Source organism: Streptomyces agglomeratus, from assembly GCF_001746415.1.
GTDB classification, from domain to species: domain Bacteria; phylum Actinomycetota; class Actinomycetes; order Streptomycetales; family Streptomycetaceae; genus Streptomyces; species Streptomyces agglomeratus.
In genome coordinates this window covers 7,688,713-7,743,541 of sequence record NZ_MEHJ01000001.1, presented here as the reverse complement: position 1 = coordinate 7,743,541, position 54,829 = coordinate 7,688,713, and the positions used below count along the sequence as shown (strand labels likewise).

The 54,829-nt window shown below is 67.5% G+C and carries 49 protein-coding genes and 18 pseudogenes; 34 read left to right on the top strand and 33 right to left on the bottom strand.

The window, feature by feature from the left end; translation table 11 throughout:
- The first annotated feature begins 77 nt into the window (after window positions 1–77).
- The 3 genes and pseudogenes from AS594_RS33945 to AS594_RS33935 all read left to right on the top strand — a co-directional run bounded on the left by AS594_RS33945 (window position 78) and on the right by AS594_RS33935 (window position 4,425).
- Window positions 78–512, top strand: coding sequence for a DUF6196 family protein (locus AS594_RS33945; RefSeq protein ID WP_069933741.1), 435 nt, complete (start codon window positions 78–80; stop codon window positions 510–512).
- 267 nt (window positions 513–779) lie between these two features.
- Window positions 780–1,302: pseudogene (locus tag AS594_RS41560) on the top strand (helicase associated domain-containing protein); the annotation flags it as partial.
- 192 nt (window positions 1,303–1,494) lie between these two features.
- Window positions 1,495–4,425, top strand: coding sequence for a tetratricopeptide repeat protein (locus tag AS594_RS33935; RefSeq protein WP_240509153.1), 2,931 nt, complete (start codon window positions 1,495–1,497; stop codon window positions 4,423–4,425).
- A 135-nt stretch (window positions 4,426–4,560) separates the two neighbouring features.
- Here AS594_RS33935 and AS594_RS33930 read toward each other — a convergent pair whose 3' ends face one another.
- Both AS594_RS33930 and AS594_RS45500 read right to left on the bottom strand, forming a co-directional pair.
- Window positions 4,561–5,382 (bottom strand): DDE-type integrase/transposase/recombinase, encoded by an 822-nt coding sequence (locus tag AS594_RS33930; protein ID WP_069931791.1) that lies wholly within the window; start codon window positions 5,380–5,382, stop codon window positions 4,561–4,563.
- Between the two features lie 255 nt (window positions 5,383–5,637).
- Entirely contained in the window at window positions 5,638–5,970 is a 333-nt protein-coding gene (locus AS594_RS45500) for a hypothetical protein (protein ID WP_206281730.1), read from the bottom strand.
- A 397-nt stretch (window positions 5,971–6,367) separates the two neighbouring features.
- On the opposite strand from AS594_RS45500, the gene AS594_RS46560 reads away from it, so the two are divergent.
- The gene (locus tag AS594_RS46560) at window positions 6,368–6,835 is read left to right on the top strand and encodes a transposase (protein WP_338120217.1); all 468 of its coding nucleotides are present in this window, start codon (window positions 6,368–6,370) and stop codon (window positions 6,833–6,835) included.
- Between the two features lie 95 nt (window positions 6,836–6,930).
- On the opposite strand, the gene AS594_RS33915 is transcribed toward AS594_RS46560, so the two are convergent.
- On the bottom strand, window positions 6,931–7,542 hold the full coding sequence (locus tag AS594_RS33915) for a TetR/AcrR family transcriptional regulator (RefSeq protein WP_069774777.1): 612 nt from the start codon (window positions 7,540–7,542) through the stop codon (window positions 6,931–6,933).
- A 67-nt stretch (window positions 7,543–7,609) separates the two neighbouring features.
- Between AS594_RS33915 and AS594_RS33910 the strand changes: the two genes are divergently transcribed.
- From AS594_RS33910 to AS594_RS46555, 3 genes and pseudogenes are all read left to right on the top strand, one after another.
- Entirely contained in the window at window positions 7,610–9,046 is a 1,437-nt protein-coding gene (locus AS594_RS33910) for a DHA2 family efflux MFS transporter permease subunit (protein WP_069931933.1), read from the top strand.
- Window positions 9,043–9,783 (top strand): SGNH/GDSL hydrolase family protein, encoded by a 741-nt coding sequence (locus tag AS594_RS33905; protein ID WP_069931934.1) that lies wholly within the window; start codon window positions 9,043–9,045, stop codon window positions 9,781–9,783. Before AS594_RS33910 ends, AS594_RS33905 begins: the two co-directional genes overlap by 4 nt.
- Window positions 9,784–9,946: 163 nt before the next feature.
- Window positions 9,947–10,111: pseudogene (locus tag AS594_RS46555) on the top strand (IS30 family transposase); the annotation flags it as partial.
- On the opposite strand, the gene AS594_RS43255 reads toward AS594_RS46555, so the two are convergent.
- From AS594_RS43255 to AS594_RS33890, 3 genes are all read right to left on the bottom strand, one after another.
- Window positions 10,059–10,661: an IS3 family transposase gene (locus tag AS594_RS43255; RefSeq protein WP_167368077.1), complete on the bottom strand. Its 603-nt coding sequence runs from the start codon at window positions 10,659–10,661 to the stop codon at window positions 10,059–10,061. The pseudogene AS594_RS46555 and the gene AS594_RS43255 sit on opposite strands and share 53 nt — an antisense overlap.
- A 37-nt stretch (window positions 10,662–10,698) precedes the next feature.
- A complete protein-coding gene (locus AS594_RS48050) occupies window positions 10,699–11,232 on the bottom strand; it encodes an IS110 family transposase (RefSeq protein WP_107357836.1) in 534 nt (177 codons plus the stop codon).
- A gap of 384 nt (window positions 11,233–11,616) precedes the next feature.
- On the bottom strand, window positions 11,617–12,219 hold the full coding sequence (locus AS594_RS33890) for a hypothetical protein (RefSeq protein ID WP_069774784.1): 603 nt from the start codon (window positions 12,217–12,219) through the stop codon (window positions 11,617–11,619).
- 128 nt (window positions 12,220–12,347) lie between these two features.
- Here AS594_RS33890 and AS594_RS33885 point away from each other — a divergent pair, with 128 nt between their 5' ends.
- From AS594_RS33885 to AS594_RS33870, 5 genes and pseudogenes are all read left to right on the top strand, one after another.
- Window positions 12,348–12,734 carry a hypothetical protein gene (locus AS594_RS33885; protein ID WP_069774873.1) on the top strand — a complete coding sequence of 129 codons (387 nt, stop codon included), beginning with the start codon at window positions 12,348–12,350 and terminating at the stop codon, window positions 12,732–12,734.
- 185 nt (window positions 12,735–12,919) lie between these two features.
- Window positions 12,920–15,010, top strand: a complete 2,091-nt coding sequence (locus tag AS594_RS33880; RefSeq protein WP_167368076.1) for a tetratricopeptide repeat protein — start codon at window positions 12,920–12,922, stop codon at window positions 15,008–15,010.
- Complete coding sequence (gene amcB / locus AS594_RS33875) at window positions 15,007–16,125, top strand: cyclophane-forming radical SAM peptide maturase AmcB (RefSeq protein WP_206281729.1); 1,119 nt, start codon at window positions 15,007–15,009, stop codon at window positions 16,123–16,125. Before AS594_RS33880 ends, amcB begins: the two co-directional genes overlap by 4 nt.
- Window positions 16,109–16,381, top strand: coding sequence for a hypothetical protein (locus AS594_RS44050; protein WP_141743724.1), 273 nt, complete (start codon window positions 16,109–16,111; stop codon window positions 16,379–16,381). Before amcB ends, AS594_RS44050 begins: the two co-directional genes overlap by 17 nt.
- Before the next feature lie 45 nt (window positions 16,382–16,426).
- A pseudogene (locus tag AS594_RS33870) lies at window positions 16,427–16,680 on the top strand (NAD(P)-binding domain-containing protein); the annotation flags it as partial.
- Window positions 16,681–16,874: 194 nt separating this feature from the next.
- On the opposite strand, the gene AS594_RS41545 reads toward AS594_RS33870, so the two are convergent.
- The gene (locus tag AS594_RS41545; protein ID WP_240509151.1) at window positions 16,875–17,192 is read right to left on the bottom strand and encodes a hypothetical protein; all 318 of its coding nucleotides are present in this window, start codon (window positions 17,190–17,192) and stop codon (window positions 16,875–16,877) included.
- 90 nt (window positions 17,193–17,282) lie between these two features.
- On the opposite strand from AS594_RS41545, the gene AS594_RS33860 reads away from it, so the two are divergent.
- The 3 genes and pseudogenes from AS594_RS33860 to AS594_RS33850 form a co-directional block, all read left to right on the top strand.
- Window positions 17,283–17,591, top strand: coding sequence for a transposase (locus AS594_RS33860; RefSeq protein ID WP_069774646.1), 309 nt, complete (start codon window positions 17,283–17,285; stop codon window positions 17,589–17,591).
- Entirely contained in the window at window positions 17,588–18,505 is a 918-nt protein-coding gene (locus tag AS594_RS33855) for an IS3 family transposase (RefSeq protein ID WP_069931936.1), read from the top strand. The genes AS594_RS33860 and AS594_RS33855 overlap by 4 nt, the downstream gene beginning before the upstream one ends.
- A gap of 105 nt (window positions 18,506–18,610) precedes the next feature.
- A pseudogene (locus tag AS594_RS33850) lies at window positions 18,611–18,984 on the top strand (transposase); the annotation flags it as partial.
- Window positions 18,985–19,044: 60 nt separating this feature from the next.
- Here AS594_RS33850 and AS594_RS33845 read toward each other — a convergent pair.
- Window positions 19,045–20,514, bottom strand: a complete 1,470-nt coding sequence (locus tag AS594_RS33845; protein ID WP_141747193.1) for a hypothetical protein — start codon at window positions 20,512–20,514, stop codon at window positions 19,045–19,047.
- 347 nt (window positions 20,515–20,861) lie between these two features.
- Here AS594_RS33845 and AS594_RS33840 point away from each other — a divergent pair.
- Window positions 20,862–21,261: pseudogene (locus AS594_RS33840) on the top strand (IS110 family transposase); the annotation flags it as partial.
- A 196-nt stretch (window positions 21,262–21,457) separates the two neighbouring features.
- Here AS594_RS33840 and AS594_RS33835 read toward each other — a convergent pair.
- The 4 genes from AS594_RS33835 to AS594_RS33825 all read right to left on the bottom strand — a co-directional run bounded on the left by AS594_RS33835 (window position 21,458) and on the right by AS594_RS33825 (window position 23,323).
- The gene (locus AS594_RS33835; RefSeq protein ID WP_141743726.1) at window positions 21,458–21,802 is read right to left on the bottom strand and encodes a hypothetical protein; all 345 of its coding nucleotides are present in this window, start codon (window positions 21,800–21,802) and stop codon (window positions 21,458–21,460) included.
- Between the two features lie 50 nt (window positions 21,803–21,852).
- Window positions 21,853–22,005, bottom strand: a complete 153-nt coding sequence (locus tag AS594_RS44915; protein WP_167368075.1) for a hypothetical protein — start codon at window positions 22,003–22,005, stop codon at window positions 21,853–21,855.
- A 95-nt stretch (window positions 22,006–22,100) separates the two neighbouring features.
- Window positions 22,101–23,018 (bottom strand): IS3 family transposase, encoded by a 918-nt coding sequence (locus AS594_RS33830; protein ID WP_069935714.1) that lies wholly within the window; start codon window positions 23,016–23,018, stop codon window positions 22,101–22,103.
- Window positions 23,015–23,323 (bottom strand): transposase, encoded by a 309-nt coding sequence (locus AS594_RS33825; RefSeq protein WP_069774646.1) that lies wholly within the window; start codon window positions 23,321–23,323, stop codon window positions 23,015–23,017. The genes AS594_RS33830 and AS594_RS33825 overlap by 4 nt, the downstream gene beginning before the upstream one ends.
- 1,101 nt (window positions 23,324–24,424) lie before the next feature.
- Here AS594_RS33825 and AS594_RS33815 point away from each other — a divergent pair.
- Window positions 24,425–25,093 (top strand): DUF1707 SHOCT-like domain-containing protein, encoded by a 669-nt coding sequence (locus AS594_RS33815; protein WP_167368074.1) that lies wholly within the window; start codon window positions 24,425–24,427, stop codon window positions 25,091–25,093.
- 216 nt (window positions 25,094–25,309) lie between these two features.
- Here the strand turns inward: AS594_RS33815 and AS594_RS33810 are convergent.
- Window positions 25,310–26,553 (bottom strand): annotated as a pseudogene (locus AS594_RS33810) (SpoIIE family protein phosphatase).
- A gap of 303 nt (window positions 26,554–26,856) precedes the next feature.
- Between AS594_RS33810 and AS594_RS33805 the strand changes: the two are divergent.
- Complete coding sequence (locus AS594_RS33805; RefSeq protein WP_069774798.1) at window positions 26,857–27,129, top strand: LapA family protein; 273 nt, start codon at window positions 26,857–26,859, stop codon at window positions 27,127–27,129.
- 384 nt (window positions 27,130–27,513) lie between these two features.
- Here AS594_RS33805 and AS594_RS33800 read toward each other — a convergent pair whose 3' ends face one another.
- Window positions 27,514–27,972 carry a carboxymuconolactone decarboxylase family protein gene (locus AS594_RS33800; RefSeq protein ID WP_069931939.1) on the bottom strand — a complete coding sequence of 153 codons (459 nt, stop codon included), beginning with the start codon at window positions 27,970–27,972 and terminating at the stop codon, window positions 27,514–27,516.
- A gap of 87 nt (window positions 27,973–28,059) precedes the next feature.
- On the opposite strand from AS594_RS33800, the gene AS594_RS33795 reads away from it, so the two are divergent.
- Entirely contained in the window at window positions 28,060–28,935 is an 876-nt protein-coding gene (locus tag AS594_RS33795; RefSeq protein WP_069931940.1) for a sigma-70 family RNA polymerase sigma factor, read from the top strand.
- Between the two features lie 342 nt (window positions 28,936–29,277).
- Here AS594_RS33795 and AS594_RS33790 read toward each other — a convergent pair whose 3' ends face one another.
- Complete coding sequence (locus tag AS594_RS33790) at window positions 29,278–29,538, bottom strand: WD40 repeat domain-containing protein (protein WP_141747192.1); 261 nt, start codon at window positions 29,536–29,538, stop codon at window positions 29,278–29,280.
- A gap of 274 nt (window positions 29,539–29,812) precedes the next feature.
- On the opposite strand from AS594_RS33790, the pseudogene AS594_RS48045 reads away from it, so the two are divergent.
- The 3 pseudogenes from AS594_RS48045 to AS594_RS33780 all read left to right on the top strand — a co-directional run.
- Window positions 29,813–30,214: pseudogene (locus AS594_RS48045) on the top strand (serine/threonine-protein kinase); the annotation flags it as partial.
- A pseudogene (locus AS594_RS48040) lies at window positions 30,100–30,486 on the top strand (protein kinase domain-containing protein); the annotation flags it as partial. The pseudogenes AS594_RS48045 and AS594_RS48040, both read left to right, overlap by 115 nt.
- 234 nt (window positions 30,487–30,720) lie before the next feature.
- Window positions 30,721–32,390, top strand: a pseudogene (locus AS594_RS33780) (DNA translocase FtsK); the annotation flags it as partial.
- Between the two features lie 444 nt (window positions 32,391–32,834).
- On the opposite strand, the gene AS594_RS33775 reads toward AS594_RS33780, so the two are convergent.
- From AS594_RS33775 to AS594_RS46535, 5 genes and pseudogenes are all read right to left on the bottom strand, one after another.
- On the bottom strand, window positions 32,835–33,779 hold the full coding sequence (locus AS594_RS33775) for a CU044_5270 family protein (protein ID WP_069774803.1): 945 nt from the start codon (window positions 33,777–33,779) through the stop codon (window positions 32,835–32,837).
- Entirely contained in the window at window positions 33,772–34,404 is a 633-nt protein-coding gene (locus AS594_RS33770) for an RNA polymerase sigma factor (RefSeq protein WP_069933748.1), read from the bottom strand. Before AS594_RS33770 ends, AS594_RS33775 begins: the two co-directional genes overlap by 8 nt.
- Before the next feature lie 173 nt (window positions 34,405–34,577).
- Window positions 34,578–35,467: pseudogene (locus AS594_RS33765) on the bottom strand (IS3 family transposase); the annotation flags it as partial.
- A gap of 89 nt (window positions 35,468–35,556) precedes the next feature.
- Window positions 35,557–35,862, bottom strand: a complete 306-nt coding sequence (locus AS594_RS46540) for a group II intron maturase-specific domain-containing protein (RefSeq protein ID WP_240509310.1) — start codon at window positions 35,860–35,862, stop codon at window positions 35,557–35,559.
- 141 nt (window positions 35,863–36,003) lie between these two features.
- Window positions 36,004–36,530: pseudogene (locus AS594_RS46535) on the bottom strand (reverse transcriptase domain-containing protein); the annotation flags it as partial.
- On the opposite strand from AS594_RS46535, the gene AS594_RS44895 reads away from it, so the two are divergent.
- Window positions 36,507–36,773: a hypothetical protein gene (locus AS594_RS44895; RefSeq protein WP_167367945.1), complete on the top strand. Its 267-nt coding sequence runs from the start codon at window positions 36,507–36,509 to the stop codon at window positions 36,771–36,773. The pseudogene AS594_RS46535 and the gene AS594_RS44895 sit on opposite strands and share 24 nt — an antisense overlap.
- A gap of 141 nt (window positions 36,774–36,914) precedes the next feature.
- Here the strand turns inward: AS594_RS44895 and AS594_RS33755 are convergent, their stop codons facing one another.
- The gene (locus AS594_RS33755) at window positions 36,915–37,832 is read right to left on the bottom strand and encodes an IS3 family transposase (RefSeq protein WP_069774409.1); all 918 of its coding nucleotides are present in this window, start codon (window positions 37,830–37,832) and stop codon (window positions 36,915–36,917) included.
- Entirely contained in the window at window positions 37,829–38,137 is a 309-nt protein-coding gene (locus AS594_RS33750; RefSeq protein WP_069774646.1) for a transposase, read from the bottom strand. The genes AS594_RS33755 and AS594_RS33750 overlap by 4 nt, the downstream gene beginning before the upstream one ends.
- 378 nt (window positions 38,138–38,515) lie before the next feature.
- On the opposite strand from AS594_RS33750, the pseudogene AS594_RS46530 reads away from it, so the two are divergent.
- Window positions 38,516–38,673: pseudogene (locus tag AS594_RS46530) on the top strand (transposase); the annotation flags it as partial.
- A gap of 218 nt (window positions 38,674–38,891) precedes the next feature.
- On the opposite strand, the pseudogene AS594_RS47610 reads toward AS594_RS46530, so the two are convergent.
- Window positions 38,892–39,176 (bottom strand): annotated as a pseudogene (locus AS594_RS47610) (hypothetical protein); the annotation flags it as partial.
- Window positions 39,177–39,264: 88 nt separating this feature from the next.
- On the opposite strand from AS594_RS47610, the gene AS594_RS33740 reads away from it, so the two are divergent.
- On the top strand, window positions 39,265–39,864 hold the full coding sequence (locus tag AS594_RS33740; protein ID WP_069774808.1) for an isochorismatase family protein: 600 nt from the start codon (window positions 39,265–39,267) through the stop codon (window positions 39,862–39,864).
- A 10-nt stretch (window positions 39,865–39,874) separates the two neighbouring features.
- Window positions 39,875–40,783 (top strand): GlxA family transcriptional regulator, encoded by a 909-nt coding sequence (locus AS594_RS33735; RefSeq protein ID WP_069931942.1) that lies wholly within the window; start codon window positions 39,875–39,877, stop codon window positions 40,781–40,783.
- A 162-nt stretch (window positions 40,784–40,945) separates the two neighbouring features.
- Here the strand turns inward: AS594_RS33735 and AS594_RS46525 are convergent.
- Window positions 40,946–41,290 (bottom strand): annotated as a pseudogene (locus AS594_RS46525) (nitroreductase/quinone reductase family protein); the annotation flags it as partial.
- Window positions 41,287–41,892 carry an NAD(P)-dependent oxidoreductase gene (locus AS594_RS33725; RefSeq protein ID WP_069931944.1) on the bottom strand — a complete coding sequence of 202 codons (606 nt, stop codon included), beginning with the start codon at window positions 41,890–41,892 and terminating at the stop codon, window positions 41,287–41,289. The pseudogene AS594_RS46525 and the gene AS594_RS33725, both read right to left, overlap by 4 nt.
- 59 nt (window positions 41,893–41,951) lie before the next feature.
- On the opposite strand from AS594_RS33725, the gene AS594_RS33720 reads away from it, so the two are divergent.
- Window positions 41,952–42,341 carry a winged helix-turn-helix transcriptional regulator gene (locus AS594_RS33720; RefSeq protein WP_069933749.1) on the top strand — a complete coding sequence of 130 codons (390 nt, stop codon included), beginning with the start codon at window positions 41,952–41,954 and terminating at the stop codon, window positions 42,339–42,341.
- 203 nt (window positions 42,342–42,544) lie between these two features.
- On the opposite strand, the gene AS594_RS33715 is transcribed toward AS594_RS33720, so the two are convergent.
- Entirely contained in the window at window positions 42,545–43,114 is a 570-nt protein-coding gene (locus AS594_RS33715) for a MepB family protein (protein WP_069931945.1), read from the bottom strand.
- A gap of 139 nt (window positions 43,115–43,253) precedes the next feature.
- Here AS594_RS33715 and AS594_RS48035 point away from each other — a divergent pair.
- The 5 genes and pseudogenes from AS594_RS48035 to AS594_RS33690 all read left to right on the top strand — a co-directional run.
- Window positions 43,254–43,663 (top strand): annotated as a pseudogene (locus tag AS594_RS48035) (IS982 family transposase); the annotation flags it as partial.
- 65 nt (window positions 43,664–43,728) lie between these two features.
- On the top strand, window positions 43,729–43,962 hold the full coding sequence (locus AS594_RS33700) for a hypothetical protein (protein WP_069931946.1): 234 nt from the start codon (window positions 43,729–43,731) through the stop codon (window positions 43,960–43,962).
- Between the two features lie 549 nt (window positions 43,963–44,511).
- Entirely contained in the window at window positions 44,512–44,736 is a 225-nt protein-coding gene (locus AS594_RS46520) for a hypothetical protein (RefSeq protein ID WP_276207450.1), read from the top strand.
- A 70-nt stretch (window positions 44,737–44,806) separates the two neighbouring features.
- The gene (locus tag AS594_RS33695; protein ID WP_069931000.1) at window positions 44,807–45,109 is read left to right on the top strand and encodes an ArsR/SmtB family transcription factor; all 303 of its coding nucleotides are present in this window, start codon (window positions 44,807–44,809) and stop codon (window positions 45,107–45,109) included.
- Window positions 45,106–45,498: pseudogene (locus tag AS594_RS33690) on the top strand (VOC family protein). Before AS594_RS33695 ends, AS594_RS33690 begins: the two are co-directional and overlap by 4 nt.
- A 149-nt stretch (window positions 45,499–45,647) precedes the next feature.
- Here AS594_RS33690 and AS594_RS33685 read toward each other — a convergent pair.
- The 7 genes and pseudogenes from AS594_RS33685 to AS594_RS33665 all read right to left on the bottom strand — a co-directional run bounded on the left by AS594_RS33685 (window position 45,648) and on the right by AS594_RS33665 (window position 53,141).
- A complete protein-coding gene (locus AS594_RS33685) occupies window positions 45,648–46,292 on the bottom strand; it encodes a dihydrofolate reductase family protein (RefSeq protein ID WP_069774820.1) in 645 nt (214 codons plus the stop codon).
- Window positions 46,293–47,064: 772 nt separating this feature from the next.
- Window positions 47,065–47,780: pseudogene (locus AS594_RS33680) on the bottom strand (N-acetyltransferase).
- Between the two features lie 305 nt (window positions 47,781–48,085).
- Window positions 48,086–48,346 (bottom strand): HNH endonuclease, encoded by a 261-nt coding sequence (locus AS594_RS46515; protein ID WP_240509150.1) that lies wholly within the window; start codon window positions 48,344–48,346, stop codon window positions 48,086–48,088.
- A 362-nt stretch (window positions 48,347–48,708) separates the two neighbouring features.
- Window positions 48,709–50,085 carry an IS1380 family transposase gene (locus AS594_RS33675; protein WP_069933750.1) on the bottom strand — a complete coding sequence of 459 codons (1,377 nt, stop codon included), beginning with the start codon at window positions 50,083–50,085 and terminating at the stop codon, window positions 48,709–48,711.
- 148 nt (window positions 50,086–50,233) lie between these two features.
- Window positions 50,234–50,562 (bottom strand): annotated as a pseudogene (locus AS594_RS43230) (transposase); the annotation flags it as partial.
- Between the two features lie 89 nt (window positions 50,563–50,651).
- Complete coding sequence (locus AS594_RS33670; RefSeq protein WP_069931948.1) at window positions 50,652–51,275, bottom strand: histidine phosphatase family protein; 624 nt, start codon at window positions 51,273–51,275, stop codon at window positions 50,652–50,654.
- Window positions 51,276–51,656: 381 nt separating this feature from the next.
- A complete protein-coding gene (locus AS594_RS33665; protein WP_069931949.1) occupies window positions 51,657–53,141 on the bottom strand; it encodes a phosphatidylinositol-specific phospholipase C domain-containing protein in 1,485 nt (494 codons plus the stop codon).
- Window positions 53,142–53,445: 304 nt separating this feature from the next.
- Between AS594_RS33665 and AS594_RS33660 the strand changes: the two genes are divergently transcribed.
- Both AS594_RS33660 and AS594_RS33655 read left to right on the top strand, forming a co-directional pair.
- The gene (locus tag AS594_RS33660; RefSeq protein WP_069930156.1) at window positions 53,446–54,111 is read left to right on the top strand and encodes a VOC family protein; all 666 of its coding nucleotides are present in this window, start codon (window positions 53,446–53,448) and stop codon (window positions 54,109–54,111) included.
- Window positions 54,112–54,165: 54 nt separating this feature from the next.
- Window positions 54,166–54,651 (top strand): iron chaperone, encoded by a 486-nt coding sequence (locus AS594_RS33655; RefSeq protein WP_069774826.1) that lies wholly within the window; start codon window positions 54,166–54,168, stop codon window positions 54,649–54,651.
- Window positions 54,652–54,829 lie beyond the last annotated feature (178 nt).

Sequence of the window (54,829 nt, the reverse complement as noted above, 5' to 3'; positions counted from 1 at the left end):
CTCGTTCCGACAGAAGAGGCGATCGCGCGATGATCCCCGGGTGGGATCACGGCTACACGGATCAAGGAGTCTCGCTGATGGTCAGTGTGAGTATGGAGACTGCGGAACAGACAGAGCAGCGGCTACGCCGTGTGATCGCTCAGGCTGACCTCGTCGTGCACGACGGCGTCTGGTGTTTTGAAGAGTCTCCGGCTGACCAGCCGCCGGCGCTCTCCGCCGAGACGCTGGCAGTCGTTCGGGACCGGGAGAGCTGGAGCCGCCTGGTCCCGCTCACCCAGGAGGGCAACGGCGTCGAACGCTTCGGAATCTTCTCCTTCCACTTCGCCGATCACGTGGACAACAGCGGTTTCGTCGGCTGGCTGGCCACCCACCTCAAGGTTGAGCTGGGAACCGGCGTATTTGTTGTCTGCGGCAGCAACCGCGCCCGCGGCGGCATCTATGACTACTGGGGCTGCCCCATCGACTTGCTGGATCAGGCCATCGCGGTTGTCAGGACGCTACGAGACAGCTGATCTGCATGCAGGCGGCGATCCATCCACAACGGTGAAGATCACGATCTACAGCTGGAGTACTAAAGCCGACCGGAGCATGGCCACGGTCCGTTGAGCAGCAGCATTCACCGCTTCGTCATCCGAGCTCACCGCAGTCTCTTCTAGAAGCGCGACGGCGGCCTGGAGCACCCCGACATGGACGGAAACCGTCTGGAGCGCAGCGAGTGCGGCCATCGCCAGGTCGGCCGACGACGCCGGGGCTGAGCTCTGCGGGATGAGCGTCGCGACGCCGCGATCGACCCGGACTGGAACTGCCCGTGGCCCCTGGACTGGCAGCGGCACTACCGCGTCCTTGCGGACCTGGTCGACGCCGACGGCAGCCTGCCGGCCATCGAACCCGGCGTGCTGTTCGAAGGCGACGACCTCGGCAAGTGGCTCCAGCGGCAGAAGAACCCGGGCACCTGGGCGCAGCTCCTCTCCGAGCAGCAGGAGCGACTGTCCATCTTGGGCATCAAGCCGCTTAAGGCCCCGTCTCCCGCACCAGCGGCTGAGCGTGTGACGAAGGGGACCGAGCAAGGCACAGGCGGCGTTCCAGCGGGGTCTGGCGGCCCTCACACAGTGGGTGGAGCGGGAAGGCGTGGACCGGCCGGTACCCAGGGGCCACAGCGAAGAGATCGCGGTCGACGACGAGACGGAACCCGTGGTCATCAAGCCGGGGGTGTGGGTCTCGAACACCAAATCAAGGCGCGACAAGCTCACCCAGGACCAGCGGGCAGCGCTCGCCGAGCTGGGCATGGAGTGGGCGGTGTAAGGCGCTGAGTTCGCTCTGACCGCAGGGTTCCTGAATGTCCTCCTTCACTTGGCTGACAGATGGGAGGCCTGGATTAGAAACTGTCTGAAGCGCCAAGCATGGGCGGATGTGTGGTCGTTTTGGCCGAGGTAGCAAGTATCGGGGGTGGCGGGGTTGTCGAGGTCGGGTACGCAGGGCCTGTCGCGAGGGGCATTGATCCGGCAGCGTGCGAAGGCGCGGTTCGTGGGGCGGCGTGCGCAGTTGGCGCTGTTCACGGAGAACTTGTCGAAGGATCCTTTTTCTCAGGAGGATCCGGCGGAATTTCTGTTCCATGTGCGCGGTGTGGGCGGGGTGGGCAAGTCCACGCTGCTACGCCAGTGGCAGGAGGCGGCCGAGCGTGCGGATGCGGTGACGGCGGTGGTGGACGAGAACGACGTCCACGGGGTGCAGCAGGCCTTACTCGAGCTGGTCCGGCAGCTGGCGGAGCAGACGGGTCCGTGCAAGGAGTTCGACAAGGCGGTCGAACAGTTCAGGCGGGAACAGGCGGCGCAGGGTGAGCCGGTGCCCGTGGAGGGTGAGGCGTCGATGTCAAGCCGGGTGGTGACGCAGGCAGCGTTGGGGGCAGCGTCGTTGATCCCGGGGGCCGGTGTCGTAACGGCGATGGCGAATCCGGATACCGCGGCGCAGGGGCTGGACCGGCTTCGGTCTGTTTCGCGGTCCCGTGCCCAGCGGCGCGGTGGCCGAGGTGACGAGACGGGGTTGAGCCGTGCTTTCGTGGCCGAGCTGGAACGGTTGTGTCGTCGGCAACGGTGGGTAGTGCTGTTCTTTGACACATGGGAGCAGAACGCGCAGTACCTGGACGGGTGGCTGCTGAGTCTGCTGGACGAGGAGTTCGGTCCGGTGCCAGCGAACGTCATCGTCGTGCTGGCAGGCCGGGCCGAGCTGACGGAGCGGGAATGGGCGCCGCTGCGGGATCAGGTCGCAGACGTGCCGTTGGAAGTCTTCACGGAGGCGGAGACACGTTCGCTGCTGACTTCGCGGGGCGTTTCTGATCCAGGGGTGGTGGAAGCGGTGCTGCAGCTGTCAATGGGGCTGCCTTTGCTCGTAGAACTCCTCGCTTTGGCCCGTCCTCACACGGTCGAGGAAGTCGACGCGGGCGGAGACCTCGCTGATGTGGCCGTCGAGCGCTTCGTGCAATGGATCACGGTCCCCGAGCAACGCGAGGCTGTACGAGCGTGTGCATTGCCGCTGCAATTGAACGAGGACGTCTTCGCTGCCGCGGCCGGGCCTGAGGCAGAGGGGTTGTGGGAGTGGCTGTGCGGGCAGCCGTTTGTCAGCGGCCGTGGCGACTTCAAGCACTACCACGCGGTGGTTCGCGCCAGCATGGTCCGCCAGCAGCGCGCCCACTCCCCTCAAGGCTGGGTTTCGGCGCATCTGCGGCTCGCTGACGCTCATGCCGCCTGGCGTGCCACGGTCGAGGAACGGCTTCCCGAGGCGAAGCGGTGGAAAGATCCTGAATGGCGCCGGCATCGCTTGGATGAGACGTACCACCGGCTGTGCGCCCACCCGGGAACGCAACTGACGCCGGCCCTTGAACAGCTGGTACATGCTGCGGGCCAGGACACCGCTGTGCTGCGGCAATGGATCGAGACACTGGAACAAGCCGCGGAGGAGGCCACCGACGCAGCCCTGCTCAACTGGTCAGGGCTCCTTCGGGATGCTCTCGTCGGCGATGAGCCTGGTCTTACTTGCCTTGGTGTCCTGCTCTCCCACAGCCAGTTGAGTGCTGAGATCAAAGGCTGGGCCTATACCTACCGTGGTATCCGCCTCTACCTCTGCGACCGGGAGGAAGAGGCGCTCACCGAGTTGGACCGCGCCATTGCGCACAACGCCTGTAACGTCCATGCCTGGGCTCGTCGCGGGGAAACCCATCGCTGGGTCGGCCATTACGACCAGGCCATCGCCGATTTCACCGCCGCACTCGAAATCGACCCCACACTCGCCTGGGCACTCGCATCCCGCGGCCAAGCACATCTGCAGGCGGACCGGTACGACCAGGCCGTCACCGATTTCACCGCCGCACTCGAAATCGACCCCACTGACGCCTGGGCACTCGCATCCCGCGGCCAAGCGCACCGGCAGACCGGCCACTACGACCAGGCCGTCGCCGACCTCACCGCCGCACTCGAAATCGACCCCACACTCGCCTGGGCACTCAGCCAGCGCGGCGAAGCACACCGGCAGACCGGCCATTACGACCAAGCCGTCACCGACTTCACCGCCGCACTTAACATCGACCCCACACTCGCCTGGGCGCTCGTATCCCGCGGCGAAGCACACCAGCAGGTCGGCCATTACGACCAAGCCATCGCCGACTTCACCGCCGCACATGAAATCGACCGCACCTACGCCTGGGCACTCGCATCACGTGGCGAAGCACATCTGCAGGCGGACCGGTACGACCAGGCCGTCGGCGACCTCACCGCCGCACTCGAAATCGACCCCACACTCGCCTGGGCACTCAGCCAGCGCGGGGAAACACACCGGCAGACCGGCCATTACGACCAAGCCGTCGCCGACCTCACCGCCGCACTCGAAATCAACCCAACCTACGCCTGGGCACTCGCATCCCGCGGCGAAACACACCAGCAGGCCGGCCATCACGACCAAGCCATCACCGACCTCACCGCCGCACTCGAAATCAACCCCACACTCGCCTGGGCACTCAGCATCCGTGGCAGAGCACACCGACAAGCAGGCCACTACGAGAAAGCGCGAGTGGACCTCGAGCGGGCAGTGGAGGTGGACCCCGAAGACCTGTCCTGCAGGTTCGAGAAGCTCATGTTCGACACCGTAGAGGGACGGCTCGAAGCGTGTACGGAACACTGGAAACAACTGCTCACATCCCCCATGACCCCGCCAAACGAAGCACACACCAAGCTCTCGCGCCTTTTTCGAGCCTTACTCTTCGAACCGGAGAACCGCGTGACAGAGGTAACCGAGGAGTTGCTCGCTACACGACCGGGGTCGGGCAACCTCGCAGAGGTGCTGAGTTATCTGGCTGAGCTCTCTGCCGTGGGAAATGGGGTGGCTGACCGTGCGCGGCAGTGCCATGAGCTGATCGTTGAGCACACCTTGAGATGAGCCGCCAGCCGCCCTTCCCTCGCCGCCAAGGCACACGAAAGCGCGTAGCGCACCGCCGGTCTGGCAGCTTCAAATGGCGGCCAACGGTACTCGGACGGGTCGGAAGATTTCAAGTCCAGTGAGACGTTTGTGATGCTATGAGATCTGTGGTGTAGGTTCCCTGCGTTTGGCGGGGTCGTTGATCCACGCTTGCCGGGGTATTTCGGGTGGTGTGGGGCGGCGGCCGAAGCGTTCGGGGTGGCTGGTGTAGGCCGCGGCGAGGGTGACGGCGCGCTGGTCGCGGACCTCTTCGGCGGTGCCGAAGTGGACACTCGCAGGTGTGTGCCAGCCGATACCCGAGTGCCGGTGCTCATGGTTGTAGTACGACGTGAACGCCTCGAACCACTCGCGTGCGTGCGCCAGGGAATCGAACCGTTCGGGGTAGTCGGACATGTACTTGGTGGTCTTGAACTGGGCCTCGCTGTAGGGGTTGTCGTTGGAGACCTTCGGCCGGGAATGGCTGCGCGTGACACCGAGGTCGATCAGCAACTGGGAGACCTTCTTGGACGTCATGGAGGTGCCCCGGTCGGCGTGGACGGTCTCGGGCACGATGCCGTTGCGGTCGATGGTCTCGCGGATCAACTCCTCGGCACGCTCGGCTGATTCGGCACGCTCCACGGTGTGCCCGACGATGTAGCGGCTGAAGATGTCGATGACGACGTAGGCGTGGTACCAGATGCCCTTGGCCGGTCCGGCGAGCTTGGTGATGTCCCAGGTGAAGACCTGCGAAGGGGCGATGGCCACCAGTTCGGGCACCGCCCTGGCCGGGTGGGTGGCCTGACGACGCCGCTCGCCGGACTGCCCGTGCTCGCGCAGGACCCGGTACATCGTGGAGACCGAGCAGTGATAGCGGCCGGCATCCAGCTCACGGGCCCAGATCTGCGCCGGCGGCAGCTCCGCGTACTCGGCACTGTTCATCAACTCCAGTACCGCTGCACGTTCTTGGTCCGTCAGGGCCGAGGGCTGTGCCTGGACGTGGGAGCGGGCTGCGCGGGGTGCCGGGGGCTTGAGCCGACGGTAATGGTGGCCCTGGAGCGGCCGGTCAGCCGGCACGCGGCCGTGATGCCCAGCCGGTCCCCGACGCCGGTGAACGCGGTGTCGAGGACCGGGTCGGCGGCGTGCCTCAGTCCGCGCTCTCGGAGATCATTTCCAAGAGCGCAGAGGCTTTTCCCATCACCTCGAGTGCGGCTTTGTTCCGGGCCAGGTCCTTTTGCAGCCGCCCACCTGCTGGCGCAGCTTCTCGTTCTCCACCTCCGCAGCGGACTTCCTCGTGCGGGCCGGGCTGGTCCGGCGGTCGACCAGGCTTTCCAGGGCCCCGGCATCCCGGGCAGCCCGCCACTCCTTGACGTGCGAGTGGTAGAGCCGTTCCCGGCGCAAGACCGCGCCCTTCTCGTTCCTGGGCGCGGCGTCATACTCGGCGACGATCCGAAGCTTGTACTCCGAGGTGAACGTACGACGCTTCGGCCTCGGTGCCGGGTCGGACCCGACGGGCTCAGTGCTTGGCATACGGGGCGGTTCTCCTGTCGTGCCCTCTCAGGCTAAGCCCGCAGAACGGGGCGTCTCACCCAAGGCTGACAGAGAGGGCGAGCGCCGAGGACGCGGTGCTGTCGACCCCGAGCCCGCAGCTGGCACGAGGTGATGCGCCGTCCTCCCCGCCGTCGGTCAACCTTGGATCCCTACCTCGACTACCTACAACAACGCTGGGACGAGGGCGAGCACAGCGCCAAAATCCTCCACCAGGAACTCCTCGGCAAGGGCTACCTGGGCCACTACCAGCGCGTGAAAATGACCCTGGCACCGCTGCGACGCGGCCTGCCCCTGGACGAGCCCCGCGAACGACCGCCCTCTCCGCGCGAAGCCGCACGATGGATCATCACCAACCCACTCCGGCACGGCCCGCAGACTGCGGAGCGTCTGCGGCGCCTGCTCGCCCACCTGCCCGGAACTTCACCGCACCCACGAACTGGTCCGCCAGTTCGCCGGCATGCTCGATACCCGCGACGCCACACCGCTGCAAGAGTGGCTCGACCAGCTCACCAACAGCGGACTTCCGCCCCTCGCCGGCATCGCCACCGCCCTGCGCGAAGAGCAGTATGCGGTCGCCCAGGGAATCACCACCCCCTACAACTCCGGAGTCAACGAAGGCCGCATCACCGACGTCAAACTCCAGAAACGCGTCATGGGCGGCCGGGCCAGCGTCCCGCTCCTCCGCCACCGAGTCGTACTGATCGCCCACCTACGCCGCCACTACGCAGACCAGCGGACACTCGCTCCACCAAACCCAGGGCTTGACAGACACGGGGCAAGGAGCATGCCGTGCACCGCAGGTCAGCCCGGCCAAGGGGCCCGTTGCCGCAGGCGGTGTATTTGAGGACCGAGATGCCCACGGCGACGCCCACCAAGACGAGCAGCGCTGCCAGCGGCGCGATCTGGACGGTCGCGGACGGGAGTCCTCCTGCGCAGGGATCAGTCCGTCGAGGGGACGCCCAGGATGGCGTGCATACCGCGCAGCGCCCAGTCCTCCGTCTGGTTGTCGCCGTGAAGGAGTCTTGCCGGGGTGATGCCGGCAGCCAGGGACTCCAGCCCGTAGACGACCTGGGGCGCGTCCGTCCCGGGCGGGAGGTCCCCGGCGGCGACGGCGGCGTCGATGTCACGGCGAAGGGTGTCCCGCCAGCGGGCGCGGCCCTCGGCGATCCGGTCGTGCACAGCGCCGGTGCGACCGTCGTAGTCGTATGTGACCTGGGTCAGCAGGCAGCCTCCGGCGTAGCCGGGATCTACGGCGTAGCGCACCCAGGACGCGCAGACGGCCAACAGCCGCGGCAACCCCGCATCGAGGTGGCACACCGGTTGCCAGACCCGGGTGCGGACGTCCTCCAGGACCAGGTCCACCGTCTCCAGTTGCAGCTTCTCCTTGCTGCGGAACTGGCCGATCACCCCCGCCTTGCTCATCCCCAGCCGGTCCGCGAGTCGGCCGATGGTGACGCTGTCCAGGCCCTCCACGGACGCGAGTTCGGCGGCGGCGCACAGTACCGATCGCCGGGTTTCGAGCGCTGCCTGAGCCGATGCACGTCCTGCCATGCCCGACAGTTTAGCAAACGACCGTACGGCATTGACGTACGAACGATCGTACTCTTAAATCCTCGCCATGACGCCTTCCACCTCCACCCGTCGAGCCTCCGTCGCCCTGTTACTTGCCTGCGCGGGCACCTTCCTGAGCTTTCTCGACGCCACCGTGACCAACCTGGCGGTACCGCCGATCGCCGACCACTTCGGCGTCTCGCTGACCACCGTCTCTTGGGTCGCGACCGCCTATGTGATCCCCTTCGCCGCGCTGCTCGCCCCGGCCGGGCCGCTGGCCGACGCGGTCGGCCGTGCCCGTCTGTTCCTGATCGGCGTCGCCGTCTTCACGGCGTCGTCGCTGCTGATCGCCGTAGCCCCGACCCTGCCCGTACTGCTCGGCGCCCGCGCCGTCCAGGGCCTGGCGGCATCTCTGCTGGTACCCGCCTCGCTGGGGCTGGTACTCGCGGAAATCCCCGCCGAACGCAGGCGCGCCGCGATCGGCATGTGGAGCGCTGCGGGCGCCCTGGCCGCTGCCGCGGGACCCGCCCTCGGCGGCGTCATGGTCGAGGTGCTCGACTGGCGAGCGCTGTTCTGCCTCAACCTGCCGGTGGGCGTCTGGGTGCTGATCGCCGGAAGGAAGCTGCTGACCGGCGAGTCCCACACCGGCCGGGGGCCCGACCTCGCAGGCGGCCTGCTGCTCGCCCTCTGCGTCGGCTCGGCGGTGTACGGCCTCACGCAGGGCTCCAACCACGGCTGGTCCTCGGTGTACGTGCTGGCCGCCTCCGGCGTCACCGTGCTCTCGGGCGTGGCGACCGTGATGCGGGCGATTCGGCATCGGCGACCGGCGCTGCGACTCGACCTCTTCCACAGCCGGTCCTTCGCCGTCGCAAGCGGCGTCTCCCTCGCGTACGGCACCGCACTGTTCACCTCGATGCTGCTCGGCGTGCTCTTCCTGACCGACGCCTGGAACTACTCCGCCCTGGAGGCCGGCCTCGCGATGAGCCCGGCGGCGCTCGTCACCGCCGTGGTCGGCATCGGCATCGGACGGCTCCGCATCGCCCTCACTCCACGCACGATGGTGGCGGCGGGCTCGGTCCTCATCGCCGCCTCAACGGCCGCCCTGGCCCTGCTGATCGACACCGAGCCACACTTCTGGACGCTCTGGTTCCCGGCCGGAACGGTGATGGGAGTCGGTGTTGGCATGGCCACCGTCGGCATCTCCAGCGCCGCCACCTTCTCCGTCGCGCCCCAGCACTTCGCCGCCGGCACAGGCATGGTCATGGCGGCCCGCCAGGTCGGCGGCGGCCTCGGCATCGCCGCCACGGCCGTGATCATCGCGGAGGCCTCGGGCACAGGCGCGGAACCGTACGCCGCCGTGTACTGGTTCGCCACCGCCGTCAACCTGGCCGCCGCCGTCGGCGGTCTCGCCCTGCGCATCGCGGCCCCACCCCTGCCGCAGCCCGCAACCTCGGCCGACCCTGCCCCGGCCGCAGCCCGAATCCTCGAAGGAGACCAGCGATGACCTCTCAGCCGGACCGGACCCCCGTCCAGGATCTGCCTGCCGACCCCGCCGCCGAGTTGTCCGACCCGTACTGCATGGCCCCGGACACTGCCGCCGAACTGCTCCGTGATCTCCCGTGGAACCGTCTGGCCGTGGCGGGCGACAGTGTCACCGCCGGCGTTATGGACCCCCTCCCGGGTTACCGCGACCGTTCCTTCGCCGACCGCTTCACCGACGCCCTCGCCGCCACACGCCCCGGCTTTGCCGCGGTCAACCTGGCCAAGCCTTACCTGCTTCTCGACGAGATCCGGGACCAGCAGCTCGGCCCTGCCCTGGAGTTCGAGCCGGACGTAGTGATGGTGAGCGCAGGCGGCAACGACGCCTTCCGCGGTTTCGACTCGGAGACGCTGCGGGCCGAACTGGCCTCGTTCCTGACACCCCTCGCCGAGAGCGGCGCCCTCGTCATCACCATCGGCCTGTTCGACCTCGCCCGGTCGGGCCTCGTCCCGCCGGAACACGCCGACGGCATGGCCCGCTGCTTCGACGAGCTCGACCGCATCACCGCCGGCCTGGCACGCGCACTCGGCGGCATCCACGTCGACACCCACCACCACCCTCTCGCCGCCGACCCAGGCATCTACTCCACCGACCGCATCCACGCCAACGCCCGCGGTCACGCGGTCGCCTTCGCCGCTATCGCAACCACCCTGGCTCAGCGCATCCAGAATGAGGTTCCCCCGACCTGCGGGAGGTGCTGATCAGCTGATCAGTGCGGGTTGACGGGGCTTCAGGTTCGCTGGTTCAGTGGTTGCCTGGTTTGCGTAGTACTCTCCTCGAAGTCGACGGGGCTGAGGTAGCCGAGTCGTTTCTCCACTCGGCCAGACGCCGCCAGCACGTCATGCCCGAGCCGAAGCCCAGCTCCCGAAAAGCACGGACCTGTCCCGGTGGCAGGCGGATGAGCTCGAAGCCGTTGCCTTCGCCCTCAACAGTCGGCCCCGCAAAACCCTCGGATGGAAGACACCCGCCGAAGCCCTCAACGAACACCTACTCTTGACTCAAGAAGCCGGTGTTGCAACGACCGATTGAGTCCGGGTTGCGACCCGCGGTCACTGTGGTGGACCAGGCCGGAGCCTTTCTTGATTCCCCGCCGCCACAACGCCATCTCCAGGGCGTCCAGCGGCAGGTCGGTGCGCAGGTGGGTGGCGAGCTGCCACCCGACGATCATCCGGGAGTACACGTCCAGGACGAACGCGGCGGAGACCCAGCCCGACCAGGTGCGAATGTAGGTCAGGTCCGCGACCCACAGCTGGTTCGGCCGGTTCGCGATGAAGCGGCGGCTGACCAGGTCCGGCGGGCGCGGAGCGGACGGCTCGGGAATTGTGGTGCGGCGTCGCTGCCCGCGGATGAAGCCCTCCAGGCCGTCCTCGCGCATCAGCCGTTCGACCGCGCACCGGGCGGTGGTGATGCCCTCACGCCTGAGCTGCCGATGGACGCGCCGCGTTCCATAGGTGCCTGCCGAGTCCGCGTGAACACGGCGAATGTGCTCCAGCAGGTCGTCGTCGCGGACCGCGCGGGCGGACGCCGGCGGGCGCGGCGCGCGTAGTACGCCGAGATCGACAAATGCAGTTCCCGGCATACGGGCTCGACCCCGAAGTCGTCGCGGAGGTGGTTGATCACCGCGTCGGCCTCGTGCGGGGCTGGTCGAGTTCCTTGGCGAAAAACACGGAGGCGGCCTTGAGGATCTCATTCACCCACCTCAACTCCGCGTTCTCCTTGCGAATTTGCGCCAGCTCGGCCTTCTCGGCGCTGGTCGCCAGATCAGGCCGCCCGCCGTCATCGACTTCGGCCTGGCGGACCCAGCCCCGCAGGGCCTCCTTATGGATGCCCAGATCCCGGGCGACATGCGCGACCGGACGGCCCGAGGACCGGACCTCTCGGACGGCTCGCTCACGCAACTCGTCAGGGTAGCCCGCGTCGCGGGCCACGGTCAGGGGCAGGGCGCCGATGGACGCGGGCTGGTCCACGATCACCAGGACCGTGCCGAACTTGGCCTTGAGCTTGTCGAAGACGGCCCGCAATTTCGGTTCGCTGTTGGGCATCGGCTTGTCGAAGACCTTCTTCCCGGCCGGCGTGAGCCCGTGGCCGTGGTGAGCGGTCTTGCCGACGTCCATCCCGAGGAAGACGCCCACGCCTTCGGTGTCTAACATCGCACCCTTTCCGGGTCGTTGATCTTGCTGGCCTCGGCGGTGGCACCGTGCTCGCGCATCCACGTTATGCAGACCTGCCGCCCTCGAAACTGCCCGGCGTTGCACCAGGCCGGGCGGCGGCCGGGTCTCTCATCAGCGTCTCCGACGGCACCCCTCGGGCCCGGCGACACCACCCCCAGGTCATCCGTTCGACAGAGGGGACACAGTCATACCGGACCCGGAGGCCAGCGGCCCCGTTGCAGGACCGCGAAAAACATAACGGGGGAGGCAACCAGACCGCACGGCCTCGGCGGCAGCCGCGAAGTGTCACAGCGGGAAGGGGCGGGGTCGGAAAGCCACGCGCAGCGGCCACCCGCGCCCGCAGCAGCCCCCGGACCCACCCGCCTACCACCGCCCCGGCGGCGGCGCCGTCAGCTGGTCGGCCAGCCGGGACAGCCGGTCACGGAACCGGCGGGGACCACGCGGCGCCGGCAGGCTGTTCTCCCCAGCCGCCGCACTCACCAGGTGCTGCACCGTGTCCAGGTCCACGTCCCCACCCCCCGGCACGGACAACGCCTCGTGCGCCAGCCCCCGGATCTCCCGGTCCCCGCCGTCAAGCGACAGCACCGTCGCCCCGGCCAGCCGCGCGTCGTGCACCCGCTCCAGCAGCCCCGCGCCCGGCCGCTCCGGCGCCACCACGAGCAGCGTCTCGCCCCGCCCGGCCGCCTCGATCCTGCCGAGGCCCACCGACAGGTGCGCCGGTTCCCCGGGCCGCACCCGGTGGCGTACGAGCGTGGGGTTCAGTTCCGCGAGCCCGGACCAGGCCGCCTCGTCGACGAGGTGCGCGGCCAGGTGCCACGGCTCGTACACCTCCGTCCCCACCAGCAGCAGACCACCGCCCTGCGGCACGACGGAGGACCGCAGCGCCCCGGCGAACCGCCGCGTGGCCGGCAACCACTCCGTCCCGTCGAGGACTTCCCGCAGCAGGGCGACACGTACGGCATCCATGCGGCGGCATCCTGCCGCAAGCCGGCCGAGCCCGTGGGCTGACGGCTACACCTCACCAGAACGAGACGTTCGTGACGAGAACCGGCAAGTAGGGACCAGGGACCGCTGTATCGCGGGAGGATAGTTCCATGGCGCGAGTGCGGCGGATTGTGGCGTGGACGACTCTTGCGGTGGTGGCGACCGGCTTGGGGACGTACTTCGCAGTCGTGGGGCTGGAGGCTGCGGACCAGACGGCCAGTGTGGTGGGTCTGTTCGTCGCTGTCGCGTCTCTCGCGCTGACTGTCTCTGTAGAACTGAGGGCCCGTCGCCGGCCCGTACCGGCGGGCGGCGAACCGGAACCACCTGCCGCGCCGGCACCGCTTCGGACGGACGGAGCGCAGCAGGCCGGGGACCATATTGATTTCAGCGGCGGGGTCTTCCACGGCAATGTCATCGGCAAACAGGAACACCGGCGTCCGGTGGAAGGGCCGGACCGGTCCGACATGGACGCGGGTGAGGCCGGGCATCCGTCGTGACACACCACAGCAGCGCGGATCACGTTGATTTCAGCAACGGAACGTTTTCGGGCACGGTTGTGGGCAAAGTTGTGGTCACTCATCCCCCGTCGCCCCGGGGAGCGGTCCCCAATGCGCTGTCCTCACTACCGCCCTCCAGCCCCGGGTTTGTCGGGCGCACCGCCGAACTGCAGACGCTCCTGCGCGTGTTGAAGCCGGATGCGGCCGGACATGGCGTGGTGACCGCTGCCGCCGTCACCGGCCTCGGAGGGGCGGGCAAGACGGCTCTGGCCCTCCAGGCGGCGCGTGAGGCGCAGAGCCTGGGCTGGTTCCCCGGTGGGGTGCTCTTCGTCGATCTGCACGGACACGACGACGCGCCCGTCGCTCCAGAGAAAGCCCTGGAGGCGCTGCTGCGAGCACTGGGAACAGCACCCGAGTACATCCCGCCGACCGCAGACGAGCGTGCGGGGCTGTATCAGTCCATGCTGGCCGAGATCGCCGCTGAGCGCGGGCCAGTGCTGATCGTGGCGGACAATGCGGCGCAGGCATCTCAGGCCAGGCCGTTGTTGCCGGCGCTTTCGGTGCATCGGATGCTGGTTACGTCCAGGGAGACCCTCGCCCAACTGGACGCGCACCAGCTCCATCTCGGTGTGCTGGCGCCGGCGATCGCGTGGGAGGTGCTGGAGAAAGCACTGGAGATCGCCGACCCGCGTGATCCTCGTCTTGAGGCAGAGCCGGACGAGGGGGAAAACCTGTGCAGACTCTGCGGCTACTTACCGCTCGCACTGCAGATCGCGGCGGCCGTGTTGATCGTCAACCCGGGCAAGTCGGTGGCGGAACTTACCAGCGAACTGGCAGACACGACGACGCGCATGGATTACCTCGATGACGGCGAGCGCGGGATGAAGGCCGCATTCGACCTCTCGTACCGCAGATTGACGAAGCAGCAGGCGCGTCTGTTCCGGATGGTCGCGCTCGCCCCCGGAGCTGATGTCTCCCACGAGACTCTGACGGTGAGTCACGGTGCGGCGCTTCCGCCTCGCGGTGTCGACGCGCTGGTGCGGGCTCATTTGGTTGAGCCGCAGGACACACGCGGGCACTGGCGTATGCACGACCTGCTCCGGGCCTATGTGGTGGCCAAGGTGGCGGCGGACGACCAGCTGAAGTCGGACCACGACAACGCGCGCACCCGATTGCTGTCCCGGTTCAGCGCTCTGGCGGCGGAGGCCCGAGCGCACTTGCGGAGCTTGCCCGTGCGAGAGCCCCGAGGAAGCTTCTCCGGTCGAGAAGCGGCGCTGGAGTGGCTCGACGGTGAACGGACGAGTCTCGTCAGTGCCACTACTTGGGCCATCGAGCCTTCTCATGCCCGGGCCTCCGTACGACTGGCACTGCACCTGGGTGAGTACTTGGGGCTGCGGCGCTTCTACGATGACGCGCTGGTCGTCTACCGCCATGCGATAGAGGGCGCCCGCTCCATGGGGGACCTCCGGAGCGAGGGGAGGTCATGGAACAACCTCGGCATCGCATTGCGCCGCACCCGCAAGCTTGACGACGCCGTCGAGGCGTTTTCCAGGGCGCTGGCCGCATACGAGAGGGTGGATGCGGGGCAGAGCGCAGGCCGAGCTTGGAACAATCTGGGCAGAACTCTCGTAGAACTGCGGCGGTTCGACGAGGCGGTTGAGGCCTACAAGCAGGTTGGCCGGCTCTCCGAGTCGCACGCACATCCGCTCACCGTTGCCATCGCGGACAACGGGCTGGGCCGTGCCCTTACGAAGTCAGGGCGCTTGGACGAGGCGATGGACTCGCTTGTCCGTGCCCGCGAGGCGTCCCGGAGATGGGGGAACCGGTACCTCGAAGGGACGGTGATCAACAATATCGGCCGGGTTCGGCGACGGACCGGCTCGTTGGCCGAGGCGCTGGCTGATCACGACCGGGCTCGGGCGATCTTTGTTGACATCGGCGAACGGGAAGGCACGGCCACTTCGCACAATGAACGGGCTCTGGTGCTGGCCGCGATGGGACGTTTCGCGACGGCGGTGGAGGAGCACGGCCTCGCTCTTCAGATCTTTCGGGAGATAGGCGAGCAGCACCGGCAAGCTGTCGTTGCCAATGACCTGGGACTCACGCTGCAACGCATGGGCCGCCATGGCGATGCCGAGGCGAAGCACATTCTGGCACTGGAGATATCTCAGCGCCTGGGTGACCAGTACCACGTCGACCGGTCGCTGTCCCTGCTGGCCGTAGCCAGAGCGGGAGCTGCGGCCGGGAGCCGGCGGACCGGACGGCGGTGGGTATGAACGAGTTCCGCCCGGCCATGAGGCTGGCCGCTACGGCGCCGCTTCTGTTTGTTCAGCCCACCCCGTTGTGCAACCTCGACTGCTCGTACTGCTACCTGCCGCACAGGGCGGTCGCGCGAGTCATGCCGCTCGAGGTCGTGGACGCCGTTGCCGAGGGGGTTCGCGTGTGGGCGGAGCTCCATCCGGTGCGGGTCATATGGCATGGCGGCGAGCCTCTCACTATCGGTTCTGCACGCTTCGCGAAACTGCTGGACCGATTTTCTGGGCATGGAAAGTACCCCGTCCGGCACATGGTTCAGACTAATGCGACGTTGATCGGCGACGCTTGGTGCGATGTATTTCAGAATGAAGCGGTTGACGTCTCTGTCAGCATCGACGGTCCTGACGAACGGAATGAGGAGAGAAAGGATCGGCGAGGGGCCGACAGTTCGGAGCGCGCTTTGCGCGGTATTGAACTGCTCCGCAGGCGCAGAATTCCGTTCAGCGCCATCGCGGTGGTGTCTGCCCCCTCGGCGACTCTTGCTCGCGAGCTGTACACCTGGTTCGCCGATCTTGGCTGCCGGTCGCTCGGTTTGAACCTTGTGGAGCGCAAAGGCGTGTGCTCGGGCCGTGAAGCGGTGGATGAAGAAAACGTTGTCGAGTTCTGGTCCGAGCTCACATCCTGCCGTAAGTCTGATGGGCGTATGGGCCTGCGCGACATCGATCACGCTCTCCGCTATCTGCGCGATGAACTCGATGGTCGTGTGCCGGAAAGGACCAGCCTTCCGCGCAGTCCGGTACCCATGGTGACCTGGAACGGGGACGTGGTTCCCATAGGGCCTGAGTTGGCGGGGTTCACAGACCCGGGCTACGGGGATTTCACCGTGGGGAACGTCACCGATTCCAGTCTGGCTCAACTGGTGGAACGCGCCACTGAAGTGCCCTGGGTTGGCGAGGTTGTCGAAGGAATCGAACGCTGCCGTGCCACGTGCGACCATTTTGCGTATTGCTTGGGGGGTGATGCGTCCAACAAGTACTTCGAATCCGGGAGATTCGATGTCACGGATACGGAGCATTGCCGTAACAGTAAGAAACTTCTGATGAAGGGGTTGTTCCGCTATGTCGAACGCGAATGAATGTGAAGAGCCCGACCGTATCGGCCTGCCCAGTCGTATTGATTCTCATCGCAGTGAGATTTCTGAACTTGTCGCTGACCTGCCCGAATCCGGTCCCCGACTGTGCGGAGACATCATCAACTCCGCAGGAATGGACGACTGGGCCGGCTACGACGACGGTCCGGCGGTGCACCGGGACGGCAAACCTGAAGCACCGGACGAGCCTGACGGCGACGCGGCGGATTCGAAGGAAAAGGAGGACCCTGATCCTGCGTAGGACGGAGCCGGACGGCAGTTGCCTACCAGCAAGTAGGGTCGGCGTATGACTTCGACTGACAGCGCAAAGAAGCCCGCCGCCAAGGACCCCTGGGACCTCCCCGACGTATCCGGCCTGGTCGTCGGCGTGCTCGGCGGGACCGGCGACCAGGGGCGCGGGCTCGCGTACCGCCTGGCCAGGGCGGGCCAGAAGGTGATCATCGGCTCGCGCGCCGCCGAGCGCGCCCGCAGCGCCGCCGGCGAGCTGGCCTGGGCGTGGAGGGCGCGGACAACGCGGAGTGCGCCCGCCGCAGCGACATCGGTGCTCGGGCCTTCGCGTGTCACCTTTCGGCTCCGCGTTCGGGGGTGCTGTTCCGCGCGGCGGAACAGCACTCCCGGTGAGCGACGGTCAGTCGGGCATGCAGGGCTGCAGTGCGTGGACGGACCGTGTGATCAGTTCGAGTTGCTCAGGCAGCGGGGCTCGGATCCCCCAGTCGCCCAGGTCCGCGAGGGCCTCACCGATCAGAGGGGCGAGAGAGTTGGTGTCCACGTCCGGTGACGGCGCTGACGTGGAGCGCGAGCGTGAGCGGGCCAGCCACCTCGTGGAGATAGGGGCGGAGCGCGCGCAGTTGTGTGATCGCCTGCTGCCGGAGGGGTTGGTCCTGCCCGGTCATCGGTTTGGCCAGGGGGCTGCCCACGGCGTGCAGGAGGAGCTGGCGGCCGGTGTTCCAGCCGTGGTGCACGGTTCCGGGTTGTTGCAGGTCGGGGTGGCTGTCGGGCGGGAAGATCGTATGGGATGGGGGGATCTGGTCGATGCGCGTGATGGCAGGCATGTCTTCCTCAGTGTCGGTGCCTGAGGTTCCCCCGAGATGCGGCGGGAGGTGACAGCTGGTCAGATGGGTCTCATGAGAGGACCTTTGACCATGGCTGCCCCGAGGAAATATCCGCTGGAGTTGCGGGAGCGTGCGGTGCGGATGTATCGCACGACCGAGCCGAGGCCGGTGATCAAGCGGCTGGCCGTCGAGCTGGGTGTGCATCCCGAGGCCCTGCGCGGCTGGATCCGCCAGGCCGAGGCCGACGCTGGTGAGAGCGATGACCGGCTGACCACCGCCGAACGTGAGGAGCTCGCGGCCCTGCGCAAGGAGAACGCGCAGCTCAAGCGGGCGAATGAAGTCCTGCGGACGGCGTCGGCTTTTTTCGCCGCGCAGCTCGACCCGACCCGGCCCAGGTGACGGCGCTCCTCGACGAGCACCCGCATCTGGGGGTCGAGCCGGTCCTGCGGGAACTGCACATCGCTTCGTCCACCTACTACCGCTGGCGCCGGCAAGAGCAGGAGCCGTGCGAGCGGCGGCGCCGTGACGCGGAGCTGACCGAGCAGATCCAGCGGATCCACGCCGATTCCGGCGGCATCTACGGTTCCCCACGCGTGCATGCCGTCCTGAGGCGCGAGGGTGTCCACGTGGGCCGCAAGCGGGTCGAGCGATTGATGCGCGAGGCCGATCTCGCGGGCGTCAGCCCCCGTCGTAAGGGTTTCACCCGCCGGGATCCGAAGGCCACTCTCGCCCCGGACCTGGTGAACAGAGACTTCACCGCGCCCGGTCCGAACCGGCTGTGGGTCACCGACCTCACCATGATCCCCACCGGCGAAGGGCCGCTGTGGCTCTCCGCGATCCGGGATGCCTTCTCCCGCCGGGTGGTGGCCTGGGAGACCTCCGGTTGTGCGGACGCCGACCTGGTCCTGTCCTCGCTGGAGTACGCCCTGGCCAGCCGCGAGGTCGAGCCCGGCAAGCTGGTTCATCATGCGGATCACGGCTGTCAGTACACATCGATCAAGCTGACAACTCGACTGCTGCGGGCAGGAATTGAGGCGTCCATGGGGTCCGTCGGGGACTCGTACGACAACGCTCTGGCCGAGAATCTATGGATGCTGGTCAAGACCGAGTGCGTCCGCGGCCGCGTCTTCGCGACCAGGGCTGAGGCGAACCTGGCCCTCTTCGAGTACATCGACGGCTTCTATAACAGCCGGCGCATCCAGCAACGGCTCGGCTACCTCAGCCCCATCGAGTTCGAGGAGAAGCACTACACCGACCAGGCGACGGCCGAACAAGCGAACCTGGAACCCCGTCACCCCGCCCTGACCAGCTGATCAGCACCTCCCGCACAACGGGGGAACCTCAGCCGCCGGTCTGTCCGGCAGAGTGAGCGAGGGGACGGTAGGGAGCACCTGCGTTAGCCGGGCAACGGGTCACGCAAGGGCGCACGCAAGAGCTTCTCCTGGCAGGACTATCGCGACCTGCTGGTGCGGGCACACATCCAGCTCGACGGCCCGATCGTGGTGGTCTGGGACAATCTCAACACCCACCTGCCGCAGGGCTAAAGCGGTACGAGGCCGAGCACGACTGGCTCACCACCGTCCGGCTTCCGCCGTATGCACCCGACCTGAATCCCGTCGAAGCCCTCTGGTCACTCGTGCGCAGAGCGATGACCAACACCGCTTTCACCACACCCGACGACCTCGACCGCAAACTCCGCAGCGAGTTACGCAGGATCCAACTCCGGCCCCGCCTGATCGACGGCTGCCTCACCGCCACAAGCCTGGCCATCAACCCGCCGACCCCACCCTGACCTCAGTAACGGGGTTCCATCAGCTCGGGGTCGGTGCCGCTGCCGGGTCGCCAAGCCGCTTCAGCCGGCCGGCTGAACACTCCTGGCGTCGTCACCCGCACCGGCGCCAGCGTCGTCACCCGCATCGGCACCGGCCTGCTTGCTTCCCCGTGGCTGCTCGCGATCCGCCGGTGCGGGGTCAGGCACGGCCGCGAGCGGCGTCCTGGTCCGCCCCAGCCAGACCAGCAGGAGACAGAGCGTGCCGGCGAGCGCGGGCCAGTACACGTACCGGTAGTCACTGGCCGGAGAGGTCGGCAGGTAGCCGAGGATGTAGAGCACCGAGCTGATGCCCATCGCGCGCACCAGCATCCGGAACGGCCCCCGGCCCGGCCAGATCGCCATCACGAACCCGACGGCCAGCCAGAACCATCCGGCGAAGAGCAGCGGCATGTCCCGGTACGAACCGAGGACGTAGTAGCTCAGCATGGCCTTGCGGCGCACGTCGGGCGCGTCGATTCCAGGGACGTCCATCCGGGAGTTCTGGAACTGGTACCTGCCCTGGAACAGCTGGTGCGTGAAGACCTGCAGGCGATACTCGGCGTACTGGGGCAGGTGGCGGGGGATCTCGCTGAGCCACATCGAGGTCAGCTGGTCGGCGTAGTCTGCCAGCGGGCCCAGGGCCAAGTCGCGCGGGTAGCACTCGAAGTACGCATCGGACAGCTTCTCCTTCCGCGTCCCCTGGGCCATGCACCGCTGGGTGGTGGTGACCATGTTGTTCTGGAAGTCCGGCGTCGTCGCCGCCTCCCCGGCCGCCTTCCGTACCTCTTCCACGGGGAGTACGTGCACCAGGTCGTCTAGCATGACCTGCGCGTACTGACGGGTCTCGGCCGGCTTGGCGACGACGCTGACGACAGTGCTCATGACGGCGATGACGGCGACGAGCGCTCCGGTGGAGATCAACCACCTCCGTCGGCCCGGCGCGGGCCACATGGCGCGTACGAGCAGGATGAAGACCGGAATTCCGGCCAGCAGCGCGTTCTTGCGGACCAGGATGGCGTAGCCGATGAAGAGGACCCCGAGCACCAGCAGCACCCAGCGGGTGCGCGAGCGGTCGGCCGGGAGGCTCTGGGCGACGAAGACGATCGCGCAGGCGGCGAGGAGCGCGAACGCCATGTGGACGTCTTTCCACACCACGCCAGTGAAGTTCATGATGTGCGGGGCCAGCCCGATCGCGAGGACCGCCAGGGAGCCTGCCCGGTTGCCGGTGCGCGCCCAGACCCGCCAGGCGACGACCCACAGCGCCGCCCACAGGACGGCGGACTGCAGGGCGGCCATGGCGGCGGGAGTGCCCGTCACGTCGATCAACGCGCGCCACAGGAGCGCCATCACGGGCGGATGCCAGTCGTGCATCGGCTGGGTGCCCAGGGCCTGCTCGAGCTGGGAGATGCTGTCCCCGCTCAGAAAGCCCGGGGAGAAGACGAGATAGGTGCCCATGCCGCAGCAGGCGACGACGGCGGCGAGAGCCCAGGCCCAGAGCGGTCGGTCAGCCACCTTCGAACGCAGCCGTCTGATCGGTCGCATGGGTGTATCAGCTCTCATGCGGCCAAACCTAGCAAGTCGGGTGACAGGCGGCTTTGAAGACATTTGGTGGCATTGAAGACATCAGTCGGCTCTACCTTCTTGCTCGGGTTGATCGAGCCATTCGTAGGGTTGGGTCACCCAGGGGTGCTGGGGTGGTTATCAGTCGGCTGCCGTCTCGTGGCTTCCCAGGCTTCGCCGCCCGGCACCCCACGACGACTCGGCCGCCGATTAGGAAGTGCGAACAAGTCGCTGTGTGAAGCAATGCCGGCGAGGTCGTCCGTGGTACGAACCGTACGCACACGCACGTCAGGAGCACGATGAGCCGGATATGGGCGGGGATCGACAGCGGCAAGGGCCACCACCACGGCCTCGCCCTGGATGTGGACGGGAAGACCTTCCTGTCGCGGCGGGTCCCCAACGACGAGCCTGAGCTGCTGAAGCTGATCGGGGACGTCCTCGACCTCGCCGAAGGCCGCGAGGTCACCTGGGCCATCGACATGACCGGTGGGCAACCGGCGCTGTTGCTGGCCCTGCTGGTCAGCCACGGCCAGGAGGTCCTCTACATCCCCGGCCGGCTGGTGAACCGGGCCTCCGACGGCTACCGCGGCGAGGGCAAGACCGATGCCCGCGACGCCCATGTGATCGCCGACCAGGCCAGGATGCGCCCGCGACCTGCGGCCCATGCGCCCCGGCGACGAGGCAGCCGTCGAACTCAAGGCCTGCCGTTGCTCGATGCGCTGGTACATCCGCTTGGAGATGCGGATGGCTTCCTCCAGCTTCCCGACCTTGCTCTGGTCGTGCCAGAGAAGGGGCAGCCCCTTGTAGCGGCCGATGCAGTCCAGCCGGGGTGAGGATCTCGCTGCACCGACGTCCGGTGGTGACGATGGACTCCCAGATGTCGCGCAGGCCGCGGTCATCGACGTCCGGCGTCCAGACAGCTCAGGTTCACTTCGTCGGCGAGCGCACGTGCCGCTTGGTCCGAAAGCGGGCGGCGACGCCTGCCGCCCGGGTTGCCGCCCGGCGGCAGCGCGACCACGAACCTACGATCGAGACCGATGCGTTCCGTCTCACCCGCGTCCATCGCGGTGCGCAGCACGTGTCGGGCCGAGCTGAAGATGCCCGCTACCTGCGCCTGAGTGACGGCGACCGGACCACGCTTGCGCCGCAGGACCTTGTAGTGGACGCCCAGCGGCTTGAGCCCGTGCGCGGCCCGGTGCCGCTGGTCGGTCACGAAGCCGGCCATGTGTTCCTTGCTCAAGACCGTGGGGTCGTGACCGCCGTCCGGCGCGTGCGCTTCGAGGTAGGCGCTCAGTTCGACACAGCCGCGCCGGGGCGGGTGAAGACACCCTTGCCGCGAGGCGGGTCAGTGGTCAGCCGCAGGTCGAGGTAGTCCCACAGCAGGTCGCGCAGCCAGCGCTGGCTGACCTGGGAGATGTCGAAGTTGCTGCTGTGGCCCTTCATACGGACGCCGTAGTGGTCGGTCTCGATGTACCCGGCCTCCTTGGTGTCCTGCCGGCTGAAGTAGTGAGGTTCCCCCGTTGTGCGGGAGGTGCTGATCAGCTGGTCAGGGCGGGGTGACGGGGTTTCAGGTTCGCTTGTTCGGCCGTCGCCTGGTCGGTGTAGTGCTTCTCCTCGAACTCGATGGGGCTGAGGTAGCCGAGCCGTTGCTGGATGCGCCGGCTGTTATAGAAGCCGTCGATGTACTCGAAGAGGGCCAGGTTCGCCTCAGCCCTGGTCGCGAAGACGCGGCCGCGGACGCACTCGGTCTTGACCAGCATCCATAGATTCTCGGCCAGAGCGTTGTCGTACGAGTCCCCGACGGACCCCATGGACGCCTCAATTCCTGCCCGCAGCAGTCGAGTTGTCAGCTTGATCGATGTGTACTGACAGCCGTGATCCGCATGATGAACCAGCTTGCCGGGCTCGACCTCGCGGCTGGCCAGGGCGTACTCCAGCGAGGACAGGACCAGGTCGGCGTCCGCACAACCGGAGGTCTCCCAGGCCACCACCCGGCGGGAGAAGGCGTCCCGGATCGCGGAGAGCCACAGCGGCCCTTCGCCGGTGGGGATCATGGTGAGGTCGGTGACCCACAGCCGGTTCGGACCGGGCGCGGTGAAGTCTCTGTTCACCAGGTCCGGGGCGAGAGTGGCCTTCGGATCCCGGCGGGTGAAACCCTTACGACGGGGGCTGACGCCCGCGAGATCGGCCTCGCGCATCAATCGCTCGACCCGCTTGCGGCCCACGTGGACACCCTCGCGCCTCAGGACGGCATGCACGCGTGGGGAACCGTAGATGCCGCCGGAATCGGCGTGGATCCGCTGGATCTGCTCGGTCAGCTCCGCGTCACGGCGCCGCCGCTCGCACGGCTCCTGCTCTTGCCGGCGCCAGCGGTAGTAGGTGGACGAAGCGATGTGCAGTTCCCGCAGGACCGGCTCGACCCCCAGATGCGGGTGCTCGTCGAGGAGCGCCGTCACCTGGGCCGGGTCGGGTCGAGCTGCGCGGCGAAAAAAGCCGACGCCGTCCGCAGGACTTCATTCGCCCGCTTGAGCTGCGCGTTCTCCTTGCGCAGGGCCGCGAGCTCCTCACGTTCGGCGGTGGTCAGCCGGTCATCGCTCTCACCAGCGTCGGCCTCGGCCTGGCGGATCCAGCCGCGCAGGGCCTCGGGATGCACACCCAGCTCGACGGCCAGCCGCTTGATCACCGGCCTCGGCTCGGTCGTGCGATACATCCGCACCGCACGCTCCCGCAACTCCAGCGGATATTTCCTCGGGGCAGCCATGGTCAAAGGTCCTCTCATGAGACCCATCTGACCAGCTGTCACCTCCCGCCGCATCTCGGGGAACCTCATAGACGACCCGCAGGTGGCCGAGCATGGTGCGGGCGATCGTGCGCGGATGCTGCGGGGCACGGCTCAAGTCCAGGTCGGCCAGCGAGCCGACCTGCTGCCGCTGGCACTCTGTGACCAGCCGCTGCACCACGCTGATGGGCCACCGCGCCCCCTCGGTGGGGCCTTCACCGTGATGGTTCAGCACCCACTTGAACTCCGCTCGTGCCAGAGGCTTGAGCCCCCGCAGGGACAGCACGCCGTCGGGACTGACGCGGGCGGACCCCATGGCTCCCAGCCATGCGCACTCCCGATGATCCCGCTCCAGGTCGGGCAGCTGGGCCTGGTCTGCTGATTCGAGGCTGGATCCAGCGAACGCAAGGGGCGTACGTGAAGATGAGTGAGTGAGGTCTGACGATGGCTGCCTCCCCGAACCTGGTACCCGCATAAGTGACCGCCGTCAGCGGCCTGGTCACCGCCATGGCCGAGCCTGCCCCACGAGGTAACGATGCGGCCGCCCGGCCGCACCTGCTCTACCCACGGCCACGGCACTAGGTCGACCGCGACTCGTCCACATTGCGTCAGGGATCGCCCGCGGATCGGCCTGCGTGATCCGCTGTCGCAGCCAGGCGCGGCGGAAGGACGGCAGTGGCTCCTGTTGGTTGCCATGGCAAGCGCTCGTCTGCGAGCTGCGATTCAGGGACCGGGTTGATCAGCGGGCCACGGTTGTGGTGCCGGTGAAAGGTGCAGAAGCTGGTGACCAGGAGGAGCGCATCGTCCCCGTACCCGGGCGTGGGACGGTTGGCTCACGTCAGCCTAAACAGGTCGTAGCCTCGCGCATGGTCTGTCGGAGCCTTGACCGACCACCGACACCGCACGACACGGAGCCCTACGACTACATCCTTCGATGTAGTGGGCGTGATTCCAGTCGTCCCGCACGTCGATGTGCTTGTGGTCGCGACGTGTTGGGATAGAAGCTGGCCGTTTCGCCTGTTTACGAAAGGCAGCGTCATGAATGTGGGCCCTGAACGCCCCGGTCTGTTCAAGGATGCGGCTGTGGCGCCCGTACCCGCTGGGGGTACGCGGGCGTCGGTACTGGCTTCGGACGCCGAGCGGGAGGCCCTGGTGGAACGGCTGCGGGTCGCCACTGGCGAGGGGCGGCTGACTCTGGAGGAACTGGCCGACCGCTGCGAGGCGGCATACCTGGCCCGGACCCGCGAGCAACTCGCCGTACTCGGTCGGGATCTACCCGCCGCCGGCGAGACGGGCGCGGGCACGGATGCGGCTGCCGTTGCCGGTGCCGGTGTTGGTGCCGGTGCGGCGACAGGGAAGCGGACGTTCGTCGCCATGATCGGGGATGTCACCATCCGCAGCCCGGCCGTGCACGGCTTGAAAAACCTGGACGCGTACGCGGTACTCGGGGATCTGACCCTGGACCTGTGCGGGATGACGGCGCCGTCCAGCGGCGAGCTGACCGTGACGGCGCGGGCGGTGTTCGGCGACGTAAGGCTGATCGTGCCCGAAGGAGTGCAGGTCGAGCTGGCCTGCGGCAGCGTCCTGGGAGACGTACGCGATCTGCCCCGCGCGCACACCGCGCCGCACGGCAGGGCTCCGCGGATACGGGTGGCCGGGGCCGCGATCTGCGGCGACATCACCATTGCGCACCCCGGCGACCGCCGGAACACCTCATGGCGCCGCTGGCTCGAAGAGGCCATCCGCCGTTAAGAGGAGGGTTACGAGGGCGGCGCTCGGTCAAGGATCCGACCGACGTCTCGGCGGTCCGCACAGGTGCGCGCCTGGGAGAAAGCGCCTGGAGCGGGAACCGCTGCTCCGACCGGCGCTGCTCCGACCGGCCCGGCGCTCCCGCTGCCAGCCGTCCGAGTACAACTGCGTAATGTGCGCCAGATGTCGCCCTCGTGCCGGGAACTGTCGAGAGGTTGCTCAGGGTTCTAGGCGGATGATGACAAGGGCGATGTCGTCGGCGGCGCCCGCGGCAGTGCCGAGGCGGTCCAGCAGAGCGTCGGCCAGCTGGTCGGGGGCGCGGGTGCTCTCCTGGGCCAGGGCTGCGGTCAGGCGGGCCAGGCTGGCGTCGATGTCCTCGTCGCGGCGCTCGATGAGGCCGTCGGTGTACATCACGAGAGTGTCCCCAGGGGTGTAGGCGAGGCCGGCCTGGGGTCGGGGGACATGGTGGGGGCGGGCGCCGAGCGGCGGATCGGTGGCTCGGTCCAGCAGTTCACAGGTCCCGTCGGGGTGGAGCAGGACGGGCGGTGGGTGTCCGGCGCTGCTGTAGATGATCAGTCTGCTGCGGCTGTCGATGAGTACCTTGACCGCGGTTGCGGCCGTCGCGCCGTCCAGGGAGCGGGCGTACAGGCCGAGGACTTCCAGGGCCTGGGCGGGACTGGGAATGGCACGGATGACCGCGCTCAGGGCGCTGCGGAGCATGCCCATGACGGCCGCGGCGTGCAGGCCGTGGCCGACAACGTCTCCGACCGCCGCTGCGTAGCGGTCGGGTGGCAGGTCGACGACGTCGTACCGGTCGCCGCACACGTTAAGTGAGGAGGTCGCCGGCAGGTAGCGCACGGCGATGTTGTCGGTGTGGTGCTCCAGGTCGGGGGCGGAGAGCATGGCCTCCTGCAGGGCGACGGCGACCTGCCGTTCACGGGCGTGGGCCTGGCGGAGTTCCTGGTTCAGCCGGTGCAGCTCGCCGACCCGCGCGTACAGCTCGGCCGCCATGCCTTTCTCCCGCTCGGTGAACTCCTCGGTCAGCTGTCGTGCCAGGCGTGAGTGCACAAAGGCGGTGACGTCCTCGGCCCGTTGAACGATCCACTTCACTTGGCCGTCAGGCCGGGAATCGGAGTGTGGATCTTGGACCACCACCGCTCCTCGAACCCGCCTGGCCGGTCGAGGGCGGGGATGTCGTACTGTTGCAGCACCAAGGTGTCCGGTTGCCTGGTGTCCAGCACGCGGCGCAGCGACGACTTCAGGCTCTGTTTTGTGTCGTAGGGCGTGCCGGGACTTTCTGGCAGGGCATCGAAGAAGTACTTCCCGATCAGCTGCTCTCGGGTCCGGCCGGTGGTCTGCAGGTATGCCGCGTTGGCGTAGCGAATGACCAGGTCCGTGTCCAGCATGAGGTACGGGCTTGGTGTGGCGTCGAAGAACGCCGTGAAATCGATGTCCGCTGCCATCACACGCTCTCCGTGACCTGTGAGCGCGACTGCCTGCACTTCCAATTTACGCACGATCCAGCCGCCGGGCTCAGCAGGAGGATTGTTCGGGCAAGAACTCGCGTCGTCACCAGTCGGCGCTGAAGGACTCCTTCTGAGCGCCGCGCCCGCTCTGCCGCCGCGCGCCAGCGCCTCCCGGCCGTCAGACCGACTCGCCGACTCGCCGACTCCAGCAGGACGCGCACCGGCCGTCATCTCCTCGGTCGCGCGCCTCATGCTGGAAGGGGACGATGGACGAGGGGGCGATGCGATGGAGAGGTGCCCATGGCTCGGACCAGCACAGACCACCCCAGGGAGCACACGCCGTTTCTTTCCCGTCCCGGCGTCCGCCGCCTTGCGCCGTTCGTTCTGCTCACCGTGATCGCTCTGGTCTTCATCTTTGAGAACCGTACGAGCGTCGAGATCCGCCTGCTCATCCCGTTGGTGACCATGCCGCTGTGGGGTGCCCTTCTGATCGCCTGGGGCCTCGGCCTGCTCGCCTGCCTCATCGCCTTGTGGCGACGCCCCGACCGACATGGTCGTCGCCCAAAGAAGTGACCACTGAGTGAGCTCCCTCGAGTGGGGGTCGCTACGCCGCCAGGGGAATGCTGCGGATCAGCAGGGCAAAGGCGTACCGGCAGATCGACATTGCGGAGTCGGCCGCACTGCCCCAGTGCTGGTTGTCGGCGCGCGACGGCGCGGCGGCTCCACAAGCTCCGGTGCACAGCCACCCCGATCACGAGAGGCATGGTGGCTGCATGTGCCCGCCGCTGTTACCGTCCGTGCATGAAACGCCCGATGACTGCTGTCCTCAGGTGTCTCTCATGCCGCTGGCAGCGTGCCAGGCGTCAGATAACGGGACGACTTCAACTCCTCGCCCCCATGTTTCCGCCGGCATCGACGGCGAGTCCCTCAGCGAAGGCGAACGCAACCGTGCCGGGCTCAGCTCCAGGTCCGGCCGGCCGGTTCCTTGATGGTGCGGTTGATCCGGTTGAAGAAATTGGTCAGCGCGATCTCCAGGTTGATCGCCCCGATCTGCTCCTCCGTGAAATAGGCGCCAGCCTCTTCCCAGATCTCGTCGGTGACTCCCTGCGCACCATCCTGCAGACGAGTGGCGGCCTCGGCCAGCGCCAGAGCCGCGCGCTCCGCGCCGGTGTAGAACGGCGCCTCACGCCACGCGGCCACGTTGTGCAGCCGCTCGTCGGTGTCACCGGCCTTCCTCCCCCCGGCGACACTGGCGTAGACGCACGCCGAGCAGCTGTTGATCTGGCTGACGCGCAGATGGACCAGTACGAGTAGCTTCGGGTCGACGCCCCCGGCCGCGATCGCCTTGTGGAGGTGTTGGATCGCGGTCCACACGTCGGGGTTGTTCGTGTTCTTGTTCTTGAGCCGGTTCTCCATGTGAGAGTGCTCTCCTTCATCGGGATTACGTTCCGGGGCTTGTGCCCGTCACCCCTATGACGGAGCAGTTTCAAGGAAGGTAACAACATGCCCGAAGCCCATCGCACGGATCCGGTCTCCGAAGCCTTCGAGTCCCATCGCGACCGGCTCCGTGCCATCGCCTACCGCGTGCTCGGGTCGCACGCCGACGCGGAAGACGTCGTCCAGGAGGCGTGGCTGCGTCTGTCCCGCCAGGACTCCGGCACCATCGACAACCTCGGCGGCTGGCTGACCACCGTGGTCGGCCGCATCAGCCTCGATGTCCTGCGGGCGGGCCGGGCCCGCCCGCAGGTCGCCCTCGACGACCAACTGCCCGAATTCACTGTGATGCTCCACGATGCTCCTGTTCCGGAAGACCTCGTGACGCTCGGGGACTCCGTCGGCCTGGCGCTCCTCACGGTCCTCGACGCGCTGCGCCCGGACGAACGACTGGCGTTCGTGCTGCACGACGTGTTCGCCGTGCCTCACGGGGAGACGGCCAGGATTCTCGGCAAGTCCGCCGACGCGACCAAGATGCTCACCAGCCGCGCCCGCAAGAAAGTACAGGTTGCCCAGCGGCCGGCAAGCGGGGGACACCAGCAACGCGAGGTGGTCCAGGCCTTCCTGGCGGCAGCCGGGAACGGCCAGTTCGAGCGGCTGCTGCAACTGCTGCACCCCGAAGTAAAGTTGACCGCCCACACCCCCCATGGCCAGTTCGTCACGCTCGGAGCCACCGAAGTCGCCACCCGCGCGAAGACGGCCGGCGGCGCAGCTCAAGGACATGCCGCGACCGTCAACGGCCGCCCCGGCGTCATCTCCTGGAGCGAAACCGGCACGCCCCTCGCGCTCCTTGCCTTCACCGTCACCGACGGCCGTATCACCGAGATCACCGCTGTGACCGACCCGGCCAAACTCGCCCTCATCAACCTGCCGGACCCGGCATGATCCCCTGCCCGCGACGACCGCTCGCCCCCCAGCCACCGGACGCAAGAGCCGCCGGATCGCTCACCGCCCTGCCGGCCCGGACCGTCGGCTGCGAAACAACGCAACCATGCGGCCCATCCGACCGCCCGAGACTCTCCCTTCATCCCCGGCACAGCCCCCTGGAGCCTCCGACGCATGCGAATGGTGCCGCAGCCTCGGCCTCGGTGACGACCGGCATCGGTGCCATCGGTCGACTGGGCGGTGCCTCCTACCGGACCAGGCTAAATCGTCCTCCCTTGAGGCCATCGAGGCCGAGGCTGGCCGATCGGGTGATGGCGGCCGCGCCGGGTTGGCAGTCGGACGTCAGTCGGCGCGCGCGAGGTCCCACAACCGGACGGTGCCGTCCCAGCCACCGGTATCAAGTTTCTTGCCGTCCGGGCTGAAGGACATGGACGCGGCACAGTCGGTGTGGGCCGTGAGGGTGCCGGTCACCGTGCGGGAGCCGACGTCCCACAGCCGCACATGGCCGCTTCTGTCGCCGAGTGCGAGGGACTTCCCATCAACGCAAGGGCTCCACACCGCTTCACGCTCGGTGATGACGGTCTCCACCGACCTGGTGGTCATGTCCCACAACCGAACCGTCCGGTCGCTGTTACTGGTGGCGAGTCTGCTGGCCGGGCACTTGTTCGCCGATCCTTCCTTCAGGGTGGAAGGAGTGGAGGCCAGTCTCAGGCAGGGGCCGTAGGATCGCCGTGGATGCTGTCGCCGCGAAGAGGTCCTCAGGAAGCGTGAACGCTGGGTTTGTGGTCACTTCGCTGCTGATGTCGGGGAGGGGACAGTGCAGGGGACACGGATTGATGGCCGCTATCGGCTGATCGATCTCGTTGGCACAGGCGGCATGGGCCAGGTATGGCGTGCGTACGACGAGCGATTGGGCCGGGAAGTCGCGGTCAAGACGCTGACTGCCGGCGAGAGCGGCCCGGACCCCCGCGCCATGGCGCGGTTCGATCGCGAGGCCCGAGTTGTCGCGCGCCTCGACAGCCAGCACGTCGTGACCCTGTACGACATCGGCGCGGCTGAAGTAAATGGGCGTTCTCTGCTCTTCATCGTCATGGAGCTGCTCGGCGGGCAGCCACTCGACCGCATCATCCATCAAGGGCCGCCGCTCCCCAATGATGTGGTCGCATGGGGCACCCAGGTGTGCGACGGTCTCGCGACGGCGCACGCCGCTGGAGTACTGCATCGCGACATCAAGCCGGCCAACATCATGGTCACGCCGCGCGGCGTCGCCAAGATCCTGGACTTCGGCATCGCCGCGTTCCTGGACAACACCTCCCCCCACACGACACTGACAGCGACAGGAACGCTGCTGGGAACCCCGCCTACATGTCACCGGAACAGGCCCAGGCGGTTCCGGCAGACCACCGGAGCGACCTGTACTCCCTCGGCTGTGTGTTCTACGCGCTCGTCACCGGTCAGCCCCCGTTCGCAGCGGCCAGCGGGGTCGCGCTGCTCGTCAAGCACGTCACCGAGGCTCCCCCCCCCCCGAGTCGCCGTCGGACAGATCTCCCGGGCGAGTGGGACGAGCTGATCCTCGCGCTTCTGGAGAAACACCCCTCGCATCGGCCGCAGAGCGCAGTTGAGGTGCGAGATCGCCTGCGCAGCATGGGCACCTCCCACCCAGGGCTGTTCGCCGGAACAGCCCTGTGGAAACTGGCCCAACGCCTTCGCAGACCGTCTTCGACGGTGAGCATCCCGCCGTATCCCACGTCGCCGCCACCGCCCCCACAACGGCAGTTCGACCAGCCGATGGATGCCGTGGACCTCGCCGCGGCGACGGCCGCCGCGCTCGACGGGGCCGTACTCAACGGCATGCCGCCGTTGAACGACATTCCGCGTCAATCGGTCACCCATCCCGTGTCACCCCCGCTCACCAAGGTGCTGTCGGACGAGCAGCAGACCGCGCCACCCGGCGACAAGCACCTGCCAGTGGCTGGGGACATCACCTACGCGCTGCCGTCGCTGGATCTGCTGGAGCGTGGCGGTCCCGGCAAGACGCGCAGCGCCGCCGACGACGCCGTCGTCGCCTCACTGACGACCGTCTTCACCGAGTTCAAGGTCGACGCGGCCGTCACCGGCTTCACCCGGGGGCCGACGGTCACCCGGTACGAGGTGGAGCTGGGCCCGGCGGTCAAGGTCGAGCGGATCACGGCGCTCGCCAAGAACATCGCGTACGCCGTCGCCAGTCCCGACGTACGCATCATCAGCCCCATCCCGGGCAAGTCCGCCGTCGGCATCGAGATCCCGAACAGTGACCGCGAGATGGTCAAGCTGGGCGATGTGCTGCGGCTCGCGGACGCCGCCGAGGACGACCATCCGATGCTCGTCGCGCTGGGCAAGAACGTCGAGGGCGGCTACGAGATGGCCAACCTCGCCAAGATGCCGCACGTGCTCGTCGCGGGCGCCACCGGCTCGGGAAAGTCGTCGTGCATCAACTGTCTGATCACCTCGGTGATGGTGCGGGCGACCCCGAGGACGTACGGATGGTGCTGGTCGACCCGAAGCGGGTCGAACTCACGGCGTACGAGGGCATCCCGCACCTGATCACGCCGATCATCACCAACCCCAAGCGGGCTGCCGAGGCGCTCCAGTGGGTCGTGCGGGAGATGGACCTGCGCTACGACGACCTCGCGGCGTACGGCTACCGGCACATCGACGACTTCAACCACGCGGTACGGACCGGCAAGGTGAAGCCGCCCGAGGGAAGCGGGCGCGAGCTGTCGCCGTACCCGTACCTGCTGGTCATCGTCGACGAGCTCGCGGACCTGATGATGGTCGCGCCGCGCGATGTCGAGGACTCCATCGTCCGCATCACCCAGTTGGCCCGCGCCGCCGGCATTCATCTGGTGCTTGCCACACAGCGGCCGTCGGTGGACGTCGTCACCGGTCTGATCAAGGCGAATGTGCCCTCGCGGCTCGCCTTCGCGACCTCCTCGCTGGCGGACAGCCGCGTCATCCTCGACCAGCCGGGCGCCGAGAAGCTGATCGGCAAGGGCGACGGCCTCTTCCTGCCGATGGGCGCGAACAAGCCCACCCGTATGCAGGGCGCGTTCGTCACGGAGGACGAGGTCGCCGCGATCGTCCAGCACTGCAAGGACCAGATGGCGCCCGTCTTCAGGGAAGACGTCGTGGCCGGGACGGCGAAGAAGAAGGAAATCGACGAGGATATCGGTGACGACCTGGATCTGCTGTGCCAGGCGGCCGAGCTCGTGGTGTCCACGCAGTTCGGCTCGACCTCAATGGTCCAGCGCAAGCTGCGTGTCGGCTTCGCGAAGGCGGGCAGGCTGATGGATCTGATGGAGTCCCGGAACATCGTGGGGCCGAGTGAGGGATCGAAGGCACGCGACGTGCTCGTCAGGCCCGACGAGCTGGATGGAGTACTCTCCATGCTGCGCGAGGACACGGGCGAGGTGTGAAGTCGCAGCCCCGACCGAAGTCGAACCAGGGCATCGCTGACCAAGGCAGACGAAGGCCCCGGCTCGTTTCTCGGACGCTGTTGGCTGCTTCTGCCCCGTTGAATCCCATCCAGCAGGGCGGAGCGCTGCGAAGTGTGAGACGCGGGTGCGGGCGAGGGCTGCCGGTGACCCAGGCGTCATCTCCGCCAACTCCACCCCACGCAACGACACGAACACCCCTGAACACGAGACGGGCTGCACAACCCCAACTAGGTCGTGCAGCCCGTCGTCACGCAGGCCCCGGATTAACCAACAGCGTCGTATAACGACGGGGCGATGGTCCGGAACGCGCACGGCACACGCCGTGCAACGGCATCGACGCCGACAACCGGCGAGTACGCCGGGCGTTCCTCCCCTCCGTGCGGGCGCTGGGTGTCGGGGTGGGCTCACCGGACTGCGCGGTTGTCAGCTCTGGGGGCGCTGGCCGATCCGGTCGACCACACCCAGGTCTTCCAAACTCCTCGTCTCGAAGTACCAGCTGTCCTGTTCCCACCCTCCCTTGACGCGTTTGAGGCCGCTGCCTTTCGTGCGCAGCCCGAGGTAGTCGTAGGTTTCACGGTCGAACACGAACGTGAAGGCGGCTTTGGGATGGGAGATCGCGATCCCGGGCCGGCCGAGGACGTCCACCTGGTTGTGGTCCAGCCTGACACCGGGGATCTCCGCGAGTGCCTCGAAGGCGGCGGCCTGTAGCCCGGGGGGCATGACCCGCGGCCCCTTCATCAGCAAGCAGGCTTGGAAGAACGCGGACGCGTCGTTCTCAGGCGTGCTCTTGGAGCCGTGCCTGAAGAGTTCGAGGAGCTTGTCCGGGTCGGTCGGCAGCTTCTTGAGCCCCGCGTACGCGGTGGGCGGCCACATCCACTCGTGCTTGCCCCGAGGAGGATCGTTGTGGATTTTGCCGTGTTCCTGGCGCTTCGAGGGCTTGGAGCCGTCCACCGACAGCCAGCTCTCGTCCGTCCACGTCTTGGTCTTACCGCCCTCAAGGGGTTTTTGCGTGATGAACGTCCTGGTGTAGAGGTACTGGTCGTCGCGTGGGATCGGCAGCCCGGCGCTGTCGGACCGGGACCTGTCCGCGGCCCGGTGCAGCACCTGCGCCGCGCTGAGCGTGGTCATCCGAGACGTGTCCCGCGCCTCGCCGCCTCTCGTGGCGACGACAGCGGTTCCCGCCACCGCGGCCACCGTCGCGGCAACCGCCACCCGCAACACCAATCGCCGGGACAGAGCGGCACAACGGTGCGGACGCTTCTCCTCAGAGATGGCGTTCCGCAACCGCAGGCGGGCGGCGGAGCGGGCTTCGTGGGTCAGCGGCGGCGTGCCGGTTTCCATCTGCCGCACGCGCGTGAGGTCATCCACGATCGGGTTCCTCCAGGTCCTCTCGAAGGGTTGTGGGATCCGAACCGCCCAGCGCTTCGCGTAGCGCGTTGCGGGCGCGGTGCAGCCGTGAGCGCACGGTGCCCATCGGTATGCCCAGGGCCTGCGCGGCCTCCGCGTAGTCGAGATCGCCCCAGGCGATCAGCAGCAGAACGTCCCTGTTGCGGGCGGACAGCCCGGCGAGAGCCGCTCCCAGGCTGCGCCGGGTGTTCTCGGCACCGACCCGGGCCACCACCCGGTCCGCCAACTCCTCACCGGCACCGCGCCCCTCGGCCGGCGCTGTGACGGCGACACGAGACAGCGCCCGCAGGCGACGGGCCTCGGCCCGTCTGTGCCGTCCGATGAGGTTGGTGACGATCCCGTACAGCCAGGGCAGAGCATGCGGCCTCGACAGGTCGTAGCGCCGGCGCTGCTGAAAGGCGATGACGAATGTGTCGGCCATCAGATCGTCGGCTGCCTCGGTGCCCAGCCGCCGGGCCGTGTACTGGTGAATGTCATCGGCGTAGCGATCGAACAGCACGGCGAACGCGTCCGGGTCGTCCCAGGAGCGCTCGATGACCAACGCATCGGACTCTGCTGTTCCGTCAGTTACATCGGAACAAACCATCCCGACGTACGGCGAGGCGGTCACAGGGCGCCCCTGAGATTCATGTCGTTCCTTCGACGATGCGGGCATGGAAACCCCTCCTTCGCCGATGTCCGCATCCGAGTTCCACATGACCGCTCAGCCCCTCCCGCCATACGGGCCTTCCCCCGTGAAGGTGGGCACGCGGTTATTGATCACGCGGCGAGCGTGAGTTTAGCGGTGTGGTGTCGGCGTTCGTATTCGTTGGGGCTGAGGTGGCCGTTGGCGGAGTGCCGGCGGCGGGTGTTGTAGCGGGTCAGCCAGGCAAGACGGTCTGCGGCAGGTGTCGGCGTCACCGTAGTCGTGGGTGCCCTGGAGGGTCTCGCGTTTCAGGGAGGCGTGGAAGCTTTCGCAGGCCGCGTTGTCGGCGCTGGTGCCGACCGCGCCCATCGACGTGTGACTCCGAGTGGTCGCAGAGGCGGCGAAGGCCCGGGAGCCGTCTTGGCCCCGTGGTCGGAGTGGAACACGGCACCGTCCAGGCGCCGCGGGTCGCGGCTGCCATCCGCAGTGCGTCGGCGACCAGGTCGGTGCGCATGTGGTCGGCGATGGACCAGCCGACGACCTTGCGGCTGAAGCAGTCCAGCACGGTCGCGAGATAGAGGAACTCCCGCAGGGGGAGATACGTGATGTCGCCCATGTATTTCGCCGGCTCGGTGGCGGTGAAGTCCCGCTGGAACAGGTCCGGGACCGGTGAGGTGGCCGGGTCCGGGACGGTGGTGCGCACGCGTCTGCGCAGGCGGATGCCGGTGATGGAGAACGTCCGCATGATCCGGGCGACGCGCTTTTCGTTGACCCGCCGTCCTTTCTCGCGGAGCTCGGCGGTCACGCGCGGGGAGCCGTAGGCGCCGCCGGATGCGCCGTGGACCTCGCGGATCTCCTCGGCCAGGACCTGGTCCTCCCACTGCCGGGTGGCCCGGGCCTCGGCGCCGGCGAGCCATTTGTAGTAGCTGGACCGGTTCACGTCCAGGACCTGGCAGAGCCGCTTCACCTCGTAGGTGTTGCGATGGTCGTCAACGAACTGGAAGCGGCTCATCACCAGTTCGTCGCCGAGTAGCCGGAGGGGATTTCACCCTCCGGCCCTCACAGAACGGAGCGTGACGATCTCTCGTCACTCCGCTCTTGTCGTCCTGATCCTCAAACCAGCACGGCACTCACGGTCGGGGTGATGCGCCAGTGCGCGAACATGCGGGGGTATCGCCGGGCGATCTCCTGCATTTTCGCCAGCGCCTTCCGCTTGGCCGCGAGCCGTTTGTACTTCTTGCGGATCCAACGCACCAGGTAGGAGTTGATGCGTGTCATGAAAGAGGTGAACTCCCAGGGCCTGAAACGGCCGTAGTAGTTGATCCAGCCCGCCACGACAGGGTTGATCCTCCGGGCGAGCTCCTGGAAGGTCAGATCGGTGCGGGTGTGCAGATGCCAGCTCCGCACTTCCCGACCCATCTTCTTGAGAGCGTCCTTGCTGACCGCCGGGTCAAACGCCAGGAACTGGTTCCCGTGTCGACTCCGGTTCCTCCTGGCGCGGAAGGTGTATCCCAGGAACGTGAACGCCGTGTGCTCGTAGGAGCCTTGGCGATTCCCGTCCCGGCAGTACACGATCCGGGTCTTGGCCGGGTGCAGACGCAGCCCGACCTCGGCCATCCTGTCCGTGAGCGCGGCCAGTACCTGGCGGGCCTGACGCTCGGTGACGCAGTGCAGCACCGCATCATCCGCATACCGCTCGAACCAGACGGACGGGAACTCCCGGGCCATCCAGGTGTCGAACGCGTAGTGCAGGAACAGGTTCGCCATGACGGGCGACACGGGAGCCCCTTGCGGGGTTCCCGCTCCCGTTCCAGCAGAGAGCCGTCGGGCATCTGAAGCGGGGCAGCGAGCCACCGCCGCACATACAAGTTCACCCAGACGGCGTCGGTATGCGCTTCCACTGCCTTGACCAGCAGGTCCCAGGGCACGCTGTCAAAGAACTTGGCGATGTCGAGTTCAACCACCCAGTCCCGTTTCCAACAGCGCTTCCGGCACTTCTCCACCGCATCCAAGGCCGACCGCCCAGGCCGGTATCCGAAACTCTGCGTTTCGAGCGCGAGGCCGTGGCTGCCGCGCAAATCAACCATCCTCACGCCGTCGCCCTCTATGATCGCGGCGTTCACGAGGACGCCCTGTTCCTGATCATGGAGAAGGTCGAGGGCGCCACGCTCGCCGAGCACATCCGCGACGAGGGTCAGAGTCCAGTGATCCAGACATCAAGTCTTGACTTCTGTCTGGATCATTGGACACCTTGTCTCGACCCGTGCACTGCATCTGCCGGTGTCGCCGAGAGTGCAGCTTCCCGCGCCCTGGTGCGGGCGCACATCTGAGGACCGAACGAAGTGTGCCGGTTCTGTTCTCCAGCAGCCACGGACTCGGGGCCGGTACAGCAACATACGGAGCGACACAAAGGGATCCATGGACACCGACACGGATCCCGGTGAGGTTCCCCGTTGTGCGGGAGGTGCTGATCAGCTGGTCAGGGCGGGGTGACGGGGTTCCAGGTTCGCTTGTTCGGCCGTCGCCTGGTCGGTGTAGTGCTTCTCCTCGAACTCGATGGGGCTGAGGTAGCCGAGCCGTTGCTGGATGCGCCGGCTGTTATAGAAGCCGTCGATGTACTCGAAGAGGGCCAGGTTCGCCTCAGCCCTGGTCGCGAAGACGCGGCCGCGGACGCACTCGGTCTTGACCAGCATCCATAGATTCTCGGCCAGAGCGTTGTCGTACGAGTCCCCGACGGACCCCATGGACGCCTCAATTCCTGCCCGCAGCAGTCGAGTTGTCAGCTTGATCGATGTGTACTGACAGCCGTGATCCGCATGATGAACCAGCTTGCCGGGCTCGACCTCGCGGCTGGCCAGGGCGTACTCCAGCGAGGACAGGACCAGGTCGGCGTCCGCACAGGCGGAGGTCTCCCAGGCCACCACCCGGCGGGAGAAGGCATCCCGGATCGCGGAGAGCCACAGCGGCCCTTCGCCGGTGGGGATCATGGTGAGGTCGGTGACCCACAGCCGGTTCGGACCGGGCGCGGTGAAGTCTCTGTTCACCAGGTCCGGGGCGAGGGTGGCCTTCGGATCCCGGCGGGTGAAACCCTTACGACGGGGGCTGACGCCCGCGAGATCGGCCTCGCGCATCAATCGCTCGACCCGCTTGCGGCCCACGTGGACACCCTCGCGCCTCAGGACGGCATGCACGCGTGGGGAACCGTAGATGCCGCCGGAATCGGCGTGGATCCGCTGGATCTGCTCGGTCAGCTCCGCGTCACGGCGCCGCCGCTCGCACGGCTCCTGCTCTTGCCGGCGCCAGCGGTAGTAGGTGGACGAAGCGATGTGCAGTTCCCGCAGGACCGGCTCGACCCCCAGATGCGGGTGCTCGTCGAGGAGCGCCGTCACCTGGGCCGGGTCGGGTCGAGCTGCGCGGCGAAAAAAGCCGACGCCGTCCGCAGGACTTCATTCGCCCGCTTGAGCTGCGCGTTCTCCTTGCGCAGGGCCGCGAGCTCCTCACGTTCGGCGGTGGTCAGCCGGTCATCGCTCTCACCAGCGTCGGCCTCGGCCTGGCGGATCCAGCCGCGCAGGGCCTCGGGATGCACACCCAGCTCGACGGCCAGCCGCTTGATCACCGGCCTCGGCTCGGTCGTGCGATACATCCGCACCGCACGCTCCCGCAACTCCAGCGGATATTTCCTCGGGGCAGCCATGGTCAAAGGTCCTCTCATGAGACCCATCTGACCAGCTGTCACCTCCCGCCGCATCTCGGGGGAACCTCACGGCCAACCCTTTCGGCATCTCCAGGATCGTGACAGATACCAACATTCCTACACCCACCTGGTGGCCGTGGAAGGCCTTCCGCGCACTCTGCTGGACGGCAGCTGACCCACCCACACGTCACTGACCAGATTCTGATGGCGGGACCGCGACTGTCAGCTGCCGGTCCTGTATGCACGGTTCGCAGGCAGACGCAAGCGAAGTCCTGCTGGGGCGTCTGTACCTGGCCGCCGTCCAGCCGAGCTAAGACCGCTTCCTGCATGGTGAGTTGGTCGTTGGCTTTGCTATGAGGAGGGGGCGATGGGGGACGGATTGTTCCGGACGGTTTGTGGAACTTGCGGAGCCGTTGTTGCCGGCCGCGCGGGTGCGTCCGCAAGGCGGTGGGATGGCGAACATCGATGACGAGGCGGTCTTCGCCGCGATCATCTACGTACTGGTCAGCGGCTGTGTCTGGCGGGCCCTGCCTCCGAGGTGCCACTACTGGCTCTTCTTGCCCACGACGGCGTCCCACTGGCGGAGGCCGCAGTCCGCGGCGGCGGGGACGCGGCCCTGGCGCTGAGGGTCTTCCCCGTGGCGGCGTTGACGATCTCCAGTTTGAGCTTCTGCATACGCACAGGCATCGTGGTGCCTCCTCCATGCGGTGCTGGCATGGGGGCGGGGGTGGCGCGGCGCGGCGGTGGCAGCAGATCACGTGAAGACGTGGTGGTACGGGACGCTCCATTCGCTGGGCAGCCGTGGGGAAAAGGTGTCGATGACCGTCCCGGTGAAGTCGCCGACCCCAGTTGTAGGTGACACGCGCCGCGCTGTCGGCCGTCACCGCGTGGTCCTTGCACCCGAGGATGGTGTCGGGACGGGTGATCGGCACGAAGGTGATCCCGCCCCACGGCGTCACGGTGACGGCCAGAGCTGAGCGTTCCCCCTCGCGCCGTTCTTCCCGCGCCACTTGCCGCCGACCTTGCTGGGGAGGCCGGACCTGAACGGCGTCGCTGACCGGATCGGTCCGCTTCCGGACCCGATGCGGCCTGGCGCCGCCCCGCCCGCGCGGCCCAGGCTTGGGGACATGACCCGAGCACTGATCGTCATTGATGTCCAGGAGTCCTTCCGCGCCCGTCCGCTGTGGGAAACCACCTCCGACCTGAAGATCGCCGACCAGGTCAACCGCCTGGTCCGGCTCTCCCGCCTGGCCGGAGACCTGGTGGTGTGGGTACTGCACTCCGAGCCCGGCACAGGCGATGTCTTCGACCCAGCCCTCGGCCATGTCCGGCTGATGGAAGAGCTGGAACGAGCGGATGAGGAGCCGCTGATCCACAAGACCTCACATAACGCCTTCACCACCACCAACCTGCAACAACTCCTCACCGAGCGCGGCATCCGCGAACTCACCGTCTGCGGCATCCGCACCGAGCAGTGCGTGGAGACCACCACCCGTGTCGCCAGCGACCTCGGCTACCGGGTCACCTTTGCCGTCGACGCGACCGCGACCAATCCCATCCCGCACCGCGACGCTCCCGCCGACCAGAGTGTCGCCGAGTTGCTGGCCGACCCCCGCACACTGCCTGCCGAAGAGGTCATCAGGCGCACCGAGTACGCCCTTGCCGGACGCTTCGCCACCATCGCGACGGTCGACCAGCTGGAGGCCGCAGCTGGACTTCCGGCATGATGACCGAATCGTGAGCCACATCGTCTTCTTCCTGGTGCCCGGAGTTCACTTGCTGGACCTGGCCGGCCCCGCGCAGGTCTTCTCCACGGCCGCCGACTTCGGGCACCCCTACGTACTTTCCTACATCGCCGAACAGCCACAGGTCTCCACCGCCCAGGGGCTGCCGCTGGTGGCCGGACTCGACTGGCCCGAGCTCGGGCCCGAGGATCTCATCGTGGTGCCCGGCTGGCGGACAGGCACCCGGGCCGACGCCCGCGCCATCGGCGCCGCCTTCCTGCACGTCCTCCGGGACCACCACGCCAGGGGTGGGACGGTGGCCAGCGTCTGCGCCGGAGCCGACGCACTCGGCCAGGCCGGCCTGCTCGACGGCCGTCGCTGCACCACCCACCACGACATGCAGGACGAACTGGCCCTGCGCCACCCCAGGGCGGTGATCGTCCGCGACGTCCTGTTCACCGCGGACGACCGGGTGATCACCTCGGCCGGCATCGCCAGCGGCATCGATCTGGCCCTGCACCTGGTCGCGACCCGGCACGGCCCGGCCGTCGCCGCCCAGGTGGCCCGGGACATGGTCGTCTACGCTCGCCGCAACGGCCATGAACCGCAATCCAGCGCGATGCTCCGGCACCGGTCCCACCTCGACGACATCGTGCACCGTGCCCAGGACCTCATCGACGCCCGCTTCGACGAATCGCTCCCGCTGCCCACCCTGGCCTCGGCCGTCGGGGTGAGCGAACGCACCCTCACCCGCCTCTTCAGCCGCGCCACCGGGCTCACCCCCCTGCGCTACCAGCACACCCTGCGCCTCGAACGCGCCCAGCACTTCATCGACCACGGCGCGACGATCGGCGCCGCCGCCCGCTCAGTCGGCTTCGAGGACCCACGCATGCTGCGCCGTCTCCGCGCCCGCACGGCCTGACTGCGTCAGGTTCGAACGCCCCTGGGTCAGCCTCACCGGGCCGAGACCTTCCAGCTGTCCAAGGATCCGCTGTTCGGGGACAAGGTCCGTGACGTGGTCGGGCTGTACCACGACCAGAGGGATCTCCCGGGTCGTCGCCGTGCGGTAGACCGCGTACGAGGGCATTGCGGCCACCGGCCACAGGCGGGCCGACTCGGCCGCCGTGGCCGGCCGGGCCGTCGCGGTGAAGGTGGCCGCGCCGACCTGGAGGGTGACCTCCGGGGTAGCCAGCAGGTTCAGGTACCAGGCCGGGTGGCGGTCCGCCCCCGCGTTGGACGCCGTGAGGACGTACGCGTCCTCGTCCCGGACGTACGCCAGCGCCGTTCGGCGCAGAAGGCCGGACTTGCGGCCCCGGGTGGTCAGGAGCAGATCGGCCACTCCGGGGCGGGGGCGGCCGCCGGTCTCCTCGAAGCGGCGGATGTGGTCGGCGATCCAGGGAGTCGGGTTGTCGTGGACCGTGTCGGTCATACGGCGGACACTCCCGCGTGGGTCTGGTGCAGGGTTGGGACCTCGACCTCGTCCAGCAGTGCGCGGGCGAAGTCTGCGGGCGTGATCCGACTGTCGGTGGCGGCCAGGGTGAGCGCGTACCGGCCCGAGGACTCGCCCTCGTGGTCGAAGTCCCCTGCCGGGCTCAGCACTACCCAGTCCAGCGCCTGTGGCGCGGCCGTGCGCAGAGCCTCGGTGCCGGCGCCGTGGCCGACATAGAACTCCCGCCATTCCTGCGGGTATCCGGGGGTGTCCATCAGCAAGTCCCCGGACGCGGTGGGCAGTACGGACGCCAGCCCGACGGACACCAGCCGCTTCACCCCAGCCGCCGGGAGCCCTTCCGCGAGGGCGCGGGCAACCGCGGGGAAGAACTCGCCGGGGCGCGTCCCGGCGTCGTACACGGCGACAATCGCCGCCTCGTGCCCGGCCGCGAGCCGCGCCACGGCGGCTGGGTCCGTGACGTTTCCGTCGGCCCGCCCTGTCGTGGTGACTTCGTGGCCCCGTCTCCGGGCCTCCGCCACGGCCGCCCGGCCGACCCGACCGCCAGCCCCGAAGATGATGATCCTGCTGCTCTTGGCTTTCATGGACGGGAGCGTAGGCCGAGGACTGGTTTCCGATCGGATACCGCCCTACGGTGTGGATCATGACCAAGCCGCAGGCCGAACGGGCCCCTCTGGATCCTGAGATGTTCGACCCCGTCTGTCCGTCCCCGCTGGTGCCGTTCCGCGTGGGCGACAAGTGGGCCACGCTGATCCTGCGATGCCTGCAGGACGGCCCGCGCCGCTTCTCGGAGCTCAAGGTCCCGCTGCGTGGCGTCACGGCCAAGTCGCTGACCCAGTCCCTGCGCAGGCTTGAGCGGGACGGTTTCGTCGTGCGGGAGGAGTCCGAGGGCACAGGGCGACGTGTCGAGTACGCCCTGCCCCCGCTCGGCCGGGGCCTACTGGGGCCGCTCGACGCAGCCTGCGAGTGGACGCGAGAGAACTGGGACGAGCTGATCGACGCACAGGAAGCGGGCCTTTCAAGGGACAGCTGATCCTTGATCAGCCCAAGACGCAGACGCCGGTAAGGACTCCGCCCTTACGAACAGCTCTCAGGAGGGACCCCCTGCGCCTGTGTCCGCATTCTGGGAGCAGAGACGCGAGATTCATGCGGTTACCAGCCTGAGAACCGAAATCGCCTGATCAGTCGCCAGCCGCAGGGCCACCATGTGCCGTCTTGTGGTCCGCCGGCGCCGTCCTATGGGTGGTAGAGCTCCTGGGCGCGGGCGGAGTCGAGGGGCCTGTCCTCGTACAGGTGCAGGAAGCGGTCCAGCTGCCATGCCTGCGCGCTGCTGGCCTGGCGGTTGGTGGTGGTCACCCACGGCGGGTAGAGGCGGAAGGCTCGTTTCCCGCTGGAGCCGGCTGCTGATACGACCCCGTGCCGGCGGAGAGCGTCCATGGGAAACACGAACTGGCCGAAGTGGTTGTCGTCACGACTGCTGATGACGAAGAGGTCGACGGGGTCTGTGGTGTCGAAGGGCTGGATGGGCCCGCCCGGGGATCTCTTCCATAGGGTGACGAACTGGCCGATCTTGGTTGGGGTCGTCTTGGCTGCTCGGAACCGGATGGCGAGGCCGTTCAGGGTGAATTCGTGGGCCCCATACTCGGCACTTTCGACTTCGGGGACTGGCTGCGAACAGGAGAACCCGCAGGGGTCGTAGAGGAGCGCTTTCGCCGCGAGGAGATCGCTGTGGGCCTCCGTGGTGTCCGACCATGGTGTGAGGCCGGTGGGGTGGAGACCGGATGAGTACTCGCGGTTTGTCGTCATTCCTTCACCCTGTCACGGGTGCTTGCTCTCGCTGGTGCTCGTACGGCTGCCGACTCGGCTTCGGGGGGTGCAGCCCTCGTGGAGGCACCCTGAATGAGATGGCAGGGCCGCGAACAGGGCAGAGCTCTCATGATCTTCTGTGACGAATGATCTGGATGTCCTGCTGACCGCGCTGTACGTGAAGATCGACGACGTGATCGTGGCGGAGCGATGGCTGGGTCGGCCGCCATGGCTGACGGATTCCGAACCGGTCGCGCTCGCGGTTGGCCGGGCGGTTTTGGGCTTCACTCGGAGTCCAGATGACTGCGTTTCATTGACTCCCGTCTGAGTGCGATGTTCCCGTAAGTACCGGAGCAGCCGGGGGGGAACAAGCGGCTGAGGGCCACGCTGGTCACGCGCGTGATCCGGCTGCCAGCGGCGGACACCGACTGCTGGTTCGACGAGTACTGGATCGTGGATTCCGCGCCCGTGGAGTGCGGCCGCTCACGGCCGACGGTGAAGCGGCCGCAGAGGGCGGGCTGGGCCGGATACGAGTACTGCGCCGCATACTGTGAGCGTCAGCGATCAGCTGCGCTGGACCGTGTCCCGCAGGCGCTGTGGGAGTTGATCACGACATGAAGAAGTCACCCTCACGCATCATCGCCATCACAGCACTCACCGCCGGTGCAGCCCTTGCCTCTGTGGCCCCCGCGCAGGCGGGCGTCGTCGACGGTGCACTCAACAACGTCGCCGCCCTGGATTCCGTCAACGTCCTGGGCTCGCTCATCAACAGCACCCTCTCTGACACGGCGAACAACAACGCCAACACGAAAGCAGACGGCACGGCGAACAACAGCAGCAACCACTGAACACCTGCACCACGGAGCCCCCGCGCTGGTCGGGCCGGGGTTCCCATGCTTACGGCTGCTCCGCGACCGCGCCCCCTTACGCCTGGCGTAACCACCACGCTGTGCCACCTGGTGTGGCCATGGTGTCGGTGCTGGCTGCGGGCCGGTGAACCTGTCACCGAACGCCGTAGGGTGCGGGCGGGGCCACACCGGTGGGGCCGTGCGCCGGGGGGCGGTAGGGGCTCCTTCGCGCCATAGCCGGTGCCGCCCCGCAATACAGGAAGAGCTCGATGATTCGGACCGTCTGTTCGAAGCTGCGGCGTGACATCCTCCCGGCCTGAAAGCCTGGGACTCGCGTGCGCCGACCGGCAGGTCGAGGACTACCTCATCCACGCAATCTGCCCCCCGGCACCGAGTGCGGTGCCGCCCCGCGACCGGACGTACGTCCGACAACTCCCTCGGCACCCGGTGCCGAGGGAGTGAAAATCTTGCATCACGGCGGCGGTCTGCTCGACCAGGCGTTGCGGCACGCCGCAGGTGCGGCCGCGGCCCTGAGGGCCGGCCCTCGGGATGCGCCCATTACGCCGACCTGCCAGCCGAGGCCGTCGACATTGGGGCACACCGCATCCCTCCTGGCGCGGTGTGCCGATCTACCCGTGCGGAGAGAGCCTCGTCAGCCAAGCCCGCACGGCCTCGACCCTGTGCATGCGCACCGGCGAGGACAACCAGGGCGTGATCGGGCTGCGGCGGTCGCGCATCCCGGGACGAGAGCGATCAAGTCGCAAAGAGGGTTGAAGGACGGGCGACTCGGGACGGGACGCGCCACAACTTGATAGGCAAGTACGTGGTTACCTATCCTGTGGTCGTGGCCGACGACATATTCAAAGCCCTGGCCGACCCCACCCGCCGCACCATCCTCGACGAGCTCGCGGAGAAGTCCGGACAGACACTGTTCGAGATCTGCTCCCGCCTGAGCATGAAGCACCAGCTCGGCATCTCACGTCAGGCTGTCTCCCAGCACCTCGCCGTGCTGGAGGCCGCCGGGCTCGTCGAGACCAGACGGGAGGGCCGCTACAAGTTCCACGACCTGCATACAGCCCCGCTGCGGCAGATAGCCGAGCGATGGCTCGTGCCCGACGCATCCGGACCAGAGAAGAGCACCCCATGAGGATCCATCTGACCAGCGTCTTCGTCGACGACTAGGCGAAGGCCGAGCACTTCTACACCGAAATTCTCGGCTTCGTGAAGAAGCACGACGTCCCGGTAGGCGAAGAGGACCGGTGGCTGACCGTCGTCTCGCCCGACGAGCCCGACGGCACCGAACTCCTCCTCGAGCCCGCCGGCCATCCGGCCGTCAAGACCTACCGCGACGCGCTCGTCAAGGACGGCATCCCGCTCGCCCAGTTCACCGTCGACGACGTACAGGCGGAGTACCAGCGCCTGCGCGGCCTCGGCGTCGGCTTCACCCAGGAACCCCTGGAAATGGGCCCCGTCACCACCGCCGTCTTCGACGATACCTGCGGCAACCTGATCCAGATCGCGACCAAGCCGCAGTAGGCAGTTGCCCGCCGCGATCTTGAATCTGGCGTCGACGGTCCATCGTGAATGCCGGAACGCACGACCGGGATGTTCGTCTCGAGTCATCGACGCCCGGGCGAGCCGGTGTCCCCTCCACTGCGGTAAGGACCCGCGACGGCGGGGCGGCCTCAGTCGTCGCTTCCGACACCGCGATCGGGTGCGCTCATGTCCCCCGTCGCGGGAGTGCCGTCGGCGAGCCCGTAGCGCAGGTAGACGGTGCCCTTCGGGCTGGCTACCGGCGGTGCGAGGAGCGTGACGTTGGTGGGCACCGCGCCATCGTCGAAGACCTTCTTCCCGACACCAAGCACGATCGGGTGCAGCCAGAGGTCGAGCCGGTCGAAGAGCTTCTCGCGCAGGAGAGACTGCACGAGGTTCAGGCTCCCGACGACCTTCACGTGCTCGTGCCGGTCACGGATCTCGCGCACCGAGTCCGCGAGGTCCGGGCCGAGCTGCGTGGACCCGGCCCACGAGAGGTCAGGCTTACCACGAGAGGCCACATACTTCGGGACTCGGTTGAAGAGTGTGGCGAACTCGCTGTCTTCGCCGCCTTCCTGGTGAGGCCAGTAGGCGGCGAAGATGTCGTACGTCCGCCGGCCGAGCAGGAGGGCGTCCGTGCCTTCGTACGCGGCACCGACCTGCGCCCCGGCGACCTCGTCCAGCAGGGGCGCCTGCCAGCCACCGAACGGGAACCCCACCGGGTCCTCGTCGGGGCCGCCGGGCGCCTGCCCGACGAGGTCGAGGGTCGCGAACAGCTCGATGTCGATGAGGCCCATGGCTTACTCCAGATGAGTCGGTTGTCTCCCTCAAGAGATAGACCTGCGGATGCCCGCAGACTCATCGCCGCGCCGCAACCAGTTGCACCTACTGGGGCGATTCCCCCACGAGGTCGCCCAGCCTGGAACACCTGTCCGTTGCGACTCACCGGGCTGGCCGCTCCCTAAGCCATACAGCGCTCGTCAGAGCGAACCAGGCAGTGTATCGAAAGTGGATCTTAAGCAATGAATGATCACGGCTATGGGGCGGGGAGATCTCCCCGAGGAACAGTGGGGCGCTGGAGAGTCGGCTTCACTGTGCCGGGCCGAGCGACCAGCCGCGCTGCACCTGGTCCTCGACCATTTGATTGTCGTTCGCGGAACGGTTAGCCGTGCAACGGCCGTGCAACGACGGCGTGCCAGGCCGTGGGGGCGGCCGGGGTAGGGGTGCTGGGTGCTCGGGTGCACGGGCATGCGGACAGTCACCCGCCTCCGCACTGAAAAGCGGGCGCCTGTGGGCCAGGTGTCCCGAGGCGGCCGGTGCACTTGCTCCTCGTACCGCGTGCCGACTGGGGGAACGCAGCGGTCAGTTGACACGCACGCAGGCTCTGGCACCCGTTCCGAACGGCCACCTGTTCGACGAACACTGCGAGGCCGCATCAGCGCAGCAACGCTTGCACAAGTACGGCCTGCTCACCACCGGCAGGCCTTCCGGGAAACAGCCAGGCACTGGAGGCCAGTCGGGACCGACACGTATACGGCTCGGCGCATGACCGGCACCACGGGAGTGTGATCAGAGGGTGGGCGGATGCACCTCGTGCCGGACCCATACGTTGGGCTCGACATAGACAGCTAGGTCGCGTGCGGTGTCACATGCACGGGGACGAGGGCGCCTGGTACGTCGATGTCACCGTCGTTTTCGAATGGCAAGCCGGTCCACTGCCGCCACTGGGCCAGTGAGCCGCTGACTGTCATCGATGCCGAGGCGATCTTCTGGATGCTGCCGCCGGCCTTGACGTGTACTCGGAGCCAGGGGTCGGTCGGAAATCCGTCGTCGCCCTGCCGGCGGACGTAGTCGGTCATGGTGACGCGCGGTTCGAGGTGTTTGGCCGTGGGGCGGACCGGGGCCAACAGTACGTTGTGGCCCTGTCGGCCGACGGCATCCCGCAGCGCGGACAACATCTTGTAGGACAGGCCACGGCTGAGGTATTCGGTGTCCACCGTGATCTCCAGCGCGCTGGCCGTCGTCGGTGAATGCCCATGGCGCTGGTCGGAGAACGACCAGACGAGTACCTGGTCCCAGCCCTTGTCCGGCATCTCTTCACGGCCGTCAAGGTTGGCCTTGAACGGTACGCTCAGCCCACGGGCGACGACGCGGGCGCCGTCCGTTGCCACCACGCAGTAGTGCGGGAACTCTTCGGCCACCCGGCTCAGCAAGGCTTCCGCAACCAGATCGGGCGGTATGAAGGCCGGCCAGGTGTCAGCGATCTCGTAAAGGCGGGAAAGCAACGACGGTGCCTGGTTTTATTGCCAACACGCATGGCCTGCAGCACCTGGAAGATCTCAACTAGTAGGGATCTTTTACCCCATTGTTAAACTAGACGGAATCTGAGCGGCATGTGCGAACTAAACGGGCGGTCCGATCGGCACCTCGGAGCGTGCGAATGTCCTCCTACAGGGCGAAGCATTATGAAAGCCGCAGACTTCAAAGATGACACATCCGTACTAAGCGTCCCTAAACACCCTCTCAGAACCGGGCATGCCTGTTTCCAGGCACCACGGCTCAAGCAAGCCCAAACGCTTCACAGAATCTGCTATTTGTTGCTTCCATCTCGCGCATGAAGCTGCTGATGGCATTCGGAGTGAACGAGTCGAAGATTCTTGACTTCATCAGATCCGCCGTCTCTTCGGTAGGCGAAGTGGTGTTTATGTAACCGCTTCTTCATCGCGTCGAACCAGTCGATCCACTCGCGTGGACTTTCCGGCTCATATTCCGCTCCAACGATGAGCGCCTGACCGCAGAGCGGACAAAGTCCCTTCTGACGGGCTGCCAGAGTAAGGCTGTTCTTGTCCATTGGCGGAGGTGTGCGCGTCCTACGACGCTGACTCCAGTAGTCACCGAGCGCGGGATCGTCAGGCGACGACTTTCCCTTGACTAGCTGATGCCTTCTGATGTTGGTCCAGGCGAACTTGGGAAGATGTGCACCTGTGGTGCGGTCACCGAAGACCCAGTTATTGTTCTTGGACCGATTGAGTCGGCCGAAGTACTTATTAACCTCGATCTTTCGTGACGGTCCGCCGACGGAGTCGGTGGACCGTTTCGCTTTCTGTGGCTTGTGGTGGGCAGGCCGAGGTCCCGAGTGTCGTCTCGGGTGGACGCCGGGTTCCACTGCTCCGGTCTGGACTGGTTCCCTCGTAGGGGCGGGAAGGTTGCTGGTCAGCCGGGGTTCGGCAGGAGTGCAAGACGTTCGAGGGCGGTGGTCACCTCATCGGTCCAGGGCCAGTGGCGGGCGAGGCGGAGGATGCGGCGCCGGCCGGTGGTGACGAGTTGCCCGGCCGCGGAGAACAGGCGGAATCGCAGGCGGCGGGGTTCCCAGAGTCGGGCCTTGCCGGTGAGGGCGAGCATGGGCATCCAGGCCAGGAGGTCGAGGGCGATCTGGACGATCTCGAGCCAGACCTTGTTCTGGGCTGTTGTGTGGAGGGGCAGGTTGCGCAGGCCGGTGGCTCGGGCGGCCCGGATCCGGTCCTCGGCCCGGGCCCGCAGCCGGTGACGGAGTTCGAGCTCGGCGATCGCCCGGTCGGGGGTGTTGGTCGCGAAGCAGGTGATCCGCATGCCGTCCGCGTCCGTGATTCTCAACTGGGCGCCGGGATGAGGCCGTTCCCTTCGGACGATCAGTCGCATGCCGTTGGGCCAGCCGTCCAGGAGTTTGCCTGTGAGCTCGGCGACCCAGGCGCCGTCACGGGCCTCGCCGTCGGTCTCGACGGCCGGGGTCCAGGCTGAGGCGGGGATCTTCAGCACGTGTTCGTGGATTGCTTCGGTGATCACCATGCCGACCGAGTAGGACAGCCACCGTCCCCGCTTCGCGAGCCAGGACACGAAGTCGTGGGTGCCGCCCGCGGAGTCGGTGCGGATCAGGGTCTGGCGCCCTCGACGGTAGTGCTTCGGCAGTTGGGCCAGGGCGAGTTGGGTGGTGGTGATGTGGTCGGCTGCCGTGTTGGAGCCCGCGTTTCCCGGTCTCAGGAGGGCGGCGACGGGCTCACCGGTTCCGCCCGGTCCGTGGTCGAGGAAGGCTGTCAGGGGGTGATGGCCGTAGGTCTTCTTCCAGGTCGGGGCCGCGTCCTGTTTGTCGGAGTGGGCGATCACGAGGACTCCGTCGAGATCGATGACGACTTGGCCGCCGGCGTCGGGGGCGTTCTTGCCGGCCAACGACCAGGCACGATGGCGGACTTCGGACCGTGCGGACCGGATGGCCTGCAGGGCTTTCTCGCCGGAGACGGCGAGGGCGTCGATCAGGCGGGAGACGGTCGGGTCGGAGGCGACCGGGCCGAAGACGGCCGGCTCACACCGCAGCATCGCGACGTCCGCGAGGCAGTCTCCGCCCAGGGCGACCGCCAGGGCGACGTCCAGGAGGGCCTTGCCGGGATCGTGGACGGCCCGGGGTTTGCGCCACGGAGCCAGGGCCTGGGATATGGCCTGGTCAAGGCCGGTTTTGCGGACCGTTTCGACGAGCAGGACCGACCCTGCCTGGGAGACGACCTGGCGGCCGTCGTCCTGGACGCGGACGCGGGGGTAGGAGCCGATAGAGTGCTTCACCTGGGAAGTGCCTCCGGCGGTGGCAGGAACAAGGACCTCGACAATCCTCATTCTTGCTGGTCAGAGGCACTTTCTGCTTTCCTGACCGCCTGCCGGACAGCCCGCTTCATGAAAGCGCGAGGTTAACGTGTGCGACTTCGTGTCGCACCTTGAGGCGGTTGAAGCACCGCTCAACGGTGTTCCGCTGCTTGTAGGCCTCGCGGTCGAACGCTGGCGGGCGCCCGCCGCGGCTGCCGCGCCTGAGGCGGTGGCCGATCTGGCCGGACGGCTGCGGGACAACTGCGCGGATTCCACGCCGCTGCAAGTGGCCTCGGATGTTGAGCGATGAGCAGGCGCGGTCTACGAGAACGGCCAACGGCCGGGTCCGGGGCCTGCGCGGGCCGCCTCGGGGCCCCGGATGCGGGCCATGACAGCCTCAAAAGCCGGCGCGTCACCGGCCTGGCCTGCGGTGAGGGGGAAGGCCAAGGGCCGTGCAATCAGATCAACCGACCCGTGCTCTGAGGGGACATGCTTGGCGACGCCCTCGCTTGGCGCGATGAGCCACGGCGATCGCCTGACGGTCGACTTCAGATGTGCAACTCGGCGGGAAAACCCGTCCAGCGCAACTCGGCGGGCAGATGCCGCATGTCGTTGGAGACGAGGATGGAGGCGGGGCGACCGGGCGCATAGCGGATGACCGTGAGCGCCGCGTTGCAGTGGTTGAGGCCAAGCCAACGCCACTTCGGTGCATGCATGGCGTCCCGGACGAACCAGGCGACCAGGAAGTTGTGGGTGACGACAAGTTCATGCCGGTCCTCTTCGGCCGCCACCGCCCCGGTGAACAGGTCAAGAGCCTGGCGGGCCAGCGCAGGTCCGTGCTTCCGCTCCTCGTCGGTGGCCCCAGCGAGGAAGCGGAGATAGAAGTCTGCTGATGCGGCCGGTAGCTCATCCATTTCCGGTACGTAGGGCACGAAGTCACCGGCGACTTCCGAGACGTGCAGAGGGACGTTCTTCAGTTGATCGCCGATCAGGCGTGCGGTCTGTTCTGCCCGTGACAGAGGACCGTGGTGAACAGCTGCGAAGGGGATCTCCCGGAGGCGTTGGCCGAGCAATGTGGCTTGCCGTCGGCCGCGCTCCGTCAGCCCGCTCTCGTCCGGTAGTGCCTCGCCGTGCCGGACAAGGTAGAGATAGCGGGTGGCTATGCCGGTCATCTCAAGCTCCTCTGCGCCCACTAGCGATCTTGTCATCCATGGACGCTGCCCCCTGAGTGCCGGTTCCCTCCGCCCATCAAAGAGACAGGCGCTAGTGGTCACCAGACTGGCCGTCGGCTGTGACGGCGCGGGGGCTGCGGCATGGTCAGGAGCTGTACACCCTGCCAGGCCCACCGTCGATCATTGGCGGACGGCGTGGGGCTGTGCAGAAGCCGGCTGAACCTTAGCCAGCTGTGATGGTGGCGAGCTGCGCGAATGGCAGGATCAGCCGATAGGCGGCGGGAAGGTCGGCGGCGGTGAAGGTGACTGTCCGGCCACCTTCACCGCGTGAGACCCCTGGCCACTCCGGGAAGGAAGGACGGCCTGGAAGCGTGCTGAGGGCTACTTCGGGCAGGTTTCCTGCGTCACTTTGCCGCCCGCCGCGGCGGCCGTTGCCGGGTCCATCGACAGGCACTGGCCCGTCCAGTTGTTGATGAACGTGTAGGCCGGCCGGGACCCGGTAGCGGTGGCGAGCTTGGTCGGGATGATGTTCCACATCTGGCTGCCCGAGAACCAGCGGGTCTCACAGTCCCACCAGAACAGCTGGGTGCCGGAGCCCGGCGGGGTGCCGTTGTTGTAGGGGACGGTCAGGCACTTGCCATTGCTCGCCTTGATCCAGAAGTGGCCCTTGCCGTCGTACGACGGCTTCTCGGCACCCCACTGGTGGCTGCTCGGCGGGGTCGACTGGCACTCGCGCTGGGTGACCAGGCCGCCGGTCTTGGAACTGTCGAACTCGGGACCCCGCACCATGCAGCGGTTGTGCAGGCTGTTGACGTAGGTCTTGTTGCCGTTGACCAGCCAGATCATCCGGTTGCCGCCCTTGACGGCGTTGTCGGCGTTGTGGTCGATGATCGCGTTCACGACGCCCCAGCCGGGGAAGTCCATCATGACGATGCCGGCGCGGCCGCTCCGGCCGTTGAGGTGCTTCATCAGCTGGTAGTTGACACCCAGGACCTCGGTGGTGACACCGCCCTGGACCGACCGGTAGCCGCCGGCGTACTGGGACGGCAGATGGCCCAGGGGGGCGGTGGACGCGGACGAGTACGTCAGGTATAGGTCACCGGGAGAGCCGGCAATGGCCCGGTTGACGTTGTCCTTGACGTAGCCCCACTTCTCCGGGACGGTCGACGCTGCCCAGTGGTCCTCCTTGTGGTCGTCGAAGCCCTCGATCCCGTAGTTGTCGTTCTCGACGTTGTCGAAGCTGCCCAATACCACCTTGCCGCGGACCTGCCCGAGCGTGGGGACCTTCGCCCGGCGGGTGCCCGACGCCGCATCGGCGTAGAAGAGGCCGGGATACCTGTCCCGGTAGCCGGCGAAGATCTCCTGGACCCGCGCCGGAGTCACCGACTTCGGGTCGTTGGCGCAATCGGCGACGCCCCCGCCGTCGTACGGGCACTCGGCCCGCAGCCGCATCACGATCGCCTCCTTCGGATGCTTCCGGAGGAAGTCCTGCGCCTTGGTCAGCACGTCGTCGAAGTTGGCTTTCTGGTAATACGCGCTGTGGTGGACCGTGAAGTACTTGTTCTCCGTGACGCGGACCCGGATGTCGATGGCGCGGATTCCCCGGTCCAGCTGCGCCGTCAGGGTGTTCGCGCTGTCGCCGTAATCCTCCTGCGTCTGCACCATGGCCCCGCCGTGGATGGCGAGTGTGTCGTGGGTGCCGGGGATCGACATCGCCGAGAGCGGGGTGTCGCTCGCGATGCCCCACATCCACTCGGCCCGGTCCGCCTGCCCGAGGTTCCGGTAGGCGTCCTCGTTGGTTGACCCGGCCGCCCCGGCGGCGGTGGGCGTGAGCAGTGCCGCGCCCAGCGCGACACAGACAGTCATCAAACGTGCCAGCGGGCGGGAGCGTCGGCGCGATCCGCCGACAGCGTGGGCAGTGGAGCGGGGCATGGGACTCCTGTCCGAGTGAGGGGCGCTACGCGGTCCAGCCTGGGCCCCGCCGCTACCGTTTCGCTGACGTTCCACTGACGCCCCGACCGCCGTTCCGGGCAGCAGCGAGAGGGCCTGTCCAGCAATCGGTGCGACTGACTTGGTCGCGTGGCTGGAGGATGCCGGCGTGTGTGGCGAAGCAAGTCTCAAGACCGGTCAGGAATCGAGAAGCCTCAACCGCCTCTCAGCCCCTAGCGTGATGGTCATGGCAACCACCACTTTCACCGCAGCCGGCACGTCCCTCGCGTCCGTCACCCTTGAGGTGGCCGACCCCGAGGCCGCCCGCCGCTTCTACAGCGCCTGCGACCTGGACCCGTACGTGCACCTGCGGGCCTCCGAGGCGCACTCCACCGGATTCCGCGGCTTCACCATGGCGCTCACGGTGTCCGGGCCGGCCACCGTCGACAGCTTCATCGGCGCCGCAGTGGACGCGGGCGCAACGGTGCTGAAGCCCGCCGCGAAGTCGCTGTGGGGCTACGGCGGCGTCGCTCAGGCTCCGGACGGGACGATCTGGAAGGTCGCGACCTCCGCGAAGAAGGACATCGGCCCGGCCACCCGCGAGATCGATGATGTCGTCGTACTGCTCGGCGTCGAGAACGTGAAGGCCACCAAGCAGTTCTACGTCAGCCGGGGCCTGACCGTGGCCAAGAGCTTCGGTGGAAAGTACGCCGAGTTCGCCTCCGGTCAGTCCGGTCCCCTCAAGCTGGCGCTGTACAAGCGCCGTGCCCTTGCCAAGGACCTCGGCGTCCCCGCCGCCGGCGCCGGCTCGCACCGCATCGTCCTCGGCGGCACCGGCGGCACCTTCACCGACCCGGACGGGTTCGCCTGGGAGGCTGCCGCGTCGCGCGCCCCCACGTCGTCCTGACGCCCGGCCCCCGCACTCCCGCCCCGCCTGACCCTGTACGAGAGGAAACTTGCCATGCCGCACACGAAGTCGCCCGTCGAGGACTCCGGCACGACCACCGAGAAGTACAACGGCTTCACCGCCGATGAACGGGCCGCGATGAAGGAGCACGCACGGGAGGAGAAGAAGGCGGCGGCGCGGCGCGGTTCGTCCCGGGCGGAGAAGGATGCGGCGGCGGAGCGGGACGTGCTCGCGAAGATCGCCGAGATGCCGGAGGCGGACCGCGTCCTCGCCGGACGGATCCACGAGATCATCAAGACCGCCGCGCCGGGCCTCGCGCCGAAGCTCTGGTACGGGATGCCCGCGTACGCCAGAGATGGCAAGGTCGTCTGCCACTTCCAGAGCGCGGAGAAGTTCAAGACGAGGTATGCCACGCTCGGCTTCAGCGACCAGGCGTCACTGGACGACGGCGCCATGTGGTCGACCGCCTACGCCGTGAGGGAGCTGACCGCGGCCGATGAAGAGCGCATCAGCGAGCTTGTCAAGAAGGCAGTGGGCTGAGGCCGGCCGGGGCAGAGCCGGTGGCGAGTCTCCGTCGTCATCGTCGGCCTCGCCGGTACCGCGGACCGCACTACGGGACCGTGGTCACCACGGCTTGGTTCACTGCCAGCAGCAGCGTTCGTCTGCTGGTCTGAGCAGCGGCTGCGGACTGTGAGACACCTGGATGGAGACACCTGGA

Excerpts from the sequence above, each read along its gene's own strand:
- AS594_RS33945 (WP_069933741.1), top strand. The coding sequence starts at position 78 with ATGGTCAGTGTGAGTATGGAGACTGCGGAACAGACAGAGCAGCGGCTA.
- AS594_RS33930 (WP_069931791.1), bottom strand. The coding sequence starts at position 5,382 with ATGAACAGTGCCGAGTACGCGGAGCTGCCGCCGGCGCAGATCTGGGCC.
- AS594_RS45500 (WP_206281730.1), bottom strand. The coding sequence starts at position 5,970 with ATGCCAAGCACTGAGCCCGTCGGGTCCGACCCGGCACCGAGGCCGAAG.
- AS594_RS33915 (WP_069774777.1), bottom strand. The coding sequence starts at position 7,542 with ATGGCAGGACGTGCATCGGCTCAGGCAGCGCTCGAAACCCGGCGATCG.
- AS594_RS33910 (WP_069931933.1), top strand. The coding sequence starts at position 7,610 with ATGACGCCTTCCACCTCCACCCGTCGAGCCTCCGTCGCCCTGTTACTT.
- AS594_RS33905 (WP_069931934.1), top strand. The coding sequence starts at position 9,043 with ATGACCTCTCAGCCGGACCGGACCCCCGTCCAGGATCTGCCTGCCGAC.
- AS594_RS43255 (WP_167368077.1), bottom strand. The coding sequence starts at position 10,661 with ATGCCGGGAACTGCATTTGTCGATCTCGGCGTACTACGCGCGCCGCGC.
- AS594_RS48050 (WP_107357836.1), bottom strand. The coding sequence starts at position 11,232 with ATGTTAGACACCGAAGGCGTGGGCGTCTTCCTCGGGATGGACGTCGGC.
- AS594_RS33890 (WP_069774784.1), bottom strand. The coding sequence starts at position 12,219 with ATGGATGCCGTACGTGTCGCCCTGCTGCGGGAAGTCCTCGACGGGACG.
- AS594_RS33885 (WP_069774873.1), top strand. The coding sequence starts at position 12,348 with ATGGCGCGAGTGCGGCGGATTGTGGCGTGGACGACTCTTGCGGTGGTG.
- amcB (WP_206281729.1), top strand. The coding sequence starts at position 15,007 with ATGAACGAGTTCCGCCCGGCCATGAGGCTGGCCGCTACGGCGCCGCTT.
- AS594_RS44050 (WP_141743724.1), top strand. The coding sequence starts at position 16,109 with ATGTCGAACGCGAATGAATGTGAAGAGCCCGACCGTATCGGCCTGCCC.
- AS594_RS41545 (WP_240509151.1), bottom strand. The coding sequence starts at position 17,192 with ATGCCTGCCATCACGCGCATCGACCAGATCCCCCCATCCCATACGATC.
- AS594_RS33860 (WP_069774646.1), top strand. The coding sequence starts at position 17,283 with ATGGCTGCCCCGAGGAAATATCCGCTGGAGTTGCGGGAGCGTGCGGTG.
- AS594_RS44915 (WP_167368075.1), bottom strand. The coding sequence starts at position 22,005 with ATGAAGGGCCACAGCAGCAACTTCGACATCTCCCAGGTCAGCCAGCGC.
- AS594_RS33825 (WP_069774646.1), bottom strand. The coding sequence starts at position 23,323 with ATGGCTGCCCCGAGGAAATATCCGCTGGAGTTGCGGGAGCGTGCGGTG.
- AS594_RS33805 (WP_069774798.1), top strand. The coding sequence starts at position 26,857 with ATGGCTCGGACCAGCACAGACCACCCCAGGGAGCACACGCCGTTTCTT.
- AS594_RS33800 (WP_069931939.1), bottom strand. The coding sequence starts at position 27,972 with ATGGAGAACCGGCTCAAGAACAAGAACACGAACAACCCCGACGTGTGG.
- AS594_RS33795 (WP_069931940.1), top strand. The coding sequence starts at position 28,060 with ATGCCCGAAGCCCATCGCACGGATCCGGTCTCCGAAGCCTTCGAGTCC.
- AS594_RS33790 (WP_141747192.1), bottom strand. The coding sequence starts at position 29,538 with ATGACCACCAGGTCGGTGGAGACCGTCATCACCGAGCGTGAAGCGGTG.
- AS594_RS33770 (WP_069933748.1), bottom strand. The coding sequence starts at position 34,404 with ATGGTTTGTTCCGATGTAACTGACGGAACAGCAGAGTCCGATGCGTTG.
- AS594_RS46540 (WP_240509310.1), bottom strand. The coding sequence starts at position 35,862 with ATGGGTCGGGAAGTGCGGAGCTGGCATCTGCACACCCGCACCGATCTG.
- AS594_RS33750 (WP_069774646.1), bottom strand. The coding sequence starts at position 38,137 with ATGGCTGCCCCGAGGAAATATCCGCTGGAGTTGCGGGAGCGTGCGGTG.
- AS594_RS33740 (WP_069774808.1), top strand. The coding sequence starts at position 39,265 with ATGACCCGAGCACTGATCGTCATTGATGTCCAGGAGTCCTTCCGCGCC.
- AS594_RS33725 (WP_069931944.1), bottom strand. The coding sequence starts at position 41,892 with ATGAAAGCCAAGAGCAGCAGGATCATCATCTTCGGGGCTGGCGGTCGG.
- AS594_RS33720 (WP_069933749.1), top strand. The coding sequence starts at position 41,952 with ATGACCAAGCCGCAGGCCGAACGGGCCCCTCTGGATCCTGAGATGTTC.
- AS594_RS33715 (WP_069931945.1), bottom strand. The coding sequence starts at position 43,114 with ATGACGACAAACCGCGAGTACTCATCCGGTCTCCACCCCACCGGCCTC.
- AS594_RS33700 (WP_069931946.1), top strand. The coding sequence starts at position 43,729 with ATGAAGAAGTCACCCTCACGCATCATCGCCATCACAGCACTCACCGCC.
- AS594_RS46520 (WP_276207450.1), top strand. The coding sequence starts at position 44,512 with ATGCGCCCATTACGCCGACCTGCCAGCCGAGGCCGTCGACATTGGGGC.
- AS594_RS33685 (WP_069774820.1), bottom strand. The coding sequence starts at position 46,292 with ATGGGCCTCATCGACATCGAGCTGTTCGCGACCCTCGACCTCGTCGGG.
- AS594_RS46515 (WP_240509150.1), bottom strand. The coding sequence starts at position 48,346 with ATGGACAAGAACAGCCTTACTCTGGCAGCCCGTCAGAAGGGACTTTGT.
- AS594_RS33670 (WP_069931948.1), bottom strand. The coding sequence starts at position 51,275 with ATGACCGGCATAGCCACCCGCTATCTCTACCTTGTCCGGCACGGCGAG.
- AS594_RS33665 (WP_069931949.1), bottom strand. The coding sequence starts at position 53,141 with ATGACTGTCTGTGTCGCGCTGGGCGCGGCACTGCTCACGCCCACCGCC.
- AS594_RS33660 (WP_069930156.1), top strand. The coding sequence starts at position 53,446 with ATGGTCATGGCAACCACCACTTTCACCGCAGCCGGCACGTCCCTCGCG.
- AS594_RS33655 (WP_069774826.1), top strand. The coding sequence starts at position 54,166 with ATGCCGCACACGAAGTCGCCCGTCGAGGACTCCGGCACGACCACCGAG.